51 protein-coding genes (2 of these 51 running past the window's edge) are annotated in these 57,259 nt (G+C 75.0%); 28 read left to right on the top strand and 23 right to left on the bottom strand.

The annotated features are described in order from the left end of the window. The 3 genes from QRT04_RS06200 to QRT04_RS06190 form a co-directional block, all read left to right on the top strand. Positions 1-147, top strand: partial view of a phosphatase PAP2 family protein gene (locus QRT04_RS06200; RefSeq protein ID WP_289454292.1) — the 3' end only. The gene continues 588 nt to the left of window position 1, outside the view; the window shows 147 of its 735 coding nt (coding positions 589-735); its start codon lies beyond the left edge, outside the window; it ends in the stop codon at positions 145-147. A gap of 104 nt (positions 148-251) precedes the next feature. Continuing rightward, positions 252-1,034, top strand: coding sequence for a phosphatase PAP2 family protein (locus QRT04_RS06195; RefSeq protein WP_289454291.1), 783 nt, complete (start codon positions 252-254; stop codon positions 1,032-1,034). Continuing rightward, positions 1,031-1,936 carry a diacylglycerol/lipid kinase family protein gene (locus QRT04_RS06190; protein ID WP_289454290.1) on the top strand — a complete coding sequence of 302 codons (906 nt, stop codon included), beginning with the start codon at positions 1,031-1,033 and terminating at the stop codon, positions 1,934-1,936. The genes QRT04_RS06195 and QRT04_RS06190 overlap by 4 nt, the downstream gene beginning before the upstream one ends. A 47-nt stretch (positions 1,937-1,983) precedes the next feature. Here the strand turns inward: QRT04_RS06190 and QRT04_RS06185 are convergent, their stop codons facing one another. Beyond that, a complete protein-coding gene (locus QRT04_RS06185) occupies positions 1,984-2,769 on the bottom strand; it encodes a DUF1206 domain-containing protein (protein ID WP_289454289.1) in 786 nt (261 codons plus the stop codon). A 180-nt stretch (positions 2,770-2,949) separates the two neighbouring features. Between QRT04_RS06185 and QRT04_RS06180 the strand changes: the two genes are divergently transcribed. Further along, complete coding sequence (locus QRT04_RS06180; RefSeq protein WP_289454288.1) at positions 2,950-4,203, top strand: MFS transporter; 1,254 nt, start codon at positions 2,950-2,952, stop codon at positions 4,201-4,203. Between the two features lie 31 nt (positions 4,204-4,234). Here the strand turns inward: QRT04_RS06180 and QRT04_RS06175 are convergent, their stop codons facing one another. After that, positions 4,235-4,939, bottom strand: coding sequence for a DedA family protein (locus QRT04_RS06175; protein ID WP_289454287.1), 705 nt, complete (start codon positions 4,937-4,939; stop codon positions 4,235-4,237). 164 nt (positions 4,940-5,103) lie between these two features. Then, the gene (locus tag QRT04_RS06170) at positions 5,104-5,241 is read right to left on the bottom strand and encodes a hypothetical protein (RefSeq protein ID WP_289454286.1); all 138 of its coding nucleotides are present in this window, start codon (positions 5,239-5,241) and stop codon (positions 5,104-5,106) included. A 250-nt stretch (positions 5,242-5,491) separates the two neighbouring features. Between QRT04_RS06170 and QRT04_RS06165 the strand changes: the two genes are divergently transcribed. The 6 genes from QRT04_RS06165 to QRT04_RS06140 all read left to right on the top strand — a co-directional run bounded on the left by QRT04_RS06165 (position 5,492) and on the right by QRT04_RS06140 (position 14,527). Continuing rightward, entirely contained in the window at positions 5,492-6,652 is a 1,161-nt protein-coding gene (locus QRT04_RS06165; RefSeq protein WP_289454285.1) for a ScyD/ScyE family protein, read from the top strand. Between the two features lie 119 nt (positions 6,653-6,771). Continuing rightward, a complete protein-coding gene (locus tag QRT04_RS06160) occupies positions 6,772-8,277 on the top strand; it encodes a PQQ-binding-like beta-propeller repeat protein (RefSeq protein ID WP_289454284.1) in 1,506 nt (501 codons plus the stop codon). Between the two features lie 3 nt (positions 8,278-8,280). Next, entirely contained in the window at positions 8,281-9,813 is a 1,533-nt protein-coding gene (locus tag QRT04_RS06155; RefSeq protein WP_289454283.1) for an outer membrane protein assembly factor BamB family protein, read from the top strand. Continuing rightward, positions 9,810-11,315 (top strand): outer membrane protein assembly factor BamB family protein, encoded by a 1,506-nt coding sequence (locus tag QRT04_RS06150; RefSeq protein ID WP_289454282.1) that lies wholly within the window; start codon positions 9,810-9,812, stop codon positions 11,313-11,315. Before QRT04_RS06155 ends, QRT04_RS06150 begins: the two co-directional genes overlap by 4 nt. Before the next feature lie 4 nt (positions 11,316-11,319). Further along, on the top strand, positions 11,320-12,933 hold the full coding sequence (locus tag QRT04_RS06145) for an outer membrane protein assembly factor BamB family protein (RefSeq protein WP_289454281.1): 1,614 nt from the start codon (positions 11,320-11,322) through the stop codon (positions 12,931-12,933). A 100-nt stretch (positions 12,934-13,033) separates the two neighbouring features. Next, positions 13,034-14,527 carry an ArnT family glycosyltransferase gene (locus QRT04_RS06140; RefSeq protein ID WP_289454280.1) on the top strand — a complete coding sequence of 498 codons (1,494 nt, stop codon included), beginning with the start codon at positions 13,034-13,036 and terminating at the stop codon, positions 14,525-14,527. Here the strand turns inward: QRT04_RS06140 and QRT04_RS06135 are convergent. The 4 genes from QRT04_RS06135 to QRT04_RS06120 form a co-directional block, all read right to left on the bottom strand. Beyond that, positions 14,517-16,064: a threonine/serine exporter family protein gene (locus QRT04_RS06135; RefSeq protein WP_289454279.1), complete on the bottom strand. Its 1,548-nt coding sequence runs from the start codon at positions 16,062-16,064 to the stop codon at positions 14,517-14,519. The genes QRT04_RS06140 and QRT04_RS06135 overlap by 11 nt on opposite strands. 90 nt (positions 16,065-16,154) lie before the next feature. Then, positions 16,155-16,550 carry a nitroreductase family deazaflavin-dependent oxidoreductase gene (locus QRT04_RS06130; protein WP_289454278.1) on the bottom strand — a complete coding sequence of 132 codons (396 nt, stop codon included), beginning with the start codon at positions 16,548-16,550 and terminating at the stop codon, positions 16,155-16,157. A 12-nt stretch (positions 16,551-16,562) separates the two neighbouring features. Then, positions 16,563-17,177 (bottom strand): FMN reductase, encoded by a 615-nt coding sequence (locus tag QRT04_RS06125; protein WP_289454277.1) that lies wholly within the window; start codon positions 17,175-17,177, stop codon positions 16,563-16,565. A gap of 36 nt (positions 17,178-17,213) precedes the next feature. Further along, positions 17,214-18,389: an LLM class flavin-dependent oxidoreductase gene (locus tag QRT04_RS06120; RefSeq protein WP_289455726.1), complete on the bottom strand. Its 1,176-nt coding sequence runs from the start codon at positions 18,387-18,389 to the stop codon at positions 17,214-17,216. Positions 18,390-18,541: 152 nt separating this feature from the next. On the opposite strand from QRT04_RS06120, the gene QRT04_RS06115 reads away from it, so the two are divergent. The 8 genes from QRT04_RS06115 (at position 18,542) to QRT04_RS06080 (ending at position 26,648) form a co-directional block, all read left to right on the top strand. After that, entirely contained in the window at positions 18,542-19,609 is a 1,068-nt protein-coding gene (locus QRT04_RS06115) for a response regulator (protein ID WP_289454276.1), read from the top strand. Further along, complete coding sequence (locus tag QRT04_RS06110; RefSeq protein ID WP_289454275.1) at positions 19,606-20,571, top strand: ATP-grasp domain-containing protein; 966 nt, start codon at positions 19,606-19,608, stop codon at positions 20,569-20,571. Before QRT04_RS06115 ends, QRT04_RS06110 begins: the two co-directional genes overlap by 4 nt. 4 nt (positions 20,572-20,575) lie before the next feature. Beyond that, complete coding sequence (locus tag QRT04_RS06105) at positions 20,576-21,370, top strand: PHP domain-containing protein (protein WP_289454274.1); 795 nt, start codon at positions 20,576-20,578, stop codon at positions 21,368-21,370. After that, positions 21,367-22,848: a glycosyltransferase gene (locus QRT04_RS06100; RefSeq protein ID WP_289454273.1), complete on the top strand. Its 1,482-nt coding sequence runs from the start codon at positions 21,367-21,369 to the stop codon at positions 22,846-22,848. Before QRT04_RS06105 ends, QRT04_RS06100 begins: the two co-directional genes overlap by 4 nt. Beyond that, positions 22,845-23,006 (top strand): hypothetical protein, encoded by a 162-nt coding sequence (locus QRT04_RS06095; protein ID WP_289454272.1) that lies wholly within the window; start codon positions 22,845-22,847, stop codon positions 23,004-23,006. The genes QRT04_RS06100 and QRT04_RS06095 overlap by 4 nt, the downstream gene beginning before the upstream one ends. Further along, positions 23,003-23,347, top strand: a complete 345-nt coding sequence (locus QRT04_RS06090) for a response regulator (RefSeq protein WP_289454271.1) — start codon at positions 23,003-23,005, stop codon at positions 23,345-23,347. The genes QRT04_RS06095 and QRT04_RS06090 overlap by 4 nt, the downstream gene beginning before the upstream one ends. Then, positions 23,344-25,074, top strand: a complete 1,731-nt coding sequence (locus QRT04_RS06085; protein WP_289454270.1) for a sensor histidine kinase — start codon at positions 23,344-23,346, stop codon at positions 25,072-25,074. Before QRT04_RS06090 ends, QRT04_RS06085 begins: the two co-directional genes overlap by 4 nt. Positions 25,075-25,244: 170 nt before the next feature. Next, entirely contained in the window at positions 25,245-26,648 is a 1,404-nt protein-coding gene (locus tag QRT04_RS06080) for an FAD-binding oxidoreductase (protein ID WP_289454269.1), read from the top strand. Here QRT04_RS06080 and QRT04_RS06075 read toward each other — a convergent pair. The 4 genes from QRT04_RS06075 to QRT04_RS06060 all read right to left on the bottom strand — a co-directional run bounded on the left by QRT04_RS06075 (position 26,619) and on the right by QRT04_RS06060 (position 30,976). Further along, positions 26,619-27,053 (bottom strand): hypothetical protein, encoded by a 435-nt coding sequence (locus QRT04_RS06075; protein ID WP_289454268.1) that lies wholly within the window; start codon positions 27,051-27,053, stop codon positions 26,619-26,621. The genes QRT04_RS06080 and QRT04_RS06075 overlap by 30 nt on opposite strands. A gap of 37 nt (positions 27,054-27,090) precedes the next feature. Then, entirely contained in the window at positions 27,091-27,843 is a 753-nt protein-coding gene (locus tag QRT04_RS06070; protein ID WP_289454267.1) for a signal peptidase I, read from the bottom strand. 4 nt (positions 27,844-27,847) lie between these two features. Beyond that, the gene (locus QRT04_RS06065; RefSeq protein WP_289454266.1) at positions 27,848-28,597 is read right to left on the bottom strand and encodes a TasA family protein; all 750 of its coding nucleotides are present in this window, start codon (positions 28,595-28,597) and stop codon (positions 27,848-27,850) included. Positions 28,598-28,696: 99 nt separating this feature from the next. Further along, positions 28,697-30,976: a putative bifunctional diguanylate cyclase/phosphodiesterase gene (locus QRT04_RS06060; RefSeq protein WP_289454265.1), complete on the bottom strand. Its 2,280-nt coding sequence runs from the start codon at positions 30,974-30,976 to the stop codon at positions 28,697-28,699. A 228-nt stretch (positions 30,977-31,204) separates the two neighbouring features. On the opposite strand from QRT04_RS06060, the gene msrB reads away from it, so the two are divergent. The 3 genes from msrB (at position 31,205) to QRT04_RS06045 (ending at position 33,052) form a co-directional block, all read left to right on the top strand. Continuing rightward, positions 31,205-31,621, top strand: a complete 417-nt coding sequence (gene msrB, locus QRT04_RS06055; protein WP_289454264.1) for a peptide-methionine (R)-S-oxide reductase MsrB — start codon at positions 31,205-31,207, stop codon at positions 31,619-31,621. A gap of 92 nt (positions 31,622-31,713) precedes the next feature. Beyond that, positions 31,714-32,499 carry an NERD domain-containing protein gene (locus QRT04_RS06050; protein WP_289454263.1) on the top strand — a complete coding sequence of 262 codons (786 nt, stop codon included), beginning with the start codon at positions 31,714-31,716 and terminating at the stop codon, positions 32,497-32,499. Between the two features lie 94 nt (positions 32,500-32,593). Then, positions 32,594-33,052, top strand: coding sequence for a MarR family winged helix-turn-helix transcriptional regulator (locus QRT04_RS06045; protein ID WP_289454262.1), 459 nt, complete (start codon positions 32,594-32,596; stop codon positions 33,050-33,052). 7 nt (positions 33,053-33,059) lie between these two features. On the opposite strand, the gene QRT04_RS06040 is transcribed toward QRT04_RS06045, so the two are convergent. The 3 genes from QRT04_RS06040 to QRT04_RS06030 form a co-directional block, all read right to left on the bottom strand. Continuing rightward, on the bottom strand, positions 33,060-34,691 hold the full coding sequence (locus QRT04_RS06040) for an MDR family MFS transporter (protein ID WP_289454261.1): 1,632 nt from the start codon (positions 34,689-34,691) through the stop codon (positions 33,060-33,062). A 72-nt stretch (positions 34,692-34,763) separates the two neighbouring features. Continuing rightward, a complete protein-coding gene (locus tag QRT04_RS06035; protein ID WP_289454260.1) occupies positions 34,764-35,231 on the bottom strand; it encodes a MarR family winged helix-turn-helix transcriptional regulator in 468 nt (155 codons plus the stop codon). 184 nt (positions 35,232-35,415) lie between these two features. Then, positions 35,416-36,891, bottom strand: coding sequence for a sugar porter family MFS transporter (locus QRT04_RS06030; RefSeq protein ID WP_289454259.1), 1,476 nt, complete (start codon positions 36,889-36,891; stop codon positions 35,416-35,418). Positions 36,892-37,087: 196 nt separating this feature from the next. Here QRT04_RS06030 and QRT04_RS06025 point away from each other — a divergent pair, with 196 nt between their 5' ends. The 3 genes from QRT04_RS06025 to QRT04_RS06015 all read left to right on the top strand — a co-directional run bounded on the left by QRT04_RS06025 (position 37,088) and on the right by QRT04_RS06015 (position 39,768). Continuing rightward, positions 37,088-37,687 (top strand): hypothetical protein, encoded by a 600-nt coding sequence (locus QRT04_RS06025; RefSeq protein ID WP_289455725.1) that lies wholly within the window; start codon positions 37,088-37,090, stop codon positions 37,685-37,687. Between the two features lie 449 nt (positions 37,688-38,136). Continuing rightward, positions 38,137-38,757 carry a DUF47 domain-containing protein gene (locus QRT04_RS06020; protein ID WP_289454258.1) on the top strand — a complete coding sequence of 207 codons (621 nt, stop codon included), beginning with the start codon at positions 38,137-38,139 and terminating at the stop codon, positions 38,755-38,757. 6 nt (positions 38,758-38,763) lie between these two features. Next, positions 38,764-39,768 (top strand): inorganic phosphate transporter, encoded by a 1,005-nt coding sequence (locus QRT04_RS06015; RefSeq protein ID WP_289454257.1) that lies wholly within the window; start codon positions 38,764-38,766, stop codon positions 39,766-39,768. A 108-nt stretch (positions 39,769-39,876) separates the two neighbouring features. Here the strand turns inward: QRT04_RS06015 and QRT04_RS06010 are convergent, their stop codons facing one another. The 3 genes from QRT04_RS06010 to mshD are packed head-to-tail and all read right to left on the bottom strand — an operon-like array spanning position 39,877 to position 44,044. Then, complete coding sequence (locus QRT04_RS06010) at positions 39,877-40,848, bottom strand: NUDIX hydrolase (protein ID WP_289454256.1); 972 nt, start codon at positions 40,846-40,848, stop codon at positions 39,877-39,879. After that, positions 40,845-43,088 (bottom strand): RNA degradosome polyphosphate kinase, encoded by a 2,244-nt coding sequence (locus QRT04_RS06005; protein WP_289454255.1) that lies wholly within the window; start codon positions 43,086-43,088, stop codon positions 40,845-40,847. The genes QRT04_RS06010 and QRT04_RS06005 overlap by 4 nt, the downstream gene beginning before the upstream one ends. Continuing rightward, positions 43,085-44,044, bottom strand: coding sequence for a mycothiol synthase (mshD, locus tag QRT04_RS06000; RefSeq protein WP_289454254.1), 960 nt, complete (start codon positions 44,042-44,044; stop codon positions 43,085-43,087). The genes QRT04_RS06005 and mshD overlap by 4 nt, the downstream gene beginning before the upstream one ends. Positions 44,045-44,238: 194 nt before the next feature. Here mshD and QRT04_RS05995 point away from each other — a divergent pair, with 194 nt between their 5' ends. Further along, the gene (locus tag QRT04_RS05995; RefSeq protein WP_289454253.1) at positions 44,239-45,546 is read left to right on the top strand and encodes an NAD(P)-binding domain-containing protein; all 1,308 of its coding nucleotides are present in this window, start codon (positions 44,239-44,241) and stop codon (positions 45,544-45,546) included. 76 nt (positions 45,547-45,622) lie between these two features. On the opposite strand, the gene QRT04_RS05990 is transcribed toward QRT04_RS05995, so the two are convergent. From QRT04_RS05990 to QRT04_RS05975, 4 genes are all read right to left on the bottom strand, one after another. Beyond that, positions 45,623-47,032 carry a cellulase family glycosylhydrolase gene (locus QRT04_RS05990; protein ID WP_289454252.1) on the bottom strand — a complete coding sequence of 470 codons (1,410 nt, stop codon included), beginning with the start codon at positions 47,030-47,032 and terminating at the stop codon, positions 45,623-45,625. Positions 47,033-47,236: 204 nt separating this feature from the next. Next, positions 47,237-49,240, bottom strand: coding sequence for an acetate--CoA ligase (acs, locus tag QRT04_RS05985; RefSeq protein WP_289454251.1), 2,004 nt, complete (start codon positions 49,238-49,240; stop codon positions 47,237-47,239). A gap of 177 nt (positions 49,241-49,417) precedes the next feature. Next, on the bottom strand, positions 49,418-50,548 hold the full coding sequence (locus QRT04_RS05980) for a hypothetical protein (RefSeq protein ID WP_289454250.1): 1,131 nt from the start codon (positions 50,546-50,548) through the stop codon (positions 49,418-49,420). A gap of 230 nt (positions 50,549-50,778) precedes the next feature. Further along, entirely contained in the window at positions 50,779-51,738 is a 960-nt protein-coding gene (locus QRT04_RS05975; RefSeq protein WP_289454249.1) for a formate/nitrite transporter family protein, read from the bottom strand. Positions 51,739-51,827: 89 nt separating this feature from the next. Between QRT04_RS05975 and QRT04_RS05970 the strand changes: the two genes are divergently transcribed. Continuing rightward, a complete protein-coding gene (locus QRT04_RS05970) occupies positions 51,828-52,946 on the top strand; it encodes an NADH:flavin oxidoreductase/NADH oxidase (protein ID WP_289454247.1) in 1,119 nt (372 codons plus the stop codon). 22 nt (positions 52,947-52,968) lie between these two features. Here the strand turns inward: QRT04_RS05970 and QRT04_RS05965 are convergent, their stop codons facing one another. Beyond that, positions 52,969-53,910 carry a Fic family protein gene (locus tag QRT04_RS05965; RefSeq protein ID WP_289454245.1) on the bottom strand — a complete coding sequence of 314 codons (942 nt, stop codon included), beginning with the start codon at positions 53,908-53,910 and terminating at the stop codon, positions 52,969-52,971. A 471-nt stretch (positions 53,911-54,381) separates the two neighbouring features. After that, complete coding sequence (locus QRT04_RS05960; protein WP_289454243.1) at positions 54,382-55,227, bottom strand: HAD family hydrolase; 846 nt, start codon at positions 55,225-55,227, stop codon at positions 54,382-54,384. 388 nt (positions 55,228-55,615) lie between these two features. Between QRT04_RS05960 and QRT04_RS05955 the strand changes: the two genes are divergently transcribed. Together QRT04_RS05955 and QRT04_RS05950 are read left to right on the top strand one after the other, a co-directional pair. Then, on the top strand, positions 55,616-56,230 hold the full coding sequence (locus tag QRT04_RS05955; protein ID WP_289454241.1) for a pilus assembly protein FlpE: 615 nt from the start codon (positions 55,616-55,618) through the stop codon (positions 56,228-56,230). Then, on the top strand, positions 56,227-57,259 hold the 5' portion of the coding sequence (locus QRT04_RS05950; RefSeq protein ID WP_289454239.1) for a TadA family conjugal transfer-associated ATPase. Its footprint extends 146 nt past the window's final position; only the first 1,033 of its 1,179 coding nucleotides appear in the window; it begins with the start codon at positions 56,227-56,229; the stop codon falls past the right edge of the window. Before QRT04_RS05955 ends, QRT04_RS05950 begins: the two co-directional genes overlap by 4 nt.

Genomic DNA, 57,259 nt, shown 5'->3' with positions numbered 1-57,259 from the left:
CTCACGTCGCTGGACCGGGTCCTGCTCGGCGTGCACTTTCCGACGGACGTCACGGCGGGTGTGCTGTTCGGGGTCGGGTTCGTGCTCGCGTCGGCCCTCGCGTACAAGCACTGGCGCGCGCCGGCAGACCCGGGAGCGTCGTCGTGACTGACCGTGCGCGACTCCGCGTGCGGCTGAGAGGACATCCGGACAGGGTTTCGCCGTCGGGCTCGCGGAGCACGACGAGCTTCGGGAGGACGGAGTGAGGGACCGTGACGCTGCTTGACCTCGATCGCTGGGTGGACGACCCCTCGAGACCTGACGGGCACGAGGTGCGACGTGACCTGGGGCTGCGGGTCGCGGTGCCGGCCGTGGTCCTCTGGACGCTGATCGTCGGCGTCGGGCTGCTGCTGACCGGACCGCTGGCGGACTTCGGCAAGCGCGAGCTCGCGGTGAACCGGTGGTTCGTCGAGCAGCGCACCGCCACGCTCAACTCGCTGACGGCCGTGTGGACCGAGGTCGGCAACACCCCGGTGATCATCGGCGTGTGCGCCGTCGTCGCGCTGGCCGTCCTGTGGCGCACGCGGCAGTGGTGGTACGCGCTCGTGCCGGTGATCGCCATCTCGGTGCAGTCGATCGTCTTCATGCTGTCCGCGCTGGTCGTGGGGCGGACGCGGCCCGACGTCCAGCGGCTCGACGACGCGCCGCCGACGTCGAGCTATCCGAGCGGGCACGCCGGCGCCTCGACCGCGCTGTACGTGACGCTCGCCCTGATGGCGCAGCGCATCGAGCGCACGTGGCTGCGCGTGCTGCTCACGGTGGTGCTCCTCGCGGTGCCCCTGCTCGTGGTGTACGCGCGGCTCTACCGCGGCATGCACCACCCGTCCGACGTGGTCGTGGGCGTGCTGAACGGACTGACGTGCGCGGTGCTCGGCTGGAACTGGCTGCGACGGACGCCCGCCGCGACGGGCGAGGCGGCCGCGAGCGACGCGACCGCGGGCGCGGGCGTCCGAGGCCCGGCTGTGGACGGCAGCGCCGTCGAGGGCGCCCGATGACGCGGGTCGCGGTGGTCGCCAACCCCGCGAAGCTCGAGGACGTCGCGAAGGCCCGGCGCGTGGTCGAGGACGTCTGCGCCGCGCGCGGCCTCGAGGCGCCGCTGTGGTTCGAGACGACCGAGGAGGACCCGGGCGGCGGCCAGGCGCGCGACGCGCTCGCGCAGGGCGCCGACCTGGTGTGCGCGCTCGGCGGGGACGGGACCGTGCGCGCCGTCGGCGAGGTCCTCGCCGGGTCGGACGCCGTTCTCGGCCTGCTGCCGGCGGGCACGGGCAACCTGCTGGCGCGCGCGCTCGACCTCGGCACCGACGACCTGGCCGCGGCGACGGAGGTCGCGCTCACGGGCCGCGACACCCGGCTCGACGTCGGGGCGCTGCGGGTCGACGGCGGCGAGGAGCAGGTGTTCCTCGTCATGGCCGGCATGGGGCTCGACGCCGAGATGATGGACCGCACCGACGAGCGCCTGAAGGCGGCCGTCGGGTGGCCGGCCTACATCGTCGGCGGCCTGCGTGCGCTCGTCGGCGGCGGGTTCACCGCTCGCGTGCAGGTGGCGGGCGGTCCGGTGGTGCGGCGGTCGGCGCGAGCCGTCGTCATCGGGAACAGCGGGCGCCTGCAGGGCGGGCTCGAGCTGATGCCCGACGCGCGGCTCGACGACGGGCTGCTCGACGTCGCCGTCGTCGCGCCGCGCGGCGTGCGCGGGTGGGTGCGCGCGCTGTGGACGGTCGCGACCTCCGGCGAGGGCCACCGGCACCTCGACCGCCACCAGGCGGCTGCCGTGCGCGTGCGGTCGGGTACGCCGACGGCCACGCAGCTCGACGGCGACCCGATCGGCGAGTTCCGCGAGCTCGAGGCGCGCGTGCGGCCGGGAGCGCTGCGCGTCCGCGTGGCGCCGGGCGACGGCTGACCGCGGCGAGCGACACGCGTCCGTCGACGGCGGGACCGCAGCCGGCGTCAGGTGCGGGTGTAGCGAGCGCGGGCGAACGAGTAGACGCCGTACGCCAGGAACCCCGCCGCGACGATCGTCAGCAGCACCGCACCGAGGGGCTCGCCGCGCAGCGTGCGCAGCGCCGTGTCGAGGCCGCCGGCCTTCTCGGGGCGCGCCTTCATCGCGGCCACGACGAACAGCACGCCGAGGATGCCGAGCGCGATGCCCTTGGCGACGTAGCCGAGCCGCCCTGCCGCCGTCACGAACCGCCCGGGGTTCTCGCGGAGGTCGCCCAGGAACTTGCGCGCCCAGCCCTTATACACGTGGTAGACGGCGACGCCGACGATCACGAGCCCGACGACCGCGACCGCGATCCGGCCGCCCGGCTTGGACATGAGCGTGCTGGTGAAGTCGCGGCTCTGCTGCGAGCTCGAGCTCGGCGTCCCCATGGCGAACTTCGCGGCGGTCCACGCGAGGACCGCGTAGAGCACCGCCTTGCTCCCGGCCTTGACGCGGTCGCCCGCGCCGCCCCACGTGCCGATCGCCTCGGTGGCCTGCCAGACGGCGAGGCCGGCGAAGCCGACGGCGACGACCCAGAGGGTGACCGCGCCGAGCGGCTGGTCGCCGAGCGTCGTGAACGCCCCCGACTGGTCGGCGCTCTTCGACGAGCTCGACCACGCGATCTGCAGCGCGAGGATGCCGAGGACGACGTGCAGCACACCGCTCGCGACGTACCCGAGCCGCGCCAGCACCACGAGCGCCGGGTGGTCGTTGACACGCCTTGCCGTCCTGGTGACGTCCGCGCCGTTCATGGCGACACCGTGGCACTTCTCGGCGCGGACGGCGCGCCGAACCCGGGACCTCTCATGCGGGGCTCATGCGCGCGATGACCTGCGCACCGTCGCACCTGCCGCGCCGTGACGCCGCCCCGGGCCGTCCGGGCTGCCTCGCGCTGCGCGCCCCGGCCGGTGCGGGGACGTAGCGTCGGCGGCGTGACGACCCACCCGAACGCCGGCGCCCAGGTCGACGCGCGGTCCGCGTGGCGGATCGTGCTCGGCCTGGGCATCGTGTCGCTCGCGGCCGACATGGTCTACGAGGGCGCACGGTCCATCACGGGCCCGTTGCTCCAGCAGCTCGGCGTGCCGCTCGTCGTCGCGGGCCTCGTCACCGGCGTGGGGGAGGCCGCCGCGCTCGTGCTGCGGCTGCCGTTCGGTGCACGCGCCGACCGCTCGGGGCGGTACTGGCCGACGACGGTGGCGGGGTACGCGCTCACCGCGGTCGCCGTCCCGCTGCTCGCCGTGACGCCGTCGCTCGGGGCGGCCGGCGCGGTCGTCGCGTGCGCGCTCGTGCTCGCGGAGCGGGTCGGCAAGGCCGTGCGCAGCCCGTCGAAGTCCGTGCTGCTGGCGCGTGCGGCGGAGCACGTCGGGCTCGGCCGGGGGTTCGGCATCCACAAGGCGCTCGACCAGCTCGGCGCGTTCGCCGGGCCGCTGCTCGTGGCGGCCGTCGTGGCGCTGACCGGCGCGCTCGAGCCGGCGTTCGCGGTGCTGGCGCTGCCGGGCGCGGCGGCGATGGTGCTGCTGTTCGTCATGCGCCGGCGCGCGCCGGACGACGAGCCGGCCGCCGACGCCCAGGCCGCCGTGGACCGGGGCGTGCGGGCGCGTTGGCTCGCGCCCGCACGCGAGCTGCCGCGCGGGTTCTGGCTCTTCGCGGGGGGCGCGGCGGCCTCGACGGCCGGCCTCGCGACGTTCGCGGTGATCTCGTACCACCTGGTCGACAGCGAGTTGGTCGAGACGGCGGTCGTCCCGGTCGTCTACGCCGGCGCGATGCTCGCGGCCGCGATCGGCGCGCTCGTGGTGGGCGCGCTGCACGACCGGTGGGGATCGCGCGTGGTGCTGGTGGTGCCCGTGCTCGTGGCGGTCGTCCCGCCGCTCGTGTTCGGGGGGTCGCTGGCGCCCGTGCTGGTCGGCGTCGGCGTGTGGGGGCTCGCGGGCGGTCTGCTCGACTCGACGGTCAAGGCGCGGGTCGCGGAGCTCGTCGGGCCGGGGCGCCGGGCGACGGCGTACGGCTGGTTCGCGGCGGTGCAGGGCGTCGCGGCGGTCGCGGGCGGCGGGCTGTCGGGCGCGCTGGCGACGCACGCGCTGGCGTTGCTGACGGCGCTCGTGGTGGCGCTCCAGGTCGCGGCGGCGGCGCTGATGGTGCGGGCGGGGCGCGCCGACCGCGGCCGGGCGGGTGCGGTGGCTGCCTGACGCGGGCGTCGAGCGTCCGGTCGAGCGCTCGTCAGCCGCGGGGGCCGTCGACGCGAGGCGCGTCCGGCACGGCCGGCGCGTCGGCCGCCGGCCCGTCGCGACGATCCGCCGCCTCGGCCGCGCTCTCCTCGAGCCGCTCGGCTCGCCGCCGCCGGAGGTGCCACACGACGAGCGTCGCGACGACCACCACCGCGAGCACCACGGCCGCCGCGGTCCCCACCTCGCGCTCGACCGTCTTGTACGCGGTCCCTGCGAAGTAGCCGAGCAGCACGAAGCCGACGCCCCACACGAGCCCGCCGAGGGCGTTGAACGGCAGGAACCGCCGGTACGGCATGCGCGAGATGCCGGCCAGCGCGGGCATCATCGCGCGGAAGAACGCGACGAACCGCCCGAGGAACACCGCCCAGCCGCCGCGCCGCTGCATGAACTCCTGCGCCTTGCCGACGCGCTCGCGGTGCGGGCGCAGGGGCCGGACCTCGAGGATCGACGGCCCGAGCTTGCGCCCGACCTCGTAGCCGACGCTGTCGCCCACGATCGCCGCGACCACCACGACGACAGCGAGCAGCGCGACGGACACCTTGCCCTGGCTCGCGAGCACGCCGCCGAGCACCACGGCCGTCTCGGCGGGGAGCACGAACCCGAAGAAGAGCGCGTCCTCGCAGAACACGAGCAGGCCGATCACCGCGTAGACGACCGGCCCGTCCAGTCCTCCCAGCCAGGTGGTGATCCGGTCCATGCGGTGCCTCTCGTGCGGTGCGGCGCGGTGGCGTCGGCCTTCCGCCGCGCCCGGCGGGTCGCCGCGGCCCGCCTGTGACCGGCGCGTCCCGCGTCGGCGTCGGGCGTCATCATCGCCCACCGGTCCGACGCGGTGCGCCGGAATCGGCGGGCGCGCCCTCGCGCTCAGTCGTCGTCGCCCTCGGCGTGCTGCTCGGTGTGCTCGCGCGGGTCCGGCTGGCCCGTCGTCACGTCGTCGGGGTCCGCGCCCTCGGCGGGGTCGGTGCTGTGCTGGCGCTGCGCGTCCATCGCGTTCTCGGTCATGGCGGGCCTCCTGATCACTCGTCACCTCCGATCGTCCGCCCGGCGACCGTCGCGGGCACCTCGGCGCGGGCACCTTGGCGCGGGCACCGACCTGCAGCCGCGCCGGCGCACACGGGCGCCAGGGCCGTGGACACCCCGCGACCGCCGCTCGTAGGGTCGCTCTCGCCCGATCCGGGCACTTCGTCCGCCAGGCAGATGGCGCTGCGGACCCCGCAGCACCGCGGACGGCTCGCCTCGACGAGGAGGAAGCATGTCGCGCATCACGTCCTTGGCCGCTGTCGCCGCCGTCTCGGCCGGTCTGCTCGTCGCGGGGTCGGTCCCCGCGTCGGCGCACGCCGCGTCGCACCCCCGTCACCACGGGCTCGACCAGCACTCGCTCGCGTCCGGCTGGCGTCACGTGAAGGTGCACCACGCCAAGCACGCGCACGCCCCCGTCGCCGGCACGCCCGTGACGAAGGCCTCCGGCCTGCTCGGCCCCCTCACGTTCGACGTCGGACGCGGCGGCACGCTGTACATCGGCCAGGACTTCAGCGGCACCCTGACGAAGGTCGCGCCCGGCGGCGTCGCGACCGACCTCGTCGGGCCGAACGGGACCGATCTCGCGGCGGTCTCGGTGCACCGCGGCGCCGTCACCTGGGCCGAGCGCGTGGGCGACGAGGAGTCGGTCACGTCGTCGGTGCTCAAGCGGCGCGCACCCGACGGCACCGTCACGCAGGTCGCCGACCTGCTCGCGTACGACGCGGCGCACAACCCCGACGGCTCGACGACCTACGGGTTCACCCACCTTCCCGCGGGCTGCACGGTGCCCCCGGGCTTCCAGTACACCGGCGGCGTGGACTCGCACGGGTACGGCTCGGTGACCGTCGGGAGGTACACGTACGTGGCGGACGCGGGCGGCAACGACGTGCTGCGCGTCGACCGGCGCGGGCACGTCAGCACGGTCGCCGTCCTGCCGCCCAAGGCCGTGACGGTGACGGCGGACGTCGCCGCGGCGTTCGGGCTGCCGGCGTGCGTCGCGGGCTCGACGTACCTGCTCGAGGCCGTGCCGACCGACGTCGAGGTCGGCCCCGACGGCTGGCTCTACGTCTCGTCGCTGCCGGGTGGTCCCGAGGACGGCTCGTTCGGTGCCGTCGGGTCCGTCTACAAGGTGAACCCGCGCACCGGCCACGTGAGGCTGCTCGCGACGGGTCTGGCAGGTGCGACGGGCATCGCGGTCGCGCCGAACGGCACGGTGTTCGCGGCCGAGCTCTTCGCGGGTGACGTCGTCTCGATCAGCACGAAGGGCGTCGTCTCGCCGTTCGTCACGCTGCCGCAGCCCGCGGGCGTCGAGTGGCACCGCGGCAAGGTCTACGTGTCGACCCACGTGCTGTCCGGCCCGGTCGGCGAGGTCGTGGCCGTGCCGGTGCGCTGACGGGCGTCGACCCGTCCGGGGCGGGGCACGGGAGCGCTCGCGGTCGCCGCGGGCCCTCCCGTGCACCGTCCGGGTGACGCCGATCGGTGGGACACCCGCGGGGGACGGATACTGGCGTGGTGGCCGCCCGACCGGGCATGCAGACGGTGGAGCTCCAGGAAGAGCCCGCCGTGGTGCTGGAGCGCGTCCGCACGGCGCCGAGGGGCGGCCACGACACGCTCGCCGACGGGGACGCCGCGCCGACGGCCCACGCCGGGCACGGTCCGCGGCGGTGGTGGTGGCTCGCCGCGGCGGCGGTCGCGGCGACCGGCCTGGTCGTCGCGCAGCTCGCGGTCGGCGCGCACGAGCGGCGGCAGGACGCGCGCGCCGCGGCGGTGCCGGGCGCCGTCGCGCGGGCCGACTCGACGCTGCGTCCGGTGTGGCGCATGGACGACGCGCAGCGGCGGTTCGTCACCTCCGCCGTGCGGCTCGGCGACGTGGCGGTCGGCGTCGTGACGGCTCAGGACGGCTCGCGGACGGTGCACGCGCTCGACGTCGCGACCGGCGAGAACCTGTGGTCGTACCCGGTCAACGGCCCGGACCACCAGCGCGCCGAGGGCGGCGACGACGTGGTGCAGCCGGGGTCGTGCACCGCCGTCGCGGGGGTGCAGCCGGCCCGCGTCGCGTGCTACGTCACCGACGGCGTCAGCGTGCAGACCGGCGGCGAGCTCGTGCTGCAGCTGCGCGCCGCCAAGCACGGTCGCATCATCGTGCTCGACGCCTCCGGCGCCCGCGTGGTGGACCGGCAGGCACCCCTCGCGAGCGCGTTCGCGGCCACCGGGTCGCTCCTGGTGCTCGGGTCGTCGGCGGCGAACCAGCACCGGGCCGTCGAGGCGGAGGACCTCGCGACGGGCGCGCGCCGCTGGTCGTGGCAGACGCCGACCGCGACGGGCGACCAGGTGGGGCTCGGCCAGCACCTGACGTTCCAGCTGTTCGCACTCGGCAGCGCGGTCGGCGTGGCCCTGCCCGGTGGACAGGTCGTGGTGCTCGGCGCCGACGGCTCGGTCGTGCACGACGCGATCGCGCGGGTCTACTCGTGGTCGGTGAACGGCTCCACGGCGGTGCTCGGGCTCAGCGGCGTCACGACGCAGCTCGTCCGGCCCGGCGCGGCCGACGTGTCGATCGGTGGCGCGCCCGTGCGGACCGCGGCCGACGACGGAAGCCTGCCGGGGCTCGTGCTGACGTCGGACGGCGAGCGGCTGCGCGCCTCCGACTCGCGCACCGGCTCGACGCGCTGGCAGGCGCGGATCGCCCCGCAGAGCCGCGCCGTCGTGCTGCACGGTCGCGTCGCGCTGCTCGCAGGCGGCGCGCTGGTGGTGCTCGACGGCCGCTCGGGCGTGACGGTCGCGGCCACCCCGCCGGCCGCGGGCGCGACGCTCGCCGGGCCGCTCTCCGACGGTCGGCACCTGCTCGTCGCCGAGCTCGGCGCGAACGACGGCTCGGCGACCATCACGGCGTACGCGCCCGACGGTGACCGGGTGTGGTCGACGCGGCTCCCCCCGGGCACGAGCGCGTTGCAGCAGGCCGGACGGCAGCTCCTCGTCTACGACGACGCGGGGCTCGAGGTGCTCGGCACGCGGGAGTGACGCGTGGCGCGGGCCGTGGCGATGACGCGGGTCGAGGTCGAGGAGACCCCGGGCGTCGCGCCACGCGCCGCCTCGCGGGCCGGGGCGGACCGGCCGGACGCGTTCCCCGCCGAGGGTGGCTCCGGCCGGGCGGCCGGCCCGGGTCGGCACGGCGGGCGCTGGATCGCCGTCGCCGCCGTCGTCGTGGCCGCGCTCGCGGGCACGCAGGCGGCGGTCGACGCGCACGAGCGCACGGTCGACGCTCGCCTCGCACGCATCGCGGGCGCCGTCCAACGGGTCGACGCCGCGCCGTCCGTGGTGTGGCGGTCCGACGGGCTGGGCGCCGTCGTCATCGGGCAGCGCGTCGTGGCGGCCGGCCTCGCGGTCGGCATCCTGACGTCGAGGGACGGCTCGCGGGACGTGGTCGGGTACGACCTCGCCGACGGCCGGCGCCGCTGGGCGGTGCAGATGGACGGACCCGACGCCCTGCGGGCACGGACGGAGGCGCCGCGGGCGACGGCGGCGTGCGCGGTCGTGCCGCCGCCCGCGTCCTCGCGGGGTGGCACGCCGTCGGCGCCCGAGCAGGTCGCGTGCGTGACGACGGACCAGGTCGCCGCGTTCTCCGACGGCCAGCTCTTCGTGACGCGCCCTGCCCGGCACGGCCACCTGGTGGTGCTCGACGCCGCGACGGGCCGCCGCGTGGTCGACCGGCCCACGAGCCCGACGCCCGCGTTCGTGGTGCTGCCCGGCCTGGTGGTGCTCGCGGAGGCCGGCGCGGACGCGCGGACGCACGTGGTCGGGGAGGACCTCGTCACCGGCGACGTGCGGTGGCGCTACCGCTCGGCCGTGCCGTCCGTCATCGCGACGGGCGAGCCGTTCCTGCGGCTCGTCGTGGTGGGGCGTCAGGTGGTGCTGGTCGACGGCTCGGGCACGGCGACGGTGCTCAGCTCGACCGGGGCCGCCCGCCGGCCGACGACGCGCCCGCTGCTCGGCTGGTCGGTCGACGCGAGCGGCGGGGTGTGGCTCGAGACGGGTGCCGCGCCGGGCTCGGGCGGCTCGGACCCCGCGACCGTCGTCGTCCGCCCGCGCGGCGGCGAGGTCGTGCTGCCCGGCCGCGGGGTGGCGCCCCTCGTGGACGACGGCTCGCTGCCGGACCTCGTGGTGTCGAGCGCGGCGGGCAGGACGACCGGGGCCGACGCGTCGACCGGTGCGCGTCGCTGGGTGTCCTCGCTGCAGGCGGAGCCGCCCGGGTCGCTCGTGCTCGGTGGGCGCGTCGTCGTGGTGACGCCCCGGGGCGTCGCGGCGCTCGACGGCCGGGACGGCTCGACGGACTGGGTCGCGCGCGCCGACGCGGGCGGCGTCGTGACCGCGCTCGCGTCGGACGGCCGCCGCGTGCTCGCCGTGGAGGAGGGTGGCGGCGACGCCGTCCTCGTGGCGCTGCGCGCGTCCGACGGCCGGGTCGAGTGGCGCGCACCCCTGCTGCCGGGCGACCTGCGCGTGCTTGCGCGCGACCTCGTCGTGGTCGGGCCGGGGTACGCGGCCCGGGTGGCGCCGTGAGGGCGGCACGCCGGCCGGCGATGGCGGCGGTCGAGCTCGACGACGTGCCGGAGGCCCGGCCGGGCGGTGACTCGCCGCCGCCGCCGTCCACGCCGCGCACGCGGCCGCGCCGCTGGTGGCTGGTCGTCGCCGGCGTGGTGGTGCTCGCGCTCGCGGTCGCGCAGGCCGTGGTCAGCGCCCGCGGTCGGGCGGCGGACGCGCGACGCGGCGAGGCACCGGGGACCGTGCTCCCGGTCGCGCGGCCGCTCGGCATCGCGTGGCGCCCCACGCGCGGCGAGACCGCCGTGCTGACCACGGGCGTGCACGCGGGTGCCCTGTCGATCGGCGTGCTCAAGGGACGGGACGGGTCGCGCGCGGTCGTCGCGCTCGACGACGCGACGGGCCGGCACGTGTGGAGGCGTGCCGTCTCCGGGCCCGACGAGGTGCGCGCCGAGGCCGTGCAGGGTGACCTGACGGGGCGCACCGGGTCGTGCCGCGGCGTGCCGTCCGGGGAACCGGCGCACGACGTCGCGGCGGTCGCGTGCCTGCTCACGGACGGCGTCGTCAGCTGGGACACGAGCGACCCGCCCTTGACGCTGCGGCCCGCGACGCACGGCGAGCTCCTGCTGCTCGACGCGCGCACGGGCGCGGTCCGGGCGAAGCGCGACGTCCGGCCTCCGGACGCGTTCGGCGTGGTCGGCGACCTGCTCGTGACGGCCGACGTCCAGCCCGACGCCCACGCCGAGCTCACCGCGACCGACCTCACGACCGGCGCCCCGCGCTGGACGTGGACGACGCCCGGACGGCTCGGCGCGGACGCGTCGGGAGGCAACGTCCTGTTCGGCGTGCGGCCGCTCGGCGACGCCGTCGCGCTGTCCGGGCCGGACGGCGCCGTCACGGTGCTCACCCACGGCGGCGCGATGGCGCACGGCCCGGCGGGCCGCGGCGCGTGGGACGTCGACGCGACCGGCGACGGCGTGCTGCTCCCGACCGGCGTGCCGGGGGCCGCGGGCTCGCTGCTGGTCCGGCCGGGCCGCGCCGACCGCCGGCTCCTGGGCCGGGCCGTGGTCGCGCAGGTCGACGACGGCAGCCTCGACGACCTCCAGCTGACGACGCGCCCGACGCTGCGCGCGTGGGACCTCGCGACGGGCGCGCTGCTGTGGGACGCCCAGCTGGCCGCGTACCGCACGGCCGTGGTGCTCGGCGGCCGCGCGTACGTCCAGACGTTCGACGGCATCGCGGCGGTCGACGGGCGCACGGGTCGCGTGGTGTGGCGGCACGCCGCGCCGCCCGGCACCAGCGTGGACGCGCCCACGAGCGACGGCCGCGCGCTGCTCGTGGTGCAGACGCCGACGACGCCGGGCATCGACTCGGCGCTCGGCGCGTACCGGCTCGGCGACGGTGTCCCGCTCTGGACGGCGACCCTGCCGGGCGGCGTGTTCCGCGTCTCGCCCGTGGGTCGGGTGCTCGTCGGGTACACGACCGACGGTGCCGTCGTGCTGCGCGCCGCGGACCGATACTGACGCCATGGCGAGGGACGGCGGTGCCGGTCGGCGCATGCAGGCCGTCGAGCTCGTCGAGGCCGACGCCCGCGCGGCGCCGGCCGCCGCCGCGAGCGCGCCGCCCGACCCCGGGCTCGAGCCCTCGCCCGCCGCTCGCGCACGCCGGTCGGTGCCGCCCGCCCACGTGCGCCGTGCGCTGCGCCGCTGGTGGCCGGTCCCCGTCGCGCTCGCGCTCGCCGCGGGCGCCGTGCAGTACGGCGTCGACCTGCACGAACGCCACGTCGACGCCCGCTACGCGGCCGTCCCCGGCTTCGTCGACCCCGTCCGGCCGCCGGTCTCGACGCGGTGGACGGGCGACGGGGTGGTCGCGCAGGCCGTCGACCGCGGCACGGTGATCGGCACCCGGCTCGTCGGCCCGTCGCTCGCCGAGAACGGCGCGGTCGACGTGGTCGGCATCGACCTCCGCTCCGGGCACGAGCAGTGGCGCACGCGCGTCGAGCAGCCGGACATCCGTCGGGGCGTCGCGGTCCTGCCTGTCTACCTCGTCGTGTGCGCGCCCGTGCAGTCCGCGGCGGTCCCGCCGCGCCTCGTGGTGTGCCTGTCGAGCATCGACGTCGGGACCGCGGGGGCGATCGACGGCAGCGCGGTCGTCGGGCCGGCGACGACGTCGCGCCTGTTCGTGCTCGACGCCGCGACGGGTCGCACCGTCCGGTCGTTCGAGGTGGACGCGGCCGAGGCGGTCGGTGCGCAGGCGTCACCCGTGCGTGCCGGCGCGACCGCGCCGCCCGACGGCGGCACCGCGGTCCTCGCGCGCGGGCTCGACCGGGGTGGCGCGGACGTCTGGGCCGTCGACCTCGCGACCGGGCGGCGGGTGTGGGCGAGCACCGCGGCCGCGCCGACGGACCACGACCGCAGCAACGGGCCCGCGCACGTGTGGGTGGCGGCGGGGCAGGCCGTGGTCGAGGACGGCACCGCGTGGGCCACCCGGTTCGCGGTCGCCGACGGCACGCTCGTCGCGACGGACGGGCGCTGGCTCAGCGCCGTGACCTCGCCCGACGGCGCCCGCCTGTGGCTGACGACGATGCCGGCCGGCCTCGACCCGCCGGGCACGGCCCCCGCGGACGCGGCCGCGACGCGCGCCACCTTCCTCGGACCGGTCGGCGTCAGGAGTGCCGACGGCCGGGCCGTCGACACGCGTGCCGACGACGGCAGCCTGCCCGGGCTGCTGCTCACCGACACCGGCACGATCGTCGGCCTGGACGCCGCGACGGGTGACGTGCGCTGGGTGTCGTCGGTCGACTCGGGCGGCGTCCTCGGCGGCGCCACCGTGCTGCGCGGCACCGTCTACGTCGTGACGACGACGGGGGTCGCCGCGCTCGACGGCCGCACCGGCCGGACGCGCTGGAGCTACGACACCGACGACGGGCGCAGCACGTCGGGCCTCGCCACGGACGGTCGCCACCTGCTCGCGCTCGCCATGCCGCTCGCCAACCAGGAGGACCCGCTCGACGTCGTCGCGCTCGACCCCTCCGACGGCCACGTCGCGTGGGTGTCGGCGGTGCCGGACGGCGTCAACTTCGGGTGGGCCGAGGGTCGCGTGCTGCTCGGCTGGGGCTCCGGCATCCGTCGGATCGGTTGACGGCCCGGCCCGGCCGGCCGCGGCGTGGCAGGCCGGGGCGGCGTCCGTGGACGGCCCATCGACACTGACGCGTGTCGTCGCCCGTCGCTACGCTCCGCTCGTGGTCGCCACCGCCGTGGGCGGGGCGCCGTCGGTGCGCGAGGCGTCGCGCCCGGCCGTCGCCTGGCCCTCCGTGCTCGCCGTCGTCGGCGGGCTCCTGCTGCTGCTGCTCGCGCTCGCCGGCCGGTACGGCCCGCACCGCGACGAGCTCTACTTCGTCGCGGCGGGGGCGCACCTCGCGTGGGGGTACCCCGACCAGCCGGCGTTCACGCCGCTCGTCGCGCACGTCATGGCGACGCTCGCGCCCGGCTCCGTGTGGTGGCTGCACCTGCCCGCGGCGCTCGCGATGGCGGGCGTCGTGCTGCTCGCGGCCCTCACGGCGCGCGAGCTCGGCGGCGGCACCGGCGCGCAGACCCTGACCGCGGTGGCCGTGGGGACCGGCGCGGTGACGATGGCGCTCGGGCACTTCGTCACGACCGCGACGTTCGACGCGCTGTTCGGCACCGCGGTCTGCTACGTCGCCGCGCGCGCCCTCGTGCGCGACCGGCCGCGGCTCTGGCTCCTCGTCGGTGCGATCGGCGGCGTCGGGCTCGAGAACAAGCACCTGGTCGCGTTCCTGCTCGGCGCGCTCGCGGTCGGCATCGCGCTCGTGCCGGCCGTGCGGCACCACCTGCGGTCGCCGTGGGCGTGGGGTGGCGCCGCGCTCGCGGCCGTGCTGTGGGTGCCGAACTTCGTCTGGCAGGCGCAGCACGGCTGGCCGCAGCTGACGCTCGCGGGCGACATCCGCGCGGAGTACCTGACCGTCGGCGAGCGGGTCAACTTCGTGGTGCTCGCGCTGGTGCTGCTCAGCCCGGTGACGACGGCGCTCTGGGTGTACGGGCTGGTGCGGCTGTTCCGCGCGCCGGACCTCGAGCGGGCGAGGCCGTTCGCGTGGGCGTTCCTGCTGCTCGTCGGCGCGTACTTCCTGACGGGCGGCAAGGCGTACTACCTCACGGGGTCGCTGCCGCTGCTCGTCGCCGCCGGGTCGGTGAGCCTCGCGCAGCGGCGGTCACCGCGCTGGCTGCTGGCGGCGGGGCTCGTGGCGGCGCTCGCGGCCGTCGTCGTGTGGCCCGCGTTCGTGCCGGTGCTCCCGGTGCGCGCGTTCGGCGACACGTTCTACTCGGGCCTCGGCGAGGACCAGGCGGAGACGGTCGGCTGGCCGCGCGAGGTCGCGCTCGTCAACCGCGTCGTGGACGACAACCACGCGGCGCTCGTCGTCACGCAGAACTACGGCGAGGCCGGCGCGCTCGAGTTCTACGGCACGTCGGTGCCCGTCTACAGCGGCCACAACGGCTTCGGTGACTGGGGGCCGCCGGACGGGAAGTCGACCGGCCCCGTGGTGCTCGTCGGGTACGCGACCGCGCCCGCGTGGGCGCAGGGCTGCCGCGAGGCGGGCCGCGTCGACAACGGGGTGGGCGTCGACAACGAGGAGCAGGGCCACGTGGTCCTCGTCTGCGACGGGCCGCGCGGCAGCTGGGCGTCGGTCTGGGACCAGGTCCGGCACCTCAGCGCGTGACGTGCCCGCCGTCGGGCGCCGCGCCGTGCTCGGGGCCCTCCGCGCCGGCCTCGCCGCGGAGCAGCGGCGCGACCGCGATCGGCCCCGTCCGCATCGACACCGCGGGCGTCGCACCGGTGCGCGCGGGCGGCTCGGCCGGCGCGAGCGCGGCGTCCCCGGCCGTGCCGTCGTCGCCGGCGCCGGGCTGCACGGCGCGTGCCACGACCCGCCCGACGTACCTGGCGTCGCGCGTCAGCGCCGTCCCGACGAGCACGCCGAGCGCGATCGAGAACAGCGACAGCGCGGTCGCCACGAGGTCCTGGATGCCGAGCGACGATCCGGTCGCGATCTCCGAGATCGACCGGAACCCGAGCGCACCCGGCACGAGCAGCCAGAACGCGGGCAGCATCGTCACGAGCGCGGGCGGACCCGACCGCCGACCCGCGATCAGCTGTGCGACCGGCACGATCACGAGGCCGCCGAGGAACCCCGACAGCTGCGGCGACAGCAGCACGGCGCCGACGGCCTGCGCGACGTACGCGGCGTAGAGCGCGAGCAGCAGCCACCAGAACGTGCCGCGCGGCGGCGACGAGAAGAACCGGTGCCCGACCGCGACGAGCAGCACGCCGACCCACGCCGCGCCGCGCCCCAGCGTCGCGACGTCGTGCTCGGCGGTGAACGGGCCGGCGACCGTCACCGCCGCCACCACGCCGAACGCGAGCAGCAGCAGCTGCGCGAGCCCGTAGACCAGGCGGGACGCGCCGGCGACGACCTGGTTGCTCGTCAGCTCCATCGCCGCGACGGTGAGCACCGCGCCGGGGAGGAAGCTGATCAGCGGCGGCGCGAGCAGCCGCACGGTGTCCCCGCCGATGAGCGGCGCGAACCAGGTGATCGCGAGCACCCCGACCAGGAAGGACGCGACGACGGGCAGCGCCGTGCCGAGCGTCGGCCACCGCCCGGCGAGCGCCCGCAGCAGGCCGATGCCCGCGCCGACGCCGACGTACACCGGGATCGCGGCGGGCACCGGGTAGAGCACGAGGCCGAACCCGAGCGTGAGGATCGCGTGCCCGAGGATCTGCAGGAGCGGGCCGAACCGGGGCGGCATCGCGAGGATCTCGCGCAGCCGGGCGCGGGCGTCGGCCAGCTCCACGCGGTGGAACGCGAGCTCGCCGACGAGCCGGTCGAGCTCGCCGATCTGGTGCAGCGGCAGGTTCTCTGCCGAGCGGGGGCCGGTGAAGTCGCTGCGCCCCCCGTCGGCGGTCTCGACGCGGATGAAGACGCCGGTGGGGAACACGAGCGTGCGCACCTGCGCGGCTCCGTAGGCCTGCGCGATGACGTCGAGCGCGTCCTCGATGTCCACCACGGACTGCCCCGACGAGAGGAGCGCGCCGCCGAGCTCGCGCAGCAGCGGCACGAGGTCGTCGGGGATCGCGGGCGGCGCGGGTGGCGCCTCGACCGGACGCGCGGGCAGCGGGGCGATCAGCGCACGTGCGGCGCGCGCGAGCCGCATGCCGACGGCGTGGCTCGTGGACGGGCGGATCCGGGGCGGGCGAGCCACGGTCAGCCTCCCGCGTTCGCGCAGGTCATGGTCCCTCCGCAGGCGAGGCGGGCTCGGTGCCCGCGCCTGCTCGCGATCGTACGGAACGCGTCAGGCGCGCGCGTCGCGCACCACCGCGAGCTCGACGAACTCGTCGACCCGCAGCAGCCGGAGCGCGGAGCGCGTCCAGCCGGGCACGAGCGCCGCACCCTGCGCGCCGTGGAGGCGCACCGGGTCGGCGAGCACGAGCACGCGCCGCGCCCGCACCATCCGGGCGCCCCCCGCCGCCTCGACGTTGCGCAGCCATTGCACGCCCGGCCCGTAGGTCAGCGCGACGACGACGCCGCGCGGCGTGCGGAACGCGAGCACGGGCGTGCGGTACCGGCGGCCGGACGTCCGCCCGACGTGGTGCAGCGCGACGAGCGGCGGCACGTCGTCCGCGAACGCCCCGAGGACGGGGTTGAGGACGCGCCGGACGCCGGCGGTGGCGTGCAGGGGAAGCACCACCGCCGGACCCCCTCAGGCCCCGCCGAGCAGCTGGTCGAACGACGGCACGGCGTCGAACAGGCCGGTCGGCGCGGACGGCTCGCGGTCCGCGACCATCTCGGCGAGCTCGCGGCCGGCACGGCGGATGCGCGCGGGCAGCGGGTTCACCTCGTCGTCGGACGCCCAGTCGTCGGTCGCCGCGAACACGGACGTCGTGGCGACGTCGGCCCGCAGGTAGGTGAACAGCGGGCGCAGCGCATAGTCGAGCGTCAGCGAGTGGCGCGTGGTGCCGCCGGTCGCACCGAGCAGCACGGGCCGCCCGACGAGCGCGTCCTTGCCGAGGATGTCGACGAACGACTTGAACAGGCCCGCGTACGACGCCGTGAAGATCGGCGTGACGGCGATGATGCCGTCGGCGGCCTCGACCTTCTCGATGACGCGTGCCAGGTCGCCGCTCGCGAACCCGGTCAGCGTCATGTCGACGACCGCGTGCGCGAGGTCGCGCAGCTCCACGGTCTCGACCTGTGCGGTGATGCCGCGGGCCGCCAGCTCGCTGACGGTGGCGTCGCGGAGCCGGTCGGCCAGCAGGCGGGTCGAGCTCGGCTGCGAGATGCCGGCCGACAGCACGACGATCGAACGCTCGCTCATGGTCCCAGTCTCTCCCTGACTCCTGTGCGTGGTCACTCAGCGGGTGGCGGCGTCGGCGGCCGCGAGGTCGTCCTCTGCCGTCTTCCCGGTCCAGTGGTCGGCCGCGGCCGGCTTCTGCTCGTGCACCTCGCCCGCGGCGCGGGCCGCGGCGACGCGCTCGGCGTGCGACGGCGGGTCGGCGGGCACGTGCGCCGGGCGGGCCTTGTCGGCCTCCGCGCGCAGCACCGGCACGACCTCGGTCGCCAGCAGGTCGATCTGCTCGAGCACGGTCTTGAGCGGCAGCCCGGCGTGGTCCAGCAGGAACAGCTGGCGCTGGTAGTCGCCGACCTGCTCACGGAACGACGCGTACCGGTCGATCACCTGCTGGGGCGACCCGACGGTCAGCGGCGTCTCGCGCGTGAAGTCCTCCATCGACGGGCCGTGCCCGTAGACGGGCGCGTTGTCGAAGTACGGGCGGAACTCGTCCCACGCCTTCTGCGAGTCCTTCCGCATGAAGACCTGGCCGCCGAGCCCGACGATCGCCTGGTCGGCCGAACCATGGCCGTAGTGCTCGAACCGCTGGCGGTAGAAGTTCACCATCGCGGCCGTGTGCTCCATGGGCCAGAAGATCGCGTTGTGCAGGAACCCGTCGCCGTAGAACGCGGCCTGCTCGGCGATCTCGGGCGAGCGGATCGAGCCGTGCCAGACGAACGGCGGCACGCCGTCGAGCGGGCGCGGCGTCGAGGTGAAGCCCTGGAGGGGCGTGCGGAACTTGCCGGTCCAGTCGACGACGTCCTCGGTCCACAGCCGGCGCAGCAGCGCGTAGTTCTCGATCGCGAGCGGGATGCCCTGGCGGATGTCCTGCCCGAACCACGGGTACACCGGTCCGGTGTTGCCGCGGCCCATCATCAGGTCCATCCGGCCGTCGGCGATCACCTGGAGCATCGCGTACTCCTCGGCGATGCGCACCGGGTCGTTCGTCGTGATGAGCGTGGTGGCGGTCGACAGCGTGATGTGCGTCGTCAGGCCCGCGAGGTAGCCGAGCATCGTGGTCGGCGACGAGGGCACGAACGGCGGGTTGTGGTGCTCGCCGGTGGCGAAGACGTCGAGGCCGGCCTCGTCGGCGTGGCGCGCGATCGTCAGGATGTTGCGCACGCGCTCGGTGTCGTCCGGCGTGTGCCCGGTGGTCGGGTCGGTGGTGACGTCGCCGACGCTGAAGATGCCGTACTGCATGGTGTCCTCGCTCTGTGCCGCCTGGCTGGGGTTCATGCGTTTGCATGTACCGACCGCTGCAACCGGGTGCCCCCGGTGGCTATTCCCGACGCGTCGAGCCGTCCCCGGGCGACCGCCGGACGCCGCCGTTAGCGTGTCCCGGGGAGGTGGGCATGACGGGGGACCAGGCCAGCGTGCTCGTCGTCGAGGACGACCGCGACACGGCGCAGTTCGTGCAGACGGTGCTCGCGCGCCGCGGCGGCATGGCCGTCACGGTGGTGCACGACCCGATGAGCGCGCTCGAGGAGGTCGGCCGCAGCACGTTCGACGTGGTGCTGACCGACATCCAGATGCCCGGCATGAGCGGGCTCGAGCTGCTCGGCGAGCTCCGCGTCCGCGCGCCGGGCGTGCCCGTCGCCGTCATGACGGCGTTCGCGAGCGTCGACTACGCGGTCGAGGCGCTGCGCCGCGACGCCGACGAGTTCCTCGTCAAGCCCGTCGCGGCGGCGACCCTGCTGGAGAAGATCCCGGCGCTCGCGGCCGTCGGCCGGCAGCGGCGCGAGGCGGCGGACGCGTCCGCCGAGGTCGTGCTGGCCGTCGGCGCCCACCCGGACGACGTCGAGATCGGCGTCGGCGCCACGCTCGCGTCGCACCGCGCGGCCGGCGACACCGTCGTGATCCTCACGCTGTCCGGCGGCGCGGTGGGCGGCGACGAGAACGAGCGGCGGCACGAGGCGCTCGCGTCGGCCGCCGTGATCGGGGCGCGGCTCTACCTCTTCGACTTCCCCGACACGCGGCTGAACCCGGCCGACGGCGTCATCACCGCCATCGAGCAGACGATCGCCGAGGTCCGTCCGACGATCGTCTACACGCACTCGGAGCACGACCGCCACCAGGACCACCGGGCCGTCCGGCAGGCCGTCGACGTGGCCGCGCGCCGCGTGCCGTCGCTCGCCTGCTACCAGAGCCCGTCGGCCACGGTCGAGTTCCGACCCGACACGTTCGTGCCGGTCGAGGGCTTCGTCGACACGAAGCTGCGCATGCTCGCGGCGTTCGCGTCGCAGTCGCACCGCGACTACATGGAGCCCGACCTCGTGCGCGCGACCGCGCGGTACTGGGCGCGGTTCGGGACCGGGCGGTACGCCGAGCCGCTCGAGGCCGTGCGGATCGCCGCGATGATCGGGAGCCGCGGCGGCATCGCCGTGGCCGAGCCGGCGGCGGAGGGGCAGGTGGAGGCATGACGCGCGTGCTCGTCACGGGGGCGGGTGGCCCGGCGGGGGTCGCCGTCATCCGCTCGCTCGCCCGCCGCGACGACGTCGAGGTGTTCGCGGCCGACATGGACCGCTGGGCGTCGGCGATCTACCTCGTCCCGCCCGAGCGCCGCCGTCTGGTACCGGCGGGCCGTGCGGACGACTTCGTGGACGTCGTCGCCGCGATGTGCCGCGACGACGCGATCGACGTGCTGTTCCCGACGGTCGACGTCGAGCTGCCGCGACTCGCCGCCCAGCGCGAGCGCCTGGCCGAGGCCGGCACCCGCCTGGCCTCGCCCGAGCTGCGCACGCTCGAGACCGCGCTCGACAAGCTGACGCTCGCCCGCGCGTGCGAGCGGACGGTCCGCGTCCCGCGCACCGAGCTGCTGGGCACGCCGCAGGCCGTGAGCGGCTGGGACTTCCCGGTGATCGTCAAGCCGCGCCGCGGAGCCGGCTCGCGCGGCGTGCGCGTCGTCATGACGCAGGTCGAGCTCGACGCGGTCCACGACGACGAGGACCTGCTGGTGCAGGAGCTCCTGCCCGGCGACGAGTTCTCGGTCGACGTGCTCGCGAACCTCGACGGCGACGTGGTGGCGGCCGTGCCCCGCGCGCGGCTGCGCGTCGACTCGGGTGTCGCGGTGGCGGGGGTCACGGTCCACGACGAGGGACTGATCGAGGCCGCGTCGGCGGTCGCGCGGGCGATCGGGCTGACGACGGTGGCCAACGTGCAGCTCAAGCGCGACGCGGCGGGGGAGCCCGCGCTGCTCGAGGTCAACCCGCGGTTCCCGGGTGCGATGCCGCTGACGATCGCGTCGGGCGTCGACATGCCGTCCCTGACCCTCGACGCGGTGCTCGGGCGGCCGATCCCAGCCCGCGTCGACTTCCGCGAGATCGCGAACGTCCGCTACCTCGAGGACGTGTTCCTGCCGGTCGACGAGATCCTCCCGGGCTGACGCGATGGCCGGACCCGCAGCGCCGTCGGGGCCCGCCGGGAGCGCGGTCCCGCTCACCGGCGACCACCACGTCCACTCGACGTTCTCCGACGACGGGACGTCGAGCCCGGCCGAGAACCTGGCCGCCGCCGTCGCCGCGGGGCTCGACACCGTGCGGTTCGTCGACCACGTGCGGATCGGCACGACGTACGTCCCCGACTTCCTCGCCGCGGTGGCCGCGCTGCCGCGCACCGAGGGCCTCACGGTCCTGACGGGCGTCGAGGCGAAGATCCTCGACGCGGCCGGCACGGTCGACGCGCCGCCCGAGGTGCTGGCGTCGCTGGGCGCGCCGGGCGGCCCGGACCGGGTCCTGCTCGCCGACCACCAGCTGCCCGGCCCCGACGGGCCGCTCTCGCCGCGGGCGGTGCTCGAGGGCGGTCTGGCGCCGGCCGACGTCGTCGAGCTGCTCGTCACCGCGACCGTCCGCGCCATGCACCGCGTCGGTCGCGCGCAGGTCGCGCACCCGTTCTCGCTGCTGCCCAAGGTGCACCTGTCCGAGGACGACGTGCCGGACGACCTGCTCGACGCGCTGGCGCAGGCGGCGGTGGCCACCGGCACGCCCGTCGAGGTCAACGAGAAGTGGCGCTGCCCCGGTCCGCGCGTCGTCGCGCGGCTGCGCGCCGCGGGCGTCGGGCTCGTGGCATCGACCGACGCCCACGCCGCCGCCGCCGTCGGGCGCTACGCGTGGCTGCGCACGGCAGGTGCCTCGACGGCTCCGGGCACGCCGGGCTCGGCAGCCCCGACGACGGACGCGCCGTGAGCGGCTGGCACGACGCACTCGTCGTCGTGCTCGTCATGCTCGTGCTCGTCGCCGTGATCCCCGTGCTGGTCGGCGTCGGGCAGTACCTCCTCGTGCCCGTGCACGCGTTCCGCAACCACCTCGGCAAGGCCGCGCCGCACCTGCCGCGCGTGGTCGTCGTGGTGCCCGCGTGGAACGAGGCCGCCGTGCTGGGGGCGTCGATCGACCGGCTCATGGCGCTCGAGTACCCGGCCGAGCGGCTGCGCGTCTACGTGGTCGACGACGCGAGCACCGACGACACCCCGACGGTGGTGGGCGGCAAGGCCGCGCAGTACCCGGGCCGGGTCGTGCACCTGCGCCGCGACCAGGGCGGCCAGGGCAAGGCGCACACCCTGAACCACGGCATCCGGCACGCGCTCGCGGACGACTGGATGGAGGCGTTGCTGATCATGGACGCCGACGTGATCTACCGGCCCGACTCGCTGCGACGCATGACGCGCCACCTGGCCGACCCGGACGTCGGCGCCGTCACCGCGTTCATCCGCGAGGGCAGCGCGCGTCCCGGGCCGGTGTCGCGGTTCATCGGCTACGAGTACGTGACGGCGCAGGCGGCGGCGCGGCGCGCGCAGAACGTGCTGGGCGCGATGGCGTGCCTCGCGGGCGGCGCCCAGCTGCACTCGCGCGCGAACCTCGAGGCCGTCGGTGGCGCGATCGACACGACGACGCTCGCCGAGGACACGTTCACCACGTTCCTCACGCAGCTCGACGGCCGGAGCGTCGTGTTCGACGGCGACGCCGTCGTGCTCGCCGAGGAGCCCGACTCGGTGCGCGCGCTGTGGAAGCAGCGCGTGCGCTGGGCCCGCGGCAACGTGCAGATCACGCGCGTGTTCCGGCACGTCTGGTTCCGGCGTCGGCGCGAGCACCGGCTCGGGTCGGTGTCGTTCGGGCTCATCTGGTTCTCGGTGTACCTGCTCCCGGTCGCGATGACGCTCGCGACGGTCGGGCTCGTGGGGCTGTACTTCGCGTCGCCGTCGACCGCGCACGACACGTTCCAGGGCCTGTGGTGGGTCGCGCTCGCCGCCTACGCGTTCGTCACGACGACGACCCTGCTGCTCGACCGCGACACGGCGCGGCGGTCCTGGTTCGAGGGGCTGCTGTTCCCGGGCGCGGGGGCGCTGCTCGTCATGCTGTCGGCCGCGCACCCCGACCTGCTGACGCGCACCGTGCCGGGCTGGTTCGGGCTCGAGCTCACCGAGTCGGGCCTGCGCGTCCTCACGCTCGCGCTGTACTCGTGGTCGGTGATCGCGATGGTCCTCGCCTTCCTCGTCCGCTGGGTCGAGGTGCTCCCGGGCGGGCGATGGCTGTCGCGACTGGGCCTCTACGTGGTGGGCTTCGGTCCGGTGCTGTGCGCGATCACGCTCGACGCGTACGTCAAGCAGTGGCGCGGCCAGGCCGCGGTCTGGGACAAGACGGAGAAGACGGGACGGGTGATGGGATGAGCACCGATGCGGACGCGCGTCACTGGGCCACGCTGACGCCCGACGCGCTCGCCGACGAGATCGCGCAGAACCGCCGCAGCGAGCGCCGGCTCGTGACGATCGCGCTCGTCGCGCTCGCCGTGACCGCGGTGCTGCTGGTGGCGCGGGGGCTGTGGTGACGCGCGTGCTGGTGGTCGACGACGAGCCCGACGAGCTCGCGCTGCTCGCGACGCACCTGCACCGCGCGGGGTGCGAGGTGGTCGAGGTGACGAGCGCGGAGGCGGCGCTCGGCGGCGACCTCGCGGTCGACGTGGCGTTCGTCGACCTCCGGCTGCCGGGCATGGGCGGCTGGGAGCTCATCACCGTCCTGCGCGAGCGGCTGCCCGGCGTCCCGGTCGTCGTGACCTCCGTGCTCGACGAGCACGACTACCCCGTCGCGGACGCGGTGCTGCCGAAGCCGTACACGAGCTCCGAGTTCCTGGCCGTTCTCGAGCGCGTCCTGCCCGGCGGCCACCCGTGACGGCACCGTCGTCCGGGTCCGTCGGCGACCTCCGCGACGAGCGGGCCGGCGGCGCGCTCCCCGGGTGGCTCGCAGCGCTGCTCGGGCCGGACGCGTCGGTCGTCTCGCGCCAGCTCCCGTTCACCGCCGTGTTCGGCCTCGGGCTCCTCGCCCTGCCGCTGCCCGGCGTCGACGTGGTGACGGCGGGGTGCGTCATCGCCGCGGCCGTCGTCGTGCTGGGCGCGCTGCTGCTGGCCCGGTTCGCCCCGTGGGACCGCTGGCCCGAGGCCGCGCAGGACGTCCTGCCCGTGCTCGAGATCGTGGCCGTCGGCTTCCTGCGCGCGGGGACCGGGAACACGGCGTCGATGTACACGTCGCTCGTGTTCATGCCCGTCGTCGCCCTCGCGTCGCAGCGCGGCAGGCGCGGGGTCGTCATCGTGGCCCTCGGCGTCATCGGCGTGATCCTGGTGCCGGTGATCTTCAACCCCGACCTGGAGCTGACGAGCGCGATCGTCGTGCGCAGCGGCTACGTCGCCCTGATCGCCGTGGTCATCGCGCTGTCGATCCATGAGGTCACCGAGCGCCTGCGCCGCCGGACCGAGGCGATCGCCGCGCTCCACGCGAACGAGCAGCGCATGCTCGAGCGCATGCGCGCGGACGCCTGGGAGCTCGCGAGCGTCGCGGCCAACCGCAAGGTCGTCCGCGACCAGCTCGTGTCCGTGATCGACTCGGCGACCGAGCAGGCGATCATCGCGGCGGACTCCGACGGGCTCGTCGAGGTGTTCAACGCCGGTGCCGAGCGGATGCTCGGGTACGCGCAGGGCGACGTCGTCGGGCACCTGCACGTCCGGGACTTCGCGCTCGCGGACGAGGCGGACTACGACGCGTACGTCGCGGCCGTCGTGGCGGGCAACGCGCCGATGCGGGACTGGACGGTCGTGCGCGCCGACGGCAGCCACACGCTCGCGCGCCTCGCCGTGACGCTGCGGTACGACGTCACGGGCGAGCCCGCGGGGTACGTGATCGTCGCGACCGACGTCACCGAGGAGCGCGAGGCGGCTCGCCTCAAGGACGAGTTCGTCAGCCTCGTGAGCCACGAGCTGCGCACGCCGCTGACGTCGGTGCTCGGCTACCTCGAGCTGATGCAGGACGGCACCGACCCGCTGACCGACGAGCAGCGCGAGTACCTCGGCATCATCGAGCGCAACGCACGGCGCCAGCTCCGGCTGGTCGGCGACCTGCTCCTGACCGCCCAGGTCGACGCCGGCACGTTCGCGATCACGCCCGCCCCGACGGACCTCGCCGACGTGGCGCGCACGGCCGTCGCGGCGGCGACGCCGAACGCCGAGGCCGCCGGGGTCGCGCTCGAGCTGGCGGTCGAGCCGGCGCCGATCCAGGGTGACGTCGGCCGGCTCGGCCAGGCCGTCGACAACCTGATCTCCAACGCGCTCAAGTTCACGCCGCGCGGCGGCACGGTCCGCGTGCGCGTCGAGGCGGTGCCCACCGGCGGCGCTCGCCTCGCGGTCGCCGACACGGGCATCGGGATCCCGCCCGACGAGCTCACGCGGCTGACGACGCGGTTCTTCCGCGCGACGACGGCCACGCGGCGCGCGATCCCTGGCGTGGGCCTCGGGCTGTCGATCACGAAGGCGGTGGTCGATGCCCACCGGGGGACGCTCGACATCACGTCGGCGGTCGGCGAGGGCACCACGTTCACGATCGACCTCCCGGCGTCCCCGACGGCCTGACGCGGCCCCGCACCGGCGCCCGCGAGCCCGCTCGCGGGCAGGTCCGCCGAAACTTCTCCGCGCCCGCACGTATCAGACGCTGACAAACCGGTCACCTTTTGCCCGTGCGCCGATCGGCGTACCGCTCAAGACGGGCACGGCAACCCCGTGCCGGACGACAAGGACGATCGATGAGCACCATCACCCTGCCCGACGTCTCCGACGACAGCCGGGCCACCGAGGCCGCCGTGCGTGCCGTGGCCGACGCCGTCCCGGGCACGTACCTCCCCGGCACCGCCGACTACCAGCGGCTGACCGGGACGTTCAACCTCACGCGGCCCGTCATGCCGCTCGCGGTCGTCGAGGCGCGCGACGCGCGCGACGTGGCGACCACCCTCCGCCTGGCCGGCGCGTTCGGCATCCGCGTCGGCGTGCAGAGCACGGGCCACGGCGCCGGCGAGTCGATGGCCGGGACGATCCTGGTCAGCACCGCGGCGCTCACCGAGCTCGAGGTGCACCCCGCCGGCCGCTGGGCCCGCGTGGGCGCGGGCGTGAAGTGGGAGGCGGTCCTCGAGGCCGCCGCGCCCCACGGGCTGGGCGGCCTGTGCGGCTCGTCGCCGGACGTCGGCGTCGTCGGCTTCCTCACCGGCGGCGGCCTCGGCCCGCTGGCGCGCACCTACGGTCTCTCGGCCGACTCGGTCCGGTCGTTCGACGTCGTCACCGGTGACGGCGAGCTCCGCCGCGCGTCGGCCGTCGAGAACCCCGACCTGTTCTGGGGGCTGCGCGGCGGCAAGGGCACGCTCGGCATCGTCACGGCGGTCGAGATCGACCTCGTGGAGCAGCCGACGGTCTACGGCGGCCAGGTGTGGTTCGACCTCGCAGACGCGTCCGCGGTGCTGCGCACGTGGGCCGTCTGGTGCACGTTGCTGCCCGAGGCCGGCACGACGTCGGTCGCCGTGATGCGGCTGCCGGACATGCCGATGGTCCCGGAGCCGCTGCGCGACCGGGCCGCGATCTGCCTCCGCTACGCGTGGACCGCAGACCCGTCCGAGGGGGAGGAGCTGCTCGCGGCAATGCGCTCGGCGGCGACGCCCTTCCTCGACACCGTCCAGGTGCTGCCGTACGCGGCGCTCGGCGCGATCCACACCGACCCCGTCGAGCCCGTGCCGGTGCACGAGGACCACGCGCTCCTCGGCGGCTTCGACCTCGCGGCGGCTGACCGGCTCGTCGAGCTCGTCGGGCCGCAGGCGCGGACCGCGCAGCTCATGGTCGAGGTCCGCCAGCTCGGTGGCGCGGTCCGCGAGGAGCGCGGCGCACCTGCGGCGTTCCCGCACCGGCACGCCGCCTTCTCGGTGTTCACGGTGGGCATCCAGATCCCCGAGACGGCCGAGATCGTGGCGCCGGACGCGCGCCGCGTGCTCGACGGCCTAACGCCGTGGGCCATCGCGGGCGGCCTGCCGAACTTCACCGCGGGCGCAGGCCCCGAGTGGGCCGACCGCGTGTTCTCGCCGGAGGGTGCGCGGCGGCTGCGCGAGCTGTCGCTGCGGTACGACCCGGACGGGACGCTACTGGTCGCTCGCGGCGTGCGCGCCTGACGGCTGCCCGCCGGGCACGCGCCCCTCGGACGCGTGCCCGGCGGACCCGTGCGCGGCACCGTGCCCGGCTCCGTGCCCGGCTCCGTGCCCCTGGCCGCGTGCGTCACCCTGGGCGGCGAGCCCGGCCAGGTTCGCGAGGCTCGCCGGCGCGGTCGTCGCGCCGTCCGTCGGCGCGGTCGAGGGCGCGTCGGTCGGGGTGTCGGTGGCGGCGTCCGTCGGGGCGTCGGTCGGACCGGCATGGAAGTCGGCCGAGGTCTGCTCGCGGTCGGTGTAGACCGCCCCGGTGTGCCCGGGGTGCGGCACGACGGCCGGGACGACGAGCGCGGCGACGCCGATCAGCAGGGCGGCGCCGAGCCGGACCCACGTGGCCCGCTCGGTGCGCGCCGCACCGGCTCCCGACGTCATGGCGCGAGCGTACGCGGGCCGGTCCTTCGGCCACTGCTCATCCGAGCAGGTACGCATCGATGCTCCGGTCCTCCGGGCGCGCCGTCGGCTTGGCGCGCCGCCGGCGACGGTCGGACGCGAGCGCCATCAGCTCGAGCGCTGCGAGCGCGACCAGCGGCGGCACGAGCATCACCGCACGTCCGCCCGGCGAGCTCGCCCAGTCGAGCACGAATCCCCAGCGGTGGTGCACGTCGAGCACCACGCCGCGCACGCGCGTGACGGGCGTCGCGTCCGGGTCGGTCGACGAGTTCGCGTCGCCCTTGGTGATGATGTACGGGTTGAGCTTCGGCCGACCCGCGGCGTCGAGGGTCGGCACGCTCTTGCCGGTGCCGTCCGCGTGCATGACGGGCAGCTTCACGAGGTGCACGATGCGGTGCGTCACGAGCCGGCTCGAGCCCACTGGCCAGAACGAGACGACCTGCCCCTCCTTGAGGTCGGACGCGTCGTCGACCGAGTGCATGACGACCGCGTCACCCGCGTCGAAGTACGGCGCCATCGAGCCCGACGTCACGACCAGCAGCCGCTCGTCGTGCACCTGGAACCACAGCGGCACGGCGAGCGAGATCCCGTACGCGAGCGCTCCCACGGCGACGACGGTCCAGAGCGCCGCCGAGACGGCCCGCCGCCACCACGGCCGCGGCGGCACGGGCGTGCGCGCCGGCCTGCCGGCACGGCGCGCACGCGGGTCGACGGTCGCCCGGGGTGCTCGTCGTTCGACGAAGGGCTCCGAGTGGCCGGGGGCTGTGGTCATCCGATCAGCTGTTGTTGGCCGTCTGCTCGGCGTAGAAGTCGAGCGTCAGGTGGGCGCCGCTGTCCTGGTACTTGTTGCCGGCGTCGATGTCCATGGTGGTGACGAAGCACAGCACCTCGGCGTCGCCCGCACCGAGCACGCGGTCGGCGGCGATCGCCCCGGCCTTGGCGTCCTGGCCCTCGGACTTGTTGCCGACCAGCGGGTTGCCCGAGCCGGCCGTGAGGGCCGGGGCCGCGCTGGTGTCGGCGGGGTAGATGCGGTCGCTGGCGGCGGGCGCGGCGCAGTCGCTCTGGCTCCCCACGGCGTACACCGACAGGTGCAGCACGTCGGTGAGGTCGCCGCCGATCTCGGTGCCCGTGCCGGCGTCGTCCGGCAGGCCGGTCGTGCCCGACATCTCGACGCCGGTGTCGATGCCCGCGGCCGCCGGGTCGTTGGACGCGCTGTACTCGACCGCGTAGCGGAGGTTGAGGCTGCCCGCGTTCTTCACGTCGATCGCCGAGTACGTGGTGTCGCCCGGCAGCATGTTGCCCGCCGTGGTCGTGAATTTCAGCTGGCCAGTCGTCAGGTCGACCGTGCCGGTCTTGAAGCCGTCGTCGGTCTGCTCGCGGTCGGTGAAGAGCGCGCCCGTGGTGAGCGACGTGATGCCGACGATCGCCAGGCCCACGATCGCGATGGTCGCGATCAGTCGGCGCCGCCGCGGCCGGTCACCCGGCTCGGGGGTCGGGTCGATCATCTCCTGCAGCAGGTCGTCCATCACGGTGCTGCCTCCTCCGGGTGGCTCTCGAGCCGAGAGACCCCGGCATGACGTCGTGAATCGGCACGAAGCGGTGCGACCTGAAGAGTGTGCACCGGATCAGCCTTGCGGTGGGTCGCTCCGGCGGCGACGCGCCGGGCCGGGTGCAGACCGGCGGCCGCGGTCGTCGGCCCGCCTGACCTGCGGCTTCCCGTTCGTGGCGGCCGGCGGGCCGTCCGCCGGTGCGCGCAGCGGGTCGGCGGGTGAATCCGGTCCGTGGTCCGGTTCGTCCAGCTCGACGGCGAGATCGGTGCCGACCGCGGGGGCGACGGCGACCGCGGTCGCGCCGGTCGAGCGCCGGGCCGGGGAGCCGCGACGCGGCTGCGGGACGTTGCGCGTCGGCCGCACCTCGTCGGCCGGCAGCGCCGCGGCGTACAGGAAGCCCTGCGCCTCGTCGACGCCGAGCCGGCGCAGGATGTCGGCCGTCGGCCGGTCCTCGACGCCCTCGGCGATCACGCGGAGCTCGAACGAGTGCGCGAGGTCGACCATGGCCTGGACGACGACCTCGGAGCTGTCGCGGCCGCCCTCGGCGAGGTCGGCGACGAACAGCCGGTCGATCTTCAGCGCGTCGACCGGCAGGTCACGCAGCTGGGAGATCGACGTGTTGCCGATGCCGAAGTCGTCGATCGCGACGCGCACGCCGAGCTCGCCGAGCCGCTCGAGCACGGGCACGACGCGGGAGCGGTCCGCCACGAGCGCGGTCTCGGTGATCTCGACCTCGAGCAGCTCCGCCGGGACGCCGTGCTGCGCGAGCAGCTCCTCGATCACGTCCACCACGGTGGCGGTCGCGACGTCGTGCGCCGAGAGGTTGACGGCCACGGGAGCCGCGCTGCCCTGCTCGCGCCACCGCGCGAGCTGCCCGACGCACTCGCGCAGCGCGAACTTCGTGACGTCGTGGATGAGACCCGACTGCTCGGCGAGCGTGATGAACGTGCCGGGCATGAGCATGCCGCGCGTGGGGTGGTTCCAGCGCATGAGCGCCTCGTGGCCGACGGTCCGGCCCGTCTCGAGGTCGATCTTCGGCTGGTAGTGCAGCGCGAGCTGCGGCGGCTCGTCGGGCCCGAGGTCGAGCGCCCGGTGCAGGTCGCCGAGCAGCACGAGGCGCGACGGCGACGAGTCGTCCTCGTCGGCCGAGTACACCGCGATGCCCGTGCGGTGGTGCTTCGCGGCGTACATGGCGACGTCGGCCATCCGCATGAGCGACGACGCGTCGGACGCGTGGTCCGGCAGGCACGCGACGCCGATCGACGTGTCGACGTGCAGCGGCATCTCGCCGAGCGTGAACGGCGGCACGAACAGCGTGCGCACCCGCTCGGCGAGCCGCGCGGCGTTCTGCACCGTCCGCACGTCGGGCAGCAGGATCGCGAACTCGTCGCCGCCGAGGCGGGCCACGATGTCGTCCTCGCGCAGCGCGCTCCGCAGCCGTGCGGCGACCTGCTCGAGCAGCTCGTCGCCGCGGTCGTGGCCGAGCGAGTCGTTGATGTCCTTGAACCGGTCGATGTCGAGCAGCACGAGACCGACGCTCGTGCCGTCGGCCTCGGCCTCCTCGATCGCGTGCCGCATCCGGTCGTTGAGCAGCCGGCGGTTCGGCAGGCCCGTCAGCGAGTCGAGCAGCGCGAGCCGCGCGTTCTCCATCGCGGTGGCCTGCAGGCGGTTCGACGTCGTGCGCACCGCGCGGAACAGCAGGAGCCAGAGCAGCAGCAGCCCGCCGCCCACGACGAGCGCGACCGTGCGGACCGCGTGCTGCAGCGCGTTCGCCGACTCCTCGTGGTCGAGCATCACCTCGGCCACGCCGATCACCGTGTCGGGCCCGAGGCCGCTGTCGGGCTGCGCACCGGCGGTGTCGCGCACCCGCACCGGAACGTAGACGTCGAGCACCTCGCGCTGCGTGCCGCGCGCCCCCGACTGCGGGCTCTTCACGCCGCGCACGTCGGTGATCACGCGCGCCTCGGGCTCGCCCGTGCGCTTGACCGCGTCGAACCGCGCTCCGTCCGGGAAGCCCGTCGTCGCGTCGTCGTTGCCCGAGTACATGAGCAGGCCGTCGGTGTTCCAGAGGCGCAGGTCGACGAGGCGCGACGAGAACCGCGACGTCGAGTCGCGCACCGCGTCGGTCTGCTCGGGCGTGAGGACCTCGGTGCCGAACGCCTCGGCGGGCAGCGGGCCGACCGCGAACGACTGCACGGACGTCGCCGACGACGTGCCGTCGCGCAGCGACTGCTGCCCCATGACGCTCGACGCGACCCAGATGAGGGCGGCCCCGAGCGCGAGCATCGCGACGACGCTGACCACGACGAAGTAGCGCGTCGGGGACCACCGGCGGCGGCTGCGGGCTGCTGGCACGCGGGTCCTCACGGGGTGCTCGGCGGTGCTGTCGAGGCGACGTGCCGTGCGGCGCGTGCGGATCGAGGGTAGGACGCCGACCCCTGCGCAAGCGACATTCCAGGTCAGAGCGACGCCCGGCGCGTCGGGAACGGGTCGGACGTGTCGAGTGTTGGAACGGTCGCCGTGCCCCGGGCGCGCGGGCCGTCGCCCGTCCCCGCGGCACGCATCGAGACGAAGGAGGGCCTCATGGCCTACGAGGTGACGAAGTCCGACGAGCAGTGGGCGCTCGAGCTGGAGCCGCGCGAGTTCGCCGTGCTCCGGAAGGCCGGCACGGAGCGGCCGTGGACGGGTGCGCTGCTGGACGAGAAGCGCGTCGGCGTCTACCGCTGTCGCGCGTGCGGCAACGAGCTGTTCCGCTCGGACACCAAGTTCGACTCGCACTGCGGGTGGCCGAGCTTCTTCTCGCCGCTCGCGGGCGACCGCGTCGAGCTCCTGACCGACCGGACCCTGGGCATGGTGCGCACCGAGGTCCGGTGCGCGCGCTGCGGGTCCCACCTGGGTCACGTCTTCGACGACGCGCCCCAGACGCCGACCGGCGACCGCTACTGCATGAACTCGGTCAGCCTGTCGTTCGAGCCTGACGAGGGATCTGCGGGCGCCTGACCAGGAGTTCGGTCCCGCCGGGGTGAACCCGCCCCGGCGGGACGCGTCCGGATGGTCGACACCGCTGAAGTCACCGCGCCGCGGTGCCGATAATGCCTCACGTGGAGGAGGTCCTGACTGTTCGTCGCTGGCGGCGCTACGGCGCCGACCGCCTCTTCGTCACGCAAGGGACCGGGGCGCGCGTCGGCTCGGTCGACCTGCAGTCCGGCGAGGTCGTCGTCGAGGACCCCGAGCTCGAGGGGAGCCTGCGCAAGGCCGCGCAGGAGTTCCTCCGCAACGACGTCACCGAGCTCGTGCTTCCGGTGCCCGGGCCCGGTGCCGCGCTGTCCCAGGAGGACGAGGCCGCGCTGCGCGGCTGGCTCGGGGCGCCCGACGAGGGCCCGGACGAGCTCGCGCTGCGCCGCGAGCGCGGCAGCACGGTCCGCGCGCGGCTCGACCGGCTGACGGACGAGGACTGGCACGTGCTGCACGGCGTGCCGCTCGGCCGTCAGGGCAACCGGGTCGCGCACCTGCTCATCGGCCCGGCCGGCATCTACACCGTCACCGAGCGGTTCCACGCCGGCCAGCACGTCGTCGTCGAGGGCCGCGCGATGTCCGTCGACGGCCTGCCCGCCACGTACTTGCGCGACGCGCGCCTCGAGGCCGAGCGCGTCCAGGGCATGCTGCTGGCCGCGGCGTGCGCGGGCGCGAGCGTGCGTGCGGTGATCGTCGTGCACGGCGAGCTGGAGCTCCGCGGGCCGGTCCGCTCCGAGGACGCGCTCGTCGTCCAGCGGCACGACGTCCCCGCGCTGTTCCGGCTGCTGCCGCCGCGGCTGGGGGGTGACCGCGCCAAGGCGATCGCGCAGGTGGCGCGGCGTCGGGCGACTTGGGGCCTCTGACCGATCTGTCCCGGGTGCTGGCACCCATCCGGGTGTGGGGGTGCCCGCCACGGGTGATTCCGGGGGTCTCCGGATCGGTCAAGATGTGCCCGTGGTGGATGAGACGTTCGTCGCGCTGGAGCGCGAGCTGGGCCTGCTGCTCCGGCGCGCCCACGCCTCGTCCTCGGCGCTCGCGCGCCGCGTCCACCCCGACCTCGAGCCGTCGGCCTACACGTTGCTCGCGCTGATCGCCGCACGTCCTGCGCTGCGCGCGAGCGACCTGGCCGCCTCGATCGGCGTCGGCCGCGGCACGATGTCCCGCCAGCTGGCCCGCCTCGGGACGATGGGCCTCGTCTCGCGCCGGCCCGACCCCGACGACTACCGCGGCCAGCTCCTCGAGCTGACCGACGAGGGGCACCGCCGCCTCGAGGAGGCTCGCGACGCTCGCCGCGAGTTCGTGCGCCGCGCGCTCGCCGAGTGGCCCGCGGCCGACGTGGCGGAGCTCTCCGACCAGCTCGCGCGGCTCAACGCCGACCTGGTCGCCGAGCTCCACCGCATCGACGCGAAGCCCTGACCTCGCGTCAGGCGTCGACGAGCTCGCGCTCGTCGACCGTGCTGGCGGCGTCCGCAGCCTGCTGGATGCCGGACCGGCGCCCGAGCGGCACCTCCTGGAGGAAGAGCACCGCCACGAGCGAGACGAGCGCGATCGGCGTCGCGATCAGGAACAGGTCCGCGATCGACTCGCCCATCGCCCACTCGACGACGCCGCGGATCGGCGCCGGAAGCGTCGCGAGGTCCGGCAGCTGGCCGCCCGAGACCCCGGCCGCCTGCACGTGCAGCTTCGTCAGGCCCTCGGTGATGAAGTGGACCGACCGGTGGGACAGCACCGCTCCGAGCGCCGAGACGCCGATCGCGCCGCCCAGCGTCCGGAAGAACGCGACCGTCGCCGAGCCCGTGCCGATGTCCTTGACGTCGAGCGTGTTCTGCACGGCGAGCACGAGGTTCTGCATGAGCATGCCGACGCCCGAGCCGAGGATCACCATGTACAGCGCGACGAGCACGAAGTTCGTCGACGCGTGGATCGTGCCCATCAGGCCGAGGCCGATCGTCAGCAGCGTCGCGCCGGCGATCATGAACGTCTTGTAGCGCCCGGTGCGGGTGATGATCCGGCCCGAGACGGTCGACGCGATGAGCAGTCCGGCGATCATCGGGATCGTCAGCAGGCCCGACTGGGTCGGGGTCTTGCCTCGCGCGAGCTGCATGTACTGGCCGATGAACACCGAGGTGCCGAACATCGCGATGCCGACCGCGACCGACGCGATCACCGCGAGGACGAGCGTGCGGTTCTTGAACAGGTGCATCGGGATGATCGGCTCGGCCGCGCGGTGCTCGACCCACACCGCGACGGCGAGCACGACGAGCGCGCCGCCGACCATCGCGGCCGTCTGCCACGAGCCCCACGCGAACTTGTCGCCGGCGAACGTGACCCAGAGCAGCAGGAGCGCGACGCCCACCGAGATCAGCGCGGCACCGAGGTAGTCGATCTTGACGACGCGGCGCGTGAGCGGCGGCAGGTGCAGCGTGCGCTGCAGCACCACGATCGCGGCGATCGCGAACGGCAGGCCGACGAAGAAGTTCCAGCGCCAGCCGAGCGCGGAGTCCGTGAGGAAGCCGCCGAGCAGCGGTCCGCCGACCATCGAGATGCCCATGACGGCGCCCATGTAGCCCATGTACCGGCCGCGCTCGCGCGGGCTGATGATGTCCGCCAGCAGGATCGTGCCGAGCGCGGTGAGGCCGCCCGCGCCGATGCCCTGCAGGGCGCGCATGCCGATGAGCATGCCGGTCGTGTGCGAGAGCCCGGCGAGCGCCGAGGACACGACGGTGATGACGAGCGCGAGCTGGACGAGCAGCTTGCGGTTGACGAGGTCGGCGAGCTTGCCCCAGACGGGCGTCGAGATCGTCGTGGTCAGCAGCGTCGCGGTGACCACCCAGGTGAACGCGGACTGCTTGCCGTGCAGGTCGGCGATGATCTTCGGCAGCGAGCTCGAGACGACGCTCGTGGCGAGCATCGAGACGAACATGCCGAGGAGGATCCCGGACAGGGCCTCGAGCACCTCGCGGTGCGTCATGGCGGCCCCCGGCCGGTCCGGGGTGGCCGGCTCGGGCACGGGGGCGACGGTGGCCGGGTCGACGGCCTCGGAGGTGCTGGTCATGGGGTGCCTTCTTGACTCGTGCGGACTCGTGGGTGCGGCCCGGCAGCGTCGGCGGGCAGTGGTGCGGGGTGGTCAGGCGGGGTGGCGGGCGCCGGCGCGGGTGAGCGCCTGGACCGAGCGCGCCACGCGGTCGAGCGAGCGCGCGGCCTCGTCGACCTCGTCGGGCGTCCAGTCGGCGAACAGCTCCTGCATGCGGAGCTCGACGACCTCGTGCAGGTGCGCGGCGAGGACCTCGCCGGCCGGCGTGAGCCGCAGCCGCCGGACCCGACGGTCGTGCGGGTCCTCGACCCGCTCGGCGTAGCCGTCGTCGACGAGCTGCCCGACCTGGCGCGACGCGACCGACGTGTCGACGTGCAGCAGGTCGGCGAGCTCGCCGACCTGGAGCGGGCCGTTCAGCGAGAGCAGCCGCACCGCAGGGATCGACCCCCGCGAGCACGGGAGGTCGCGCGAGACGAGGAACGCGGCCTCGCGCATCGCCCGGACGATCGCCTCGAGCGAGCGCAGCACGGCCTGCTCGCTGGACGTGCCGGTGGTGAACATCGCCGCTCCTAGTTGTTGCCTGATGCAACGACTGTACGACACATCTGTTGCCGCACGCAACTGCTGTGCGAGGCAACTTGCAGGACTGTCGGCGCGCACGACGACGCCCGCCCCCGGGTGGCGGGAGCGGGCGTCGTCGGCCGGCGGGTCGGGAGTCTGATCCCCTCCGGCAGGTCTCACGAGCTCAAGTGCGCGTCGGCGTCCGCCGCTCGGGCGCCTTGACCTCCTCCATGTCCTCGAGCTCCACGCCGCGCGTCTCGGGGACCTTCCACAGCGTGAAGAAGAACGAGAGCACCGCGAAGATCGTGTACATCAGGTACGGGATGGCGGCGCCGAAGTGGTCGAGCAGCGGCGGGAACGTCTCCGAGATGACGAAGTTCGCGATCCACTGCGCCGACGCCGCGACGCCGAGGGCCGCCGCGCGGATGCGGTTCGGGAACATCTCGCCGAGCAGCACCCAGACCAGCGGGCCCCACGTCGCGCCGAAGAAGACGACGAACAGGTTCGCGGCCACCAGGGCGATGACGCCCCACGGGTCCGGCAGCGTGACGTTGTCGCCGGAGCCCGTCGACTGGGTGAACGCCAGCGCGACCGTGCCCAGCGAGAGCGCCATCCCGACGGAGCCGATCAGCAGCAGCGGGCGTCGCCCGACCTTGTCCACCAGCGCGATCGCGATGAAGGTGACCAGCACGTTCGTCACCGACGTGATCGTCGAGTAGGTGAACGAGTCGTCCTTGCTGAAGCCGACCGCCTGCCACAGCGTCGTGGAGTAGTAGAAGATCACGTTGATCCCGACGAACTGCTGGAAGACCGACAGCAGGATGCCGACCCACACCACCGGCAGCAGCCCGAACCGTGGCCCGCGCAGGCTCGCGTGCTTCGCGTTCTCGCGGTCGTCGGCGATGCGCTTCTTGATCTGGGCCAGGTGGGTGTCGGGGTTCTCCTCGGCGCTCAGCGTCTCGTTGAGCACGACGAGCGCGTCCTCGTCCTTGCCGACGCTGGCCAGGTAGCGCGGCGTCTCCGGGATGGAGAGCGCGATGATCCCGTAGACGGCGGCCGGGACGGCGCCGACGAAGAACATCCAGCGCCACGCCTCCATGCCCCACCAGAGGTCGTTGGCGGGGTCGCCCGCGGCGTTCTGCAGCAGCTGGTCGGACAGCAGGGCGACGAAGATGCCGATCGTGATCGCGAGCTGCTGGACCGAGCCGAGGCGGCCGCGGATCGAGGCGGGCGAGATCTCGGCGATGTACGCCGGCGCCATCACCGACGCGATGCCGATGCCGATGCCGGACATGATCCGCCACAGGATCATGTCGGCGACGCTCCACGAGAGGCCCGTCAGGATCGACGACGCGAAGAACATGATCGCGCCGAGCAGCATGGTGCGCGTGCGGCCCCAGCGGTCGGCGACCTTGCCGGCCAGCCACGCGCCGAGCGCCGAGCCGAGGAGGGCGACGGCCACCACGAAGCCCGACAGTGCCGAGCTGAGGCTGAAGTGGTCCGTGATCGCGCCGACGGCGCCGTTGATCACGGAGCTGTCGAACCCGAACAGGAAGCCGCCGACCGCGGCGGCGATGGACAGCGCGATCGCCTTGCGATGGTTGGCGGACCGCCCACCGTGCGTGACGGCTGGTCCGCGCGCTGCTGACACGTCCGACATGGTCGACACCTCCAGTTGCCCCGGCGTGCACGGGGGAGACGTTCCTCACTGTGGCCCGGCTGCGGCGCCGTCGCATTTCGGAGCGTGCGCGACGCGCGCAGGCCCGATCGCCGGTGCCTCGGGCCGGGCGTCGGACCGGGGTGGCACGATCGGAGGGATGACCAGCCCCGAACCGCGCCGCCCCCGCCGGCCCGCGATGCTCGACCCGCAGGAGGCCGAGCAGATCCCCGGCGCGCTCGACCCCGCGCTGCGCGGTGAGGTCGCGCACACCACGGCGGGTGCGCTCGTGCGCCGAGGCCGCGCGACCGAGGACCCCGCGGTCGTGGAGCGCCTCGTCGCGCTCGTGGAGACCGAGGGCCTCGACGTCGTCGCCGGGCTCTGGTCGGACAGCCCGCCGAACACGCTGCCGGGCGCGCTGTGGCGGCTCTACGTGCTGCGCGAGTGGGTGCGCCGCGACCCCGCGACGGTCGCCGACCGCTACCGGCTCGGCCGCGGCGCCGTCCCGGTGCACGACGTCGTGGCGGGCGTCGCCGACGCGCCCGGCCCGACCGAGGTGCGCGAGGTCGCGGACGCGGTGCTCTCCGGCGTCTACACGGGCGACCTCGCGGTCGCGCTCGAGCGTGCGGCCGCGTTCTGCCGCGTGCTCGCCGCGGGGGCGGCGTTCGACGCCGACCACCTCGACGTCGTCGACCCGTCGGGCGCGAGCCGGCTCACGCGCGGCGCCGCGTCGCTGCTGCGCACCGCCGAGGAGCTGGAGCACGCCGCGACCCTCTGGCGGGCCGACCGCCTCGACTGACGCGTCGCCCGTCCGGGCGGCCGGCGGGTGCCTGCGCGCCACCGGTCGGCCGGCCGTGTGCCGATCCTGCCGATCGACCCGTCCGGCGGAATCGCGCGCGGGGGTCGCGGGTTACAGTGGTCGCGACGCCGGGCCGCGGTAGCCCCGGGCTCCAACTTCAGCCGCCCAGAGCGGCCACGCGCCGAGAGGCGCTCCCGGCCCGGCGTCGCCTCACCCGGTCGGCGCACCGCGTCACACGGGCCGGCGGCTCGGCCGCTCGGCGCGCGAGGTTTGCTGGTCGTTCGTCCAGCTTCGCGCCACGCCGCGCCGCGGACACGTCCTTCGGTCCTGGTCCATGCCGGTCACGAGGCTGTCACCATGGGGCCATGTGGGCGTCGACGGCCGTTAGGCAATCGCCGCCCCGTCGCCTAGCCTGAGTCCGTCCCCCCGACCTCGTACCGGAGCCTGCCGTGCGCCTGCGCCTGACACCGCGCGACACCACCTTCTTCGACCTTCTCGCCGCATCGGCGCAGCACCTGGTCACCGGAGCGAACCTGCTGGGCGAGATGCTCGGCGCCGCCCGTCCCGAGCGCAAGGAGATCGGCAAGCGCATCGCCGACGCCGAGCACCTCGCCGACGACGCGACGCACGAGATCATGCGCCGGCTGAACCAGACGTTCATCACGCCGTTCGACCGCGACGACATCTACAACCTCGCGTCGAGCCTCGACGACTGCATGGACTTCATGGACGAGGCCGCCGACCTGATCGTCCTCTACAAGGTCGACGAGCTGCCCACGCGGATCTCCGACCAGGTGCAGGTGCTCCAGCGCGCGGCCGAGCTCACCGCCGAGGCCATGCCGCGCCTGCGCTCGATGGACTCGCTCAAGGAGTACTGGGTCGAGGTCAACCGCCTCGAGAACCAGGCCGACAAGTCCTACCGCAAGCTCCTCGCGCAGCTGTTCGACGAGGTCGCCGACCCGATCCTGCTCATGAAGCTCAAGGAGATCGTCGAGAAGCTCGAGGAGGCGGCCGACGCCTTCGAGAAGGTGGCCAACACCGTCGAGACGATCGCGCTCAAGGAGTCCTGAGCACTCGTGGAAGCCGCGCTCGTCGTCGCCGTGGTGGCCCTTGCCCTCGGCTTCGACTACACCAACGGGTTTCACGACGCGGCCAACGCGATCGCGACCTCTGTCTCCACCCGCGCCCTGACGCCGCGTGTCGCGCTCGTCATCGCCGCGGTCATGAACTTCGTCGGCGCCCTGCTCGGCACGAGCGTCGCGCAGACGATCGCGAACTCGATCATCGACCTGACCGACGCGAACAACCGCACGGCGCTCGTCGTGATCCTCGCGGCGCTCCTGGGAGCGATCTGCTGGAACCTCATCACCTGGTGGTTCGGGCTGCCCTCGTCGTCGACGCACTCGCTGATCGGCGGGCTCGTGGGCGCGGGCCTGGTCGGCGGTCTCGCCGTCTACTGGAAGTCGGTGTGGGAGAAGGTCGTCATCCCGATGGTGGTCTCACCTGCCGTCGGCTTCACGCTGGCCTTCTTCATCATGGTCGGCGTGCTGTGGCTGGTGCGGAACACGAACCCCGCGCGCACCTTCCGCCGGTTCCGGCTCGCGCAGACGGTGTCGGCCTCGGCGATGGCGCTGGGCCACGGCCTGCAGGATGCGCAGAAGACGATGGGCGTCATCTACCTGGCGCTCGTGTCGGTCGGCTGGGCGGAGAAGAACGGGCAGATCCCGCTGTGGGTCAAGGTCGCCGCGGCGACGGCGATCTCGCTCGGCACGTACTCCGGCGGCTGGCGCATCATGCGCACGCTCGGCCGGCGCATCATCGAGGTCGACCCCGCGCGCGGGTTCATCGCCGAGTCGGTGTCGGCCACCGTGCTGTACGTCAGCGCGTTCGCCGTCCACGCACCGGTGTCGACCACGCACGTCGTGAGCTCGGCCATCATGGGCGTCGGCGCCACGAAGCGTGCCTCGGCCGTGCGGTGGGGCGTCGCCAAGAACATCGCCACCGCGTGGGTGCTGACGATCCCGGCCGCGGCGCTCGTCGCCGGCCTCGCCTACCTGCTGCTGCACCCGATCCTGGGCTGACGCGGGCCGGTCGTCGGCTCACCCCGCCCGAGGCTCACCCCGCCCGAGCGCGGCTGACGCCGCGGTGCGGCACCCGCAGAGCCGCCGTCGCCCGTGGCCCGACCCGGGTCAGTCGTCCAGGTGCCGCTCGACCGCGACCACCCGGGGACCGGTCTGCCGCTGCGCGACGTGCGCCACGAGCACGGCCCCGGGGTGCAGGTACGGGTCCTCGGTCGGCAGCGCCGCCGTGACCGACTTGCGCGCGTGCCGCGCGAGCACGTCGAGCACCGTCGGCAGCACCGGCCGGTGCGTCGAGAGCACGGAGTCCGCGGGCTCGGCGAGCAGCCGCATCACCTCGAACGTCACCTTCTCCGGCGAGTCCGCGTGGGTCTCTTCGGTCAGCGCGTCCGACATCACGGGGTCGACCTGGGCGACCTCCGCGTACGGCGCCACGGTCTCGACGCAGCGCTGCCACGGGCTCGTCACCACGTTCGTGACGCCGAACGCCGAGAGCACGGGCACGACCGCCTGCGACTGCCGCAGGCCCGCCGCGACGAGCGGCCGGTCGGGCTCGGCGCCCCGCCAGGTGGCGCGCCGACGCGCGGTGCCGTGGCGGAGGACCACGACGGCGCGGGTGTCGAGGCGCTGCTTGGCGTGCGCGTGGACGAGCGCGTCGAGCGGCGCGCGGTCCGCGCTCCGGCTCAGCTTGTGCGCGGCGGCGTCGACGTCGAACCAGCGCACCGCGTCGATCTCGGCGCGGGACGCGCGCGGCACGGGCGGGCGGGCCCGGAGCGCCGCGGCGTCGGGTCGTCCCGCCACCTGCGCGGCCCAGTAGTGCACGCGCTTGAGCCGACCGTCGGACAGCGGGTACTCGAGGCCGGGCAGCGGGATGCCGAGCACCACGTCGTGGCCCGTCTCCTCGGCCACCTCGCGCGTCGCGGCCGCGAGCGTCGTCTCGCCGGGGTCGAGCTTCCCCTTCGGCCAGGACCAGTCGCGGTACCGCGGCCGGTGCACGAGGGCGACCTGGAGCCGGCCCAGACGCACGCGCCACACGAGCGCGCCGGCGGCCTCGACGACCGACCGCGGACGAGCAGGGCTCACCGGCCCGAGCCCGGACGCCGGCGCTGCCGCGTGATGAGGGCCGCCTGCAGGTCGATCAGCGGACCCGCGGGCCCGTCGTGGTGGCCGACCCACGTGCCGTCGCTCTCGAGGTGCCACGACGACGTGCCGTCGTCGACCGAGAAGTCGATGAGCTCGACGAGCTCGGCGACCTGGTCGGGGTCGGCGACCCGCACGAGCGCCTCGACGCGGCGGTCGAGGTTCCGGTGCATCAGGTCCGCCGAGCCGATGTAGACCTCGGGGCCCTCGAAGCCGGCCTCGGGCAGCGGCGTCGAGTTCGCGAAGGCGAAGATCCGCGAGTGCTCGAGGAACCGCCCGAGGATCGAGCGGACGCGGATGTTCTCCGACAGTCCCGGGACCCCCGGGCGCAGCGCGCAGATGCCGCGGATCACGAGGTCGACCGGGACGCCCGCCTGCGACGCACGGTACAGCGCGTCGATCGTCGCCTCGTCGACCATCGAGTTGACCTTGATCTTGATCCACGCGGGCTGGCCCTCGCGGGCCGCGGCGGCCTCGCGGTCGATGCGCTCGACCAGGCCGGTGCGGACGCTGCGCGGCGCGACCAGCAGCCGGTGGAACCGCGACTTGGGCGCGTAGCCCGACAGCTGGTTGAAGAGGCGGGTCAGGTCCTGCCCCACCTCGGGGTCGGCCGTCAGCAGGCCGAGGTCCGTGTAGAGGCGCGCGGTCTTCGGGTGGTAGTTGCCCGTGCCCACGTGGCTGTACCGGCGGAGGCCGTCCTGCTCCTGGCGGACCACGAGGCTCAGCTTGCAGTGCGTCTTGAGGCCGACGATGCCGTAGACGACGTGGACGCCCGCCTGCTCGAGCTTGCGGGCCCACGAGATGTTGTTCTGCTCGTCGAACCGCGCCTTGATCTCGACGAGCGCCAGGACCTGCTTGCCCGCCTCGGCCGCATCGATCAGCGCGTCGACGATCGGCGAGTCGCCCGAGGTCCGGTACAGCGTCTGCTTGATGGCGAGCACCTGCGGGTCGGCCGCCGCCTGCTCGAGGAACGTCTGGACGCTCGTCGAGAACGAGTCGTACGGGTGGTGCACGAGCACGTCGCGCTCGCGGATGCGCGCGAACACGTCGGACGGCGTCGCCGACTCGACCTCGGCGAGCTGGCGCGGCGTCGTCGGCACGAACCGCGGGTACTGGAGCTCGGGCCGGTCGAGGTCGGCGATCACGTTGAGACCGGTCTGGTCGAGCGGCGCGGGCAGCTCGTAGACCTCCTCCTCCGCCATGCCGAGCTCACGAACAAGCAGGCTGCGGATGCGCGGGCTGATGCCGTGCGCGAGCTCGAGCCGCACCGGAGGGCCGAACCGGCGGCGCAGCAGCTCCTTCTCCATCGCCTGCAGCAGGTTCTCGGCGTCGTCCTCCTCGACCTCCACGTCCTCGTTGCGCGTGACGCGGAAGGTGTGGTGCTCGCGCACCTCCATGCCGGGGAAGAGGTGGTCGAGGTGCTCGGCGATGACGTCCTCGACGGGCACGAACGACATCGGGCCCTTCTCGAGAGCCGCGGCGCCGGCGTCCGGGGCGCTCGGGCGGCCGCGCGCGTCGACGGCGATGAAGCGCGGCAGCAGCGGTGGCACCTTGACGCGCGCGAAGTGCTCCTTGCCCGTCGCGGGGTTCACGACCACGACCGCGAGATTGAGCGAGAGCCCCGAGATGTACGGGAACGGGTGCGCGGGGTCGACCGCGAGCGGCGTCAGGACCGGGAAGATCTGCCGGCGGAAGAACTTGCGCAGGCGGTCCTGCTCCGACTCGCCGAGGTCGTCCCAGCGGACGAGCGTGATGCCCTCGTCGGCGAGCGCGGGCTGCACCTTGTCGGCGAACACGCGCGCGTGCCGGTCCGCCAGCTCGTGCGCCTTGTCGCTGATGGAGTCGAGCACCTGCCGCGGGCTCATGCCCGACGCCGCCGTCACGGCGATGCCCGTCGCGATGCGGCGCTTCAGGCCGGCGACCCGCACCATGAAGAACTCGTCGAGGTTGGACGCGAAGATCGCCAGGAACCGCACGCGCTCGAGCAGCGGCAGGTCGTCGCGCTCCGCCAGCTCGAGCACCCGCTGGTTGAACGCGAGCCAGCTCAGCTCACGGTCGAGGAACCGGTCGTCGGGCAGCGGCGCGAGCTCGACGGCGGCGGCCTGCGCGCCGGGAGCGGCGGCGTCGAGGTGCTCGGCGATGTGGGCGGCGAGCGACGGGTCGAGGGTGGGCGCGTCGGTCATCCGCCCATGGTGTCATCGGATCGTGAACCGGCGGTATCGAACGTGAACATCCGGTCCACCGCCTCGACGGCGAACCCGTGCCGCTCGTACGTGTGCACCGCGACGGCGTTGTCGGCGTCGGTGTAGAGGATCACGTCGGCCGGCCCGCGGGAGCGCAGGTGGTCGATGCCCGCGGCGGTCAGCGCACCTCCGAGCCCGAGCCCCTGGGCGTCCGGATCGACCCCGACGACGTACAGCTCGCCGACCGGCTCCGGCCCGTGCTCGCCCGCGGGGTGCACCTTGGTCCAGACGAACCCGAGCAGCACGCGGTCGCGCTCCGCGAGCAGGAAGCCCGCCGGGTCGAACCACGGCTCGCGCTCGCGCGCGCGCAGGTCGGCGTCGGAGATGCGGCCCTGCTCGGGGTGGCGGGCGAACGCGCGCGCGTTGACGCGGCGCCACGCGTCCTCGTCCTGGCCGGGGACGAACGTGCGGACGGTGACGCCCGCAGGGAACGGGCGGCGCGGTGGCGCATCGGTGTGCGCACCGGACAGCCGCATGCGCCAGAGCTCGCGCGTGACGACGCCGCCGGCCGCCGTCGTCATGGCGCGTGCCGGCTCGAGGTCGCCGTGCGCCCAGACGTGCAGCGGCCGGCCGTGGACCGCCGCGGCGAACGAGCGCGCCTCCGCCAGCAGCCGGCCGCCCGTGCCGTGGCGGCGCGCGTCCGGCGCGACGAGGAGCTCCGCGGTGGCCTGCGCGTCGAGCGCGACGTCGACCTGCGCGTAGCCGACGAGGGCGCCGTCGTCGTCGCGTGCGAGCAGGTGGACGACGACCGCGTCGGGGTCGCTGAGCCAGAGCAGCGGCTGCTCGGAGAGCGGGGCGACCCCGTCGGCGACGGCCGCGCGGGCGGCGACGGCGCGCACCTCGTCGGCGACCGCGGTGGGGAGGGGACCGCGCACCGCGCTGACCTGCACCGGCATGGGCTCATCCTTACCACCTGCGACCCGCGGTGCGTGAGCGGCGACCGGGTGGCTGCCTGCGAGGGTTGCGGCCCGGCGGGCGAGCCACCCGGCGCGCGTCGAGCCCGCGGGTGCCCGCCTGGTGAGCACCGGGCGCTCCGACGGCTGATCGCCCCGGGGTGCGCGTCGTGGCCCGCGGGTACCGTGGCCGGGTCATGGAGACCCGCGCGCAGACCCCGGACGAGGGTGCGGGGACGCGTCGTGAGCGACGTGCCGCCGCGCGGGCCGCGTCGACCGCGGACGAGCCGGTCGACGTCGACGTCGTGGTGATCGGCGCGGGGCAGGCGGGGCTCTCGGCGGCGTACCACCTGGTCCGCTCGGGTCTCGTCGCGGTCGGAGACCGCGGGTGGCAGGACGCGCGCGCGACGTTCGTCGTGCTGGACGACAACCCGCAGGCCGGCGGCGCGTGGCAGCACCGGTGGGACAGCCTGACGATGGCCGACGCGCACGCGGTGCACGACCTGCCGGGCATGCCGCTGCTGACGCCGGACCCGGCCGAGCCGGCGAACCGCGCCGTCCCGTACTACTACGCCCAGTACGAGGAGGCGTTCGGCCTGCGCGTCCAGCGGCCGGTGCGCGTCGCGCGGGTGACGGACGACTCGGCGGGTCGGCTGCTCCTCCGGTCGGAGCTCGTCGGCCGGGCCGACGCGCCCGTGACGTGGCGCGCGCGGGGCCTGGTCAACGCGTCCGGCACCTGGCAGAAGCCGTTCTGGCCCGCGTACCCCGGCCGGTCGGCCTTCCGCGGCCGGCAGCTGCACACGCACGACTTCCGGTCCGCCGAGGAGCTGGCGGACGGGCACGTGGTGGTCGTGGGCGGGGGCACGTCGGCCGTCCAGCTGACGATGCAGCTCGCCCGGGTGACGACGACGACCTGGGTGACGCGGCGTCCGCCGACGTGGCGCGACGAGGAGTTCTCGCCGGAGATCGGCCGCGAGGCGGTCGCGCGCGTCGACGAGCGGACGCGGGCCGGGCTCGCGCCGGAGAGCGTCGTCTCCGTGACCGGGCTGCCGCTCACGGACGCGTACCGCGAGGCGATCGAGGCGGGCGTGCTCCGCGCGCGGCCGATGTTCACGCGGATCGTCGCGGAGGGCGTGGTGTGGGACGACCCGGCGCCCGTCCCCGTCCCGGCGCCCGTCGCGGCCGGCGACGTCGCTGCGGCGGTGGGCTCGTCCGAGCAGGGCGCCACCGCGGTCGGCACGGCGCGGCTCGGCGGGTGGGTCGACGGCCCGGGGTTCGTCGAGGCGCGCACGATCCTGTGGTGCACCGGCTTCCGCGCGTCGCTCGACCACCTCGCGCCGCTGCACCTGCGGGGGACCGGCGGCGGGATCGTCATGGACGGCACGCGGGTGGTCGCGGACCCGCGCATCCAGCTCGTCGGCTACGGGCCGAGCGCGTCGACCATCGGCGCGAACCGCGCGGGCCGGGAGGCCGTGCGCAACCTCCGGCGCGCGCTGGGGCTCTGAGGCGCGCGCCGGACGACCCGCCGGCCCGGCTCGGGGGAGTCGCCGAACCGGGCCGACGTGCCGCGCCGCTGCCGCGTCAGCTCGCGGAGCAGGCCACGGCGGTCGTGCCGGTGGGCGCGGTGCCCGTGCCGATGAACCCGTAGTCGGTGCTCGCGCTCGCGCCGAGCGAGCCGTTCCACGCGGCGTTCGACACGGTGACGTCCCGCCCCGACGACGAGAACGTGCCCGACCACCCGTTCTGCACGGTCGTGCCGGACGGGAGCGCGAACGTCGTCCTCCAACCGCTCACCGGCTTGCTGCCGGCCGTGACCGTGACGGTCGCCTGGAAGCCGCCGGGCCAGCTGCCCGCGACCGTGAAGGTGCTGGTGCACGCGCCCGTCGAGGGCGGCGTCGTGAGGGTGGGCGTGGGTGTGGGCGTGACGGGCGGGGTGGTCGGCGGCGGGGTCGTCGGAGGCGGTGTCGTGGGCGGCGGGGTCGAGCCGCCGTAGATCGTCGCCGTCCTGGCCGTCGCGACGATCCCGTTCGCGCCCGAGAAGATGCGCGTGCCCCAGGCGGTCAACCTCGCGGGGTCGAAGCTCGTCGTCATGTCGAGGATCGGGTCGGTGTTGCCGGACCAGGACCACCCGAGGTAGCCGATCCCGCGCTTGACGGCCTCCGCCATGGCGGTGTCCGTGTCGACGTTCGACGAGGTCGCGCGCCAGCCGAGCTCGCCGATCATCAGCGGCAGCCCCGCCGCCTTGAACGCGTCGAGGTAGCCGGTGATGGTCGACGCCGACGAGTACACGTCGTACATGTGGATCGAGAACAGCACGTTGGCGTCGGGGTCGGCGGCCTCGACGCTCGCGGCCTGGTCGCGCATGAGGTTCTTCCAGTCCTGGCCCCACGCGGGCCCGTCCACCACGAGGTTGTGGTGGAACCCGGCCGCACGCAGCTTCTTGATCGCGGCGATGGTCGACGACGCCCAGCTCGCGTTCGCCGTGTCGTTGTTGCCGAACGGCTCGTTGCCGATGTTGATCTGGACGTAGTCCTCCTGGCCCTTGAGCACCGAGGCGAGCGAGATCCAGTAGTCCGCGGCCGTGTCGAGGCTCGAGGCGGCGCTCTCCTCGCCGTAGCCCGTCGTGTCGTGGTCCTCCAGCACGCAGATCAGGTGGTTGGCCTTGCAGAGGCTCACGACGTTCGCCACGTCGGCTGCGTCGTTCTTCGTCCAGCGGTGGCCGTCGGACAGCACCACGCGCAGCGCGTTGGCGCCCGCGGCGCGGATCGCGGGGATGGCGGTCGGCGTCTGGGACGTGTACCAGGTGTGGGCATGGCTGACGCCGCGCTCGACGAACGGCGTGCCGTTGCGCTCGAGCAGCTGCGTCCCCGAGACGTGCAGGCCGACCGGCGCGGCCGCCGCCTGCGCGGCGGTCGACAGCGCGGCGCCCGCCGCCGCCAGAGCGCCCGCGGCGACCGCCGCCGCGGGGATGAGGAGCTTGCGGGATCTCATGGGACGCCCTCGTTCCTGAGTTGAATAAAGAAAGTTCGAGCCCGATGGATGCACCCACCCCCCGCGCCGCCGGCCGGGCGAGGGGCGGGTGCGACCCCGAGCCAAACAGGAGGGTGGCGGGGCCAGCAGGCGGCGAAACGGTTCGCCCCGACGACGAAGGCCGGGCCCGACGTCGACGTCGGGCCCGGCCTTCGAAGGTGGAGCTCAGTCCTCCGCGGAAGCGGCCGGCGCCGCCAGCCCCTGGGCGATCAGGTCCATGACCGATGAGTCCGCGAGCGTCGTCGCGTCCCCCACCTGGCGGTGCTCGGCCACATCGCGCAGCAGGCGGCGCATGATCTTGCCGGACCGCGTCTTGGGCAGCTCCGGAACCACGAGGATCTGGCGCGGCTTGGCGATCGGGCCGATCTCCTTCGCCACGTGGTTGCGCAGCTCGGTCTGCACCTCGTCGGCCGACTTGTCGCCGCCGGCGGCGTCGCCGCGCAGGATGACGAACGCGACGACCGCCTGGCCCGTCGTGTCGTCGGACGCGCCCACGACGGCCGCCTCGGCGACCCACGGGTGCGAGACGAGGGCCGACTCGATCTCGGTGGTCGACAGGCGGTGGCCCGACACGTTCATCACGTCGTCCACGCGCCCGAGCAGCCAGATGTCGCCGTCCGCGTCCTTCTTGGCGCCGTCGCCCGCGAAGTAGAGGCCCTTGAAGCGCGACCAGTACGTGTCGACGTACCGGTCCGGGTCGCCCCAGATGCCGCGCAGCATCGACGGCCACGGCTCGGTCAGGACCAGGTAGCCGCCCGAGCCGTTCGGGACGGGGTGCGCGTCGTCGTCGACCACGTCGGCGGCGATGCCGGGCAGCGGCACCTGCGCCGAGCCCGGCTTCGTCTCGGTGACGCCGGGCAGCGGGCTGATCATGATCGCGCCGGTCTCGGTCTGCCACCACGTGTCGACGATGGGCGCCTTGTCGCCACCGATGACGCGGCGGTACCACATCCACGCCTCGGGGTTGATGGGCTCGCCGACGCTGCCCAGGACGCGCAGCGACGAGAGGTCGAACTGCGCCGGGATCTCCTCGCCCCACTTCATGCAGGTGCGGATCGCGGTCGGCGCGGTGTACAGGATCGAGACCTTGTACTTCTGGACGATCTCCCACCAGCGGCCACGGTGCGGCGTGTCCGGCGTGCCCTCGTAGATCACCTGGGTCGCGCCGTTCACCAGCGGGCCGTACACGACGTACGAGTGGCCCGTCACCCAGCCGATGTCCGCCGTGCACCAGTACACGTCGGTCTCCGGCTTGAGGTCGAAGACGTTGAGGTGGGTGTACGCCGCCTGCGTCAGGTAGCCGCCCGTGGTGTGGAAGATGCCCTTCGGCTTCCCGGTCGTGCCCGACGTGTACAGGATGAACAGCGGGTGCTCGGCCTCGAGCGCGACCGGCTCGTGCTGGTCGGACGCGCCGTCGACGGCGTCGGACCACCACACGTCGCGGCCCTCGGTCCACGCGACGTCCTGGCCCGTGCGCTTGACGACGAGCACGTGCTCGACGGTCGTCTCGCTCTTGCCGAGCGCCTCGTCGACCGCCGGCTTCAGCGCGCTCGGCGCCCCGCGGCGGAAGCCGCCGTCGGCCGTGACGACGAGCTTCGCCTCGGCGTCGAGGATCCGCGCGTGCAGCGCCTCGGCGGAGAAACCGCCGAAGACGACGGAGTGCGGCGCGCCGATCCGGGCGCACGCGAGCATCGCGACGACGGCCTCGGGGATCATCGGCAGGTAGATGGCGACCCGGTCGCCCGTGCCCACGCCGAGCGCGACGAGCGCGTTCGCGGCCTTGGCCACCTCGCGCTGCAGGTCCGCGTACGTGAGGGTGCGGGTGTCGCCGCCCTCGCCCTCGAAGTGCAGCGCGACGCGGTCGCCGCGGCCCGCCTCGACATGGCGGTCGACCGCGTTGTACGCCGCGTTGAGCGTGCCGTCGGCGAACCAGCGCGCGAACGGTGCGTTCGACCAGTCGAGCACCTGCGTGAACGGCGTGCTCCACGTGAGCAGCTCGCGGGCCTGGTCGGCCCAGAAGTCGGGGCGGTCGGCCGCGGCCCACGCGTACAGGTCGCCGTGCGCGTTCGCCTGCTCGGCGAACTCGAGCGTCGGGGGGAAGCGGCGGTCCTCCGAGAGGAGGTTCTCGAGCCCGCCGGCGGCGGTCTCGGCGGGAACAGCGTCGGTCACGAACGACCTCCTGTGCAGCGACGTCGATGCAGGCCGGGCTGGAGGACCGGCGTCGGAACTCTAGCCGCCGGCGGAGGTTCGAGGGTGACGGCGACCGCGTCGACCGCCCCGACCGTCCCGCGGACGGCGTCGGGGCCCGGTGCCGAGCGGCGACCGGGCCCCGACAGGCGTGCGGCGTCAGGCGCGGTTGCGCTCGCGGAACTCGCCGAGGTGGATGCCGTGCCGACGGGCGCCCGCGATCACGAGGCCGCCGACGAGCAGCATGAAGCCGGCGACGAGCAGCGTGCCCGACGTCCCGACCACCGTCACCTGCGTGACCTGCGTGTGCCAGCCCTCGCTCGTCAGGACGCGGAGCGTCTCGCGGCGCGCGATCCCCGGCGCGTAGAGGTAGAAGCCGCCGAGCGCGCTCAGCACGATGCCCGCCGTGATCGGCACCGCCGCGGTCCACGCGCCGAGCAGCAGCACGCAGGCCAGGAGCAGCAGCCCGACGCTGACCAGCACGATGCCGAGCACGTCGAGGCTCGCGTCCCAGTGGTCGGCCTGGACGACCAGGATGCGCGACTGCCCGAGCAGAACGCCCGCGACGGCGACCGGGCCGAGGATCAGGCCGACGATGACGCCGAGGATGTGCGAGCCCGCACTCGGCGAGCGCGGTGCGTTCGGCGCGGGGAACAGGCTCGGGTCCTCCACCGGCGGCTCCGGTGTGATCGGTGCCGCCGCGGTGTCGAACGGGCGGCCCGGCTCGGGCGGCGGTGGTGCGACCGGGGGGCCGCCGTGCGTCGGCGGCAGCGGCGCGGTGGCGGGGCCGCCGACCGGGTCCGGGCTCGCGTCCGGCGCGGAGGCGGCGAATCGCTGGTGGGCGCCGAACGCTCCGGCCGCGGCGCCGGCCGCCGGCTCGGGGGGCACCGGCGTGGGGCGCGCGGTGGCGTGCCGGCCGGGGTCCGCCGCGACCCGGGGGGCCGCGGCGCGCGCCTGGGCCGCGGGGGTGGGGCTGCCGAACGGGCGGGTGCTCGGTGCGTCCGCGGACGCCGTCCGGGCAGCGTCGGTCGTGGCGCCCTCGACGGCGGCCGGGTCCGCCGCCGGGCTGTCCGCCGCGGCGGCGGTCTGCGGGGACGTCGTTCCCGCGGGGGTCGGGTCAGCGGGCGTGGTGTCCGCGGGTGTCGCGTCCGGGGCCGCGTCGGCGGAGATCGTCTCCGTGGGGGGCGCCTCGGTGGGCGTCGTCTCGGTGGGGCTGGTCTCGGTGGGGGCGGCGTCGTCGGGCGTCGCGCCCGGCGTGCGTCGGTCGCCGCTCGGGTCGGAGGTGCTCATCGCGTCTCCTCGGTGCTCGGGGGTTGCCCGCCACCGTATTGCCGGGCGTCCGGCACCGCCGGGCGGCGCGCGCGTGGCAGGCCCGGTCGGGTGACCACGGCCGCCCGGGCCCGTCTGCCCGAGTCAGTGCGCCGCGGGCGCGCGTGGTTGCGGTACGGACCGCGTGGTGGGGGTGCGTCGGCGGGCTGTCAGTGCGCGAGCGCGCCGGGGGCGGCTCGTCGACGGCGCGGTCAGTGCGCGGTGGTCGCGGGTGCCGCGGAGGTCGTCGCCCACGACGACGGGGTCTGCGGCGCGAGGTCCGCCGGCGCCAGGGCCGGGACGTCCGGGGTGCGCGAGGCCGTGGCACGGCGCGCGGCGGCCTGCAACGCCGCGATCTGCGCGTCGTCGGCCTGGGTGCCAGGGGCGGGCGCGTCGTCGTTCGTCACGCGCCCGCGGTAGGCGTACGCGGCGCCGACCAGCAGGCCGCCGCCGACGATGTTGCCGAGCCCGACGGCCGCCACGTTGCGCGCGAACTCGCCGATGGTCGCGCCGGGGAGGCCGTCCATCAGCCCCAGCGAGAACGTCGTCATGTTCGCGATCGAGTGCTCGAACCCCGACGCGATGAACACGAGCACGCACGAGAACACGAGGATGATCCGCGCCGACTCGCTCCGCAGCCGCGCGCCGCACCAGATCGCGAGGCAGACCAGCAGGTTGCACAGGATGCCGCGCACGAACAGCTGGCCCGTCGTCGCGTGCGCCTTGTGCTCGATCATCGCGGCGAGCTGGGTGCCGGCCGGGGTGCCCGGCGCCACGACGCCCGACGCGTGCACGAGCGCCGCGAAGACGACCGCGCCGAGCAGGTTGCCCGCCATGCACGCGAGCAGCGTCACCGCGGCACGCGCCCAGCCGATCGCGCCGCGGATCGCGCCCTGCGTCAGGATCATCATCGCGGAGGTCGCGAGCTCCGCCCCGGCGACGACGACGATCGTCAGCGCGATGCCGAACACGAGACCCTGTGCCAGCGGCGTGAACGGGGAGCCCGCGGCGGCGAGCGGGCCGCCGACCTCGACCATGACGAGCACGCCGATGCCGATGAAGGCGCCGGCCAGCATGGTCCGGACCAGGAAGAGCGCGGGGTTGCGCAGCAGGTCGACCTTGTGCGCGGCCGCGTCGGCGTGCGTGTCGACGGCCTCGGGGATGCTCAGCACGAGGAACAGGGTCCCGGGTCGGCGCGGGCCCAGAGTGGGACGAAAGGCCGAACCGGAACAGCCGGCGGCACCGCCCGGTTGGGCCGGAGGTGACGTCGCTCTTCGATCCCCTGACCCTCCGTGGCACGACTTTCGCGAACCGCGCCTGGCTCGCGCCGATGTGCCAGTACTCCGCCGTCGACGGCGTGCCCACCGACTGGCACCTGGTGCACCTCGGGGCGCGCGCCTCCGGCGGTTTCGGGCTGCTGCTCGCCGAGGCCACGGCCGTCGTGCCGGAGGGCCGGATCTCGCCGCAGGACACCGGGCTGTGGAACGACGAGCAGGTCGCGGCGTGGCGCCGGATCACGGACTTCGTCCACGCGCGTGGCACGCACGTCGGCGTGCAGCTCGCTCACGCCGGGCGCAAGGCGTCGACCTACCGGCCCTTCTCGGCGGGCCATGGCACCGTGCCGGTCGGCGCGGGCGGGTGGAGCACCGTAGCCCCGTCCGCGCTGGCGTTCCCGGGGTACGCCGAGCCGGTCGCGCTCACGACGGACGAGGTCGAGGCGCTGCCCGCCGCGTTCGCCGCGGCCGCGCGCCGGGCGGTGGAGGCCGGGTTCGACGTCGTCGAGCTGCACGCCGCGCACGGCTACCTGCTGCACCAGTTCCTCTCGCCGCTCTCCAACCAGCGCGACGACCGCTACGGGGGGTCGCCCGAGAACCGCGCGCGGCTGCTGCTCGAGGTCACCGCGGCGGTGCGCGAGGCGTGGCCTGCCGACCGCCCGCTGTTCGTGCGCGTCTCCGCGACCGACTGGCTCGAGGGCGGGCTCGACGCCGAGGCCGTCGGGGCCGTGGCGAAGCAGCTCGGCGCGCTCGGCGTCGACCTGGTCGACGTGTCGAGCGGCGGCCTGCTGCCCGCGCACGTGCCGACCGGGCCGTCGTACCAGGTGCCGCTCGCGCGGACGGTGCGCGCTGCGTCCGGGCTGCCTGTCGCGGCGGTCGGGCTCGTCACCGACCCGCAGCAGGCGCAGGGCGTGCTCGACGACGGGTCCGCCGACGCGGTGCTCGTCGGACGCGTGGCGCTGCGCGACCCGTTCTGGCCGCTGCGCGCGGCGCACGAGCTGGGGGTCGCCCTCGGCGCGCTGGACGTCCTGGAGCCGGGATCGGACGTGGCGCCGGCCGCCGTGACCGGGTGGCAGCCGCAGTACGAGCGCGGCTCGTGGGGCTGACGCAGGGTCTCGCCGTCGGCCTCTAGTCCGCGGGGAGGCGACCGGCCAGCACGGCGTCCGCGATCACGCGGGCGCGGGCCGCGCCGGTGACGAGGGCGTCGGCGCAGCCCGCAACCCAGCCGGCGACGCCCTCGGGCTCGCCGGTCGCGAAGCGCGCGGCGGCCGCGACGTAGACGTGCGGGTTCGGCGACCACGCCGCCTCGGGGACGACGCTGCCGGTCGGGTCGAGGCCCCGGGACGTGACGAGCAGGCGGGCAGCGGCCCGCGCGACGATGCCGTTGCCGGCCCGGAACGGCCGGAGCGCGAGGAGCTCGCCGTGCACGACCGCCGCGACGACGAGGGCCGGTGCGTCCGTCCGCGCGACGACATCAGCGAGCAGCGCGAGCCGCGCGCCGACCTCGTCGGGCGTCGGCGCCGGCCCGAGGCCGCGGAGGTCGAGCGGCCCGTCGGCGGTGCGCGGACGGCCGAGCTCCGCGGGCGGGAGCCAGTCGGCGCCGACGGCGGCGTGCAGGCGGGCCAGGAGCTGGCCGAACGGCGGGAGCTGCGGCGCGGACCGCGCGCCGAGCTCGGGGGCGAGCGAGTCGACGAGGGCGGCCGCCCGGACGGCTCCGTGCGCGACGAGCTCGTCTGCGGGGGCGGTGGTCTGTTCGGTGCGGTGACCGGCGTCGTCGCGCTGCTCGTGGCGCCCACCCGGGTGGGCGTCGGTCCGCGCGTCGGGCGCGTTCGGCGGCGTGGTCGCGAGCGCGCGGACCCGCGCGGACGTGAGGCGCGCACCGTCGACGGCGGCGCTGTGCCGTGCGGTCTGCAGCCCGGCCTCGGCGCGCACCTCGCGGGCACGCCGGCGGAAGGCCTCGTGCCACCGGAGCTCCTCGCACGCGGAGCGCGCGCGCTCGACGGCGTCGCGGACTCCGGGCAGCTCGGTGACCGGAGCGAGCGGGTCTGGCTGCGGCGACCCCGCCGTCATGCCGCGCTGCCAGCGCGTGCGGGGTCGACGGCTGACCGGGGCGTGCTGCCGACACGAGTGCTGCCGCCCCGCGCGACGCTGCCGCTCCGCGCAACACTGCCGCCCCGCGCGACGCTGCCGCCCCGCGCGACGCTGCCGACACGAGCGTCGCCGCCCGGGCGGACTCCGCCCACACGAACGACGGCGCCCCGGGGGACGCCGTCGCCGAACGCCGACCTGCGAGGGTGATCAGGCGTGCAACGTCTCGGTACGCTCCGGGACAAGCCCGGTCGACCCGCCCATAGGTGGGCTCTCCTGCGCGTGGGTGCCCTCGCGGTCATGCTGTTGTGCTCCCTTTCGTACCCCGCCGCCGCGGAGTCGGCCAAGGGCGGCCAGTGACGCTCCAGGTGGGCGCAGCGGGCCGTTCGCATCGCGGGACGACCGTCCGTCATCTGAGCGAGGTCGGTGTGCGGGGCAACGGTCCGGCAGGGCTCACCGGGGGCCGGTCCGACGGCGATGCCGCACGTACCAGGCGAGGACGATCGCCGCGGCGCCGGCGACGACCAGGCCCACCGTCACGGCTCTCGCGGGGACAGGCGCGAAGCCGAAGAGCGACACGGGCCGCTCGAACCGGAGCGCTCCCCATCCGCGCTCGGCGGCGAGCTGACGCAGGGTCCGGTCGGCGTTGACGGCGAACGCGTGCCCGACCGCCATCAGCATCGGCGCGTCCGTGATCGAGTCCGAGTAGGCGTAGCTCGCGTGGAGGTCGTACCCGCGCTCGGCCGCGAGCTCCCGGATCGCGCGCGCCTTGTTCTCGCCGTACGCGTAGAACTCGATCTCGCCCGTGTACCGACCGGCCTCGACCGTCATGCGCGTCGCGATCACGTGGTCGGCGCCGAGCACCGCGGCGATCGGCTCGACGATCTCGCTCGCTGACGCCGACACCACCACGACGTCGCGCCCCGCCGCGTGATGCTCCTCGATCAGCGCGACGGCCTCGGCGTACACGGTCGGGTCGATGGACTCGTGCAGGGTCTGGGCCACCACCTGGCTGACCACGCCCACGTCCCAGCCGGCGACCATGCGCGACAGCTGGACGCGCAGGCGCTCGGTGCGATCCGCGTCGGCGGAGCCGGCGAGATAGAGCGCCTGGGCATAGGCGGTGCGGAGCATCGCCCGTCGCGTGAGCAGGCCCTCGGCGAGGAACGGCCGCGAGAAGGCCGCCGCCGACGAGGTGGCGATGATCGTCTTGTCCAGGTCGAAGAACGCGGCCGTGCGCGCGCCCTGCGCAGGCGTGGCAGCGGCGTCGGCGGCACCCGACGACGTGGACGAGGACATGGCCGCGACCCTAGCGCGGCGGTCCGACAGCGACGGCTCGGGCAGGCGGAGGGCGGGCGCGGGTGGCCGGCGGTCCGGCGACCGCCGCCGAGCCGCCCACAGCCCCGCGAGCGTCCGGGGCATCCACGGTTCTCGGCCTGCGGCGGCGCCGACCGGCGACCGCGGGTCACGGTCGTCTCGGGTGTCGCAGCGGGCGGCGCCTGCCGCCGGGCGTCCGGCGCGGATGCGGGGGACCGTGAGCCTGCTCGACCTGGAGACCACGAGGCCGCGCGGTTCGGCGGCGTGGAACGCGCGAGGCGTCGGAGCCGGGTCGCCACCTGCAGAGCGAGCGCCGCTCGTCGGGGTGGCCGGGGCTCGCGGGGGAGCCGGCGCGTCGACGTTGGCGGCGGTGCTCGCCGCCCGGCTCGCCCGGGACGACGCGACGGTCCTGGTGGACCTCGACCACGGCGCGGGGGGCATCGACCTGCTGCTCGGGCTCGAGGACGTGCCCGGCGTGCGCTGGCCCGATCTCGCGGGAGCGCGGGGGGACGTGCCCGGTGACGACCTGGTCGCGGCGCTGCCCCGGTGGGGGCGCTGCGCCGTGCTCGCCGCCGGGCGCTCCGCGCGAGAGCAGGATCCCGACGTCGTCACGGACGTCCTGCGCGCGCTCGGTGCGGTGGCGGGGTCCGTCGTGGCCGATCTCGGGCGCGGCGCCGCCGCGCGGGTCGATCCGGATGTCGTCGTGCTCGTCGTACCGCGGGACGTCCGCGGGGTCGCGTGCGGTATCGCGGCCCGCGACGAGTGGGAGGCGCGAGGCCGGGAGGTGGTGGTCGTGGCACGTGGTCCGGCGCCGGGTGGGATGAGTGCCGGCGAGCTGGCGCAGGCGATGGGCGTGCGCGTCTCGGCCTCGCTGCCGGAGGTCCGGGGAACCGCGGCCGACGTCGAACGGGTCGGTCTGGTGGTCCGACGGCCGCTCGCACGCGTCGCCGATCGGCTGCTGCGCCACGTGGGCGTGACGGCGTGACCGGCGAGGAGGCCGCGGCCGCCGTCGTCGAGCTGGTGCGGCACCGCGTCGCCGGCAGACCCGCGCCTCCGGACGAGGCCCTCGCCGTCACGGTGGCCGAGACCGCGCGCGAGGCCGGTCTGGTGCTCGGCGCGCAAGGCCTGGCGCTGCTCGTCGGCCGGGTGCGCGACGACGTGTGGGGGGCGGGGCCGCTGCAGCCGTTCCTGGACGACCCCGACGTGACCGACGTGCTGGTCAACGGCCCGGACGACGTCTGGGTGGACCGGGCGGGCCGGCTGACGCACGCGCCGGTGCGGCTCGGCACGGGCGCCGACGTGCGCGCGCTCGCCGTGCGGCTGGCGGCCTCCGCCGGCCAGCGGCTCGACGATGCCGCGCCGGTCGTCGACGCTCGGCTCGCGGACGGCACCCGACTGCACGCCGTGCTCCCGCCGCTGGCCGGCGTGTGCACGCTGCTCAGCCTGCGGACGGTGCGTCGTCGAGCCTTCGCCCTCGCGGCGCTCACCGCGTCGGGCACGCTCGCGCCCGGGCTCGAGGTCCTGCTCACGGCGCTCGTGCGAGCGCGCGCCACGATCCTCGTGTCCGGCTCCACGGGTGCGGGGAAGACCACGCTGCTCGCCGCGCTCGTGGGCGTGGTGCCGCGGGACGAGCGGGTCGTCGTGATCGAGGAGTCCGAGGAGCTCCGGCCCGAGCACCCGCACGTGGTGCGATTGCTCGCGCGCAGCGCGAACGTCGAGGGCGCCGGCCGGGTGGACCTCACCGATCTGGTGCGGCAGGCGCTGCGGATGCGGCCCGACCGGATCGTGCTCGGCGAGTGCCGCGGTCCTGAGGTACGTGACGTGCTCGGGGCGCTCAACACGGGCCACGACGGCGGCTTCGCGACGTTGCACGCCAACACCGCCGCGGACGTGCCGGCACGCCTCGAGGCCCTCGGTGCGCTGGCTGGCCTGACGCAGGACGCGCTCGCCGCCCAGGCCGCGAGCGCGTTGGACGTGGTGCTGCACGTACGGCGCGAGGGCGGACGCCGGTACG

It is taken from the genome of Cellulomonas alba (assembly GCF_030362835.1).
GTDB lineage: Bacteria > Actinomycetota > Actinomycetes > Actinomycetales > Cellulomonadaceae > Cellulomonas > Cellulomonas alba.
This window is presented reverse-complemented; position numbering and strand designations above follow the sequence as displayed.

Coding starts and splice junctions, on each gene's coding strand:
- QRT04_RS06105 (WP_289454274.1), top strand. CDS start 20,576: ATGGCCGGACCCGCAGCGCCGTCGGGGCCCGCCGGGAGCGCGGTCCCG.
- QRT04_RS06125 (WP_289454277.1), bottom strand. CDS start 17,177: ATGAGCGAGCGTTCGATCGTCGTGCTGTCGGCCGGCATCTCGCAGCCG.
- QRT04_RS06030 (WP_289454259.1), bottom strand. CDS start 36,891: ATGTCGGACGTGTCAGCAGCGCGCGGACCAGCCGTCACGCACGGTGGG.
- msrB (WP_289454264.1), top strand. CDS start 31,205: ATGGCCTACGAGGTGACGAAGTCCGACGAGCAGTGGGCGCTCGAGCTG.
- QRT04_RS05995 (WP_289454253.1), top strand. CDS start 44,239: ATGGAGACCCGCGCGCAGACCCCGGACGAGGGTGCGGGGACGCGTCGT.
- QRT04_RS05960 (WP_289454243.1), bottom strand. CDS start 55,227: ATGTCCTCGTCCACGTCGTCGGGTGCCGCCGACGCCGCTGCCACGCCT.
- QRT04_RS06075 (WP_289454268.1), bottom strand. CDS start 27,053: ATGACGTCGGGAGCCGGTGCGGCGCGCACCGAGCGGGCCACGTGGGTC.
- mshD (WP_289454254.1), bottom strand. CDS start 44,044: ATGCCGGTGCAGGTCAGCGCGGTGCGCGGTCCCCTCCCCACCGCGGTC.
- QRT04_RS06025 (WP_289455725.1), top strand. CDS start 37,088: ATGCTCGACCCGCAGGAGGCCGAGCAGATCCCCGGCGCGCTCGACCCC.
- QRT04_RS06165 (WP_289454285.1), top strand. CDS start 5,492: ATGTCGCGCATCACGTCCTTGGCCGCTGTCGCCGCCGTCTCGGCCGGT.
- QRT04_RS05980 (WP_289454250.1), bottom strand. CDS start 50,548: ATGAGCACCTCCGACCCGAGCGGCGACCGACGCACGCCGGGCGCGACG.
- QRT04_RS06110 (WP_289454275.1), top strand. CDS start 19,606: ATGACGCGCGTGCTCGTCACGGGGGCGGGTGGCCCGGCGGGGGTCGCC.
- QRT04_RS06190 (WP_289454290.1), top strand. CDS start 1,031: ATGACGCGGGTCGCGGTGGTCGCCAACCCCGCGAAGCTCGAGGACGTC.
- QRT04_RS06095 (WP_289454272.1), top strand. CDS start 22,845: ATGAGCACCGATGCGGACGCGCGTCACTGGGCCACGCTGACGCCCGAC.
- QRT04_RS06120 (WP_289455726.1), bottom strand. CDS start 18,389: ATGCAGTACGGCATCTTCAGCGTCGGCGACGTCACCACCGACCCGACC.
- QRT04_RS06080 (WP_289454269.1), top strand. CDS start 25,245: ATGAGCACCATCACCCTGCCCGACGTCTCCGACGACAGCCGGGCCACC.
- QRT04_RS06035 (WP_289454260.1), bottom strand. CDS start 35,231: ATGTTCACCACCGGCACGTCCAGCGAGCAGGCCGTGCTGCGCTCGCTC.
- QRT04_RS06070 (WP_289454267.1), bottom strand. CDS start 27,843: ATGACCACAGCCCCCGGCCACTCGGAGCCCTTCGTCGAACGACGAGCA.
- QRT04_RS06185 (WP_289454289.1), bottom strand. CDS start 2,769: ATGAACGGCGCGGACGTCACCAGGACGGCAAGGCGTGTCAACGACCAC.
- QRT04_RS06170 (WP_289454286.1), bottom strand. CDS start 5,241: ATGACCGAGAACGCGATGGACGCGCAGCGCCAGCACAGCACCGACCCC.
- QRT04_RS06065 (WP_289454266.1), bottom strand. CDS start 28,597: ATGGACGACCTGCTGCAGGAGATGATCGACCCGACCCCCGAGCCGGGT.
- QRT04_RS05990 (WP_289454252.1), bottom strand. CDS start 47,032: ATGAGATCCCGCAAGCTCCTCATCCCCGCGGCGGCGGTCGCCGCGGGC.
- QRT04_RS06050 (WP_289454263.1), top strand. CDS start 31,714: ATGCCTCACGTGGAGGAGGTCCTGACTGTTCGTCGCTGGCGGCGCTAC.
- QRT04_RS06040 (WP_289454261.1), bottom strand. CDS start 34,691: ATGACCAGCACCTCCGAGGCCGTCGACCCGGCCACCGTCGCCCCCGTG.
- QRT04_RS06115 (WP_289454276.1), top strand. CDS start 18,542: ATGACGGGGGACCAGGCCAGCGTGCTCGTCGTCGAGGACGACCGCGAC.
- QRT04_RS06175 (WP_289454287.1), bottom strand. CDS start 4,939: ATGGACCGGATCACCACCTGGCTGGGAGGACTGGACGGGCCGGTCGTC.
- QRT04_RS06005 (WP_289454255.1), bottom strand. CDS start 43,088: ATGACCGACGCGCCCACCCTCGACCCGTCGCTCGCCGCCCACATCGCC.
- QRT04_RS05965 (WP_289454245.1), bottom strand. CDS start 53,910: ATGACGGCGGGGTCGCCGCAGCCAGACCCGCTCGCTCCGGTCACCGAG.
- QRT04_RS06145 (WP_289454281.1), top strand. CDS start 11,320: ATGGCGAGGGACGGCGGTGCCGGTCGGCGCATGCAGGCCGTCGAGCTC.